50 protein-coding genes, 2 tRNA genes, 1 riboswitch and 1 other annotated feature (2 of these 54 only partly in view) are annotated in these 57671 nt (G+C 37.5%); of the genes, 4 read left to right on the forward strand and 48 right to left on the reverse strand.

Annotated elements, in window-relative coordinates:
• The 19 genes from yihA to ACOI1C_RS03670 all read right to left on the reverse strand — a co-directional run.
• Positions 1–375, reverse strand: partial view of a ribosome biogenesis GTP-binding protein YihA/YsxC gene (yihA, locus tag ACOI1C_RS03580; RefSeq protein ID WP_422508060.1) — the 5' portion only. It extends 225 nt beyond the left edge of the window; the window shows 375 of its 600 coding nt (coding positions 1–375); it begins with the start codon at positions 373–375; its stop codon lies off the left edge, out of view.
• Positions 376–377: 2 nt separating this feature from the next.
• Positions 378–2696: an endopeptidase La gene (lon, locus tag ACOI1C_RS03585; RefSeq protein ID WP_422508062.1), complete on the reverse strand. Its 2319-nt coding sequence runs from the start codon at positions 2694–2696 to the stop codon at positions 378–380.
• A gap of 415 nt (positions 2697–3111) precedes the next feature.
• Entirely contained in the window at positions 3112–4791 is a 1680-nt protein-coding gene (gene lonB, locus ACOI1C_RS03590; RefSeq protein ID WP_422508064.1) for an ATP-dependent protease LonB, read from the reverse strand.
• Between the two features lie 314 nt (positions 4792–5105).
• Positions 5106–6374 (reverse strand): ATP-dependent protease ATP-binding subunit ClpX, encoded by a 1269-nt coding sequence (gene clpX, locus ACOI1C_RS03595; RefSeq protein WP_422508066.1) that lies wholly within the window; start codon positions 6372–6374, stop codon positions 5106–5108.
• Positions 6375–6678: 304 nt separating this feature from the next.
• Positions 6679–7965 carry a trigger factor gene (tig, locus tag ACOI1C_RS03600; protein ID WP_422508067.1) on the reverse strand — a complete coding sequence of 429 codons (1287 nt, stop codon included), beginning with the start codon at positions 7963–7965 and terminating at the stop codon, positions 6679–6681.
• A 183-nt stretch (positions 7966–8148) separates the two neighbouring features.
• Positions 8149–9147 (reverse strand): tetratricopeptide repeat protein, encoded by a 999-nt coding sequence (locus ACOI1C_RS03605; RefSeq protein WP_422508069.1) that lies wholly within the window; start codon positions 9145–9147, stop codon positions 8149–8151.
• Between the two features lie 126 nt (positions 9148–9273).
• Positions 9274–9347: transfer RNA gene (locus ACOI1C_RS03610), tRNA-Arg, on the reverse strand.
• A 209-nt stretch (positions 9348–9556) separates the two neighbouring features.
• Positions 9557–9630 (reverse strand) — tRNA-Gly (locus ACOI1C_RS03615).
• A gap of 102 nt (positions 9631–9732) precedes the next feature.
• Complete coding sequence (locus ACOI1C_RS03620; protein ID WP_422508071.1) at positions 9733–10242, reverse strand: metallophosphoesterase; 510 nt, start codon at positions 10240–10242, stop codon at positions 9733–9735.
• Positions 10239–10844, reverse strand: a complete 606-nt coding sequence (locus ACOI1C_RS03625) for an XTP/dITP diphosphatase (RefSeq protein ID WP_422508179.1) — start codon at positions 10842–10844, stop codon at positions 10239–10241. Before ACOI1C_RS03625 ends, ACOI1C_RS03620 begins: the two co-directional genes overlap by 4 nt.
• Positions 10841–11599, reverse strand: coding sequence for a ribonuclease PH (gene rph, locus ACOI1C_RS03630; protein WP_422508073.1), 759 nt, complete (start codon positions 11597–11599; stop codon positions 10841–10843). Before rph ends, ACOI1C_RS03625 begins: the two co-directional genes overlap by 4 nt.
• Before the next feature lie 144 nt (positions 11600–11743).
• Positions 11744–12799, reverse strand: coding sequence for a GerMN domain-containing protein (locus ACOI1C_RS03635; protein WP_422508181.1), 1056 nt, complete (start codon positions 12797–12799; stop codon positions 11744–11746).
• Between the two features lie 506 nt (positions 12800–13305).
• Positions 13306–14103: a glutamate racemase gene (racE, locus tag ACOI1C_RS03640; RefSeq protein WP_422508075.1), complete on the reverse strand. Its 798-nt coding sequence runs from the start codon at positions 14101–14103 to the stop codon at positions 13306–13308.
• Positions 14104–14112: 9 nt separating this feature from the next.
• Complete coding sequence (locus ACOI1C_RS03645; protein ID WP_422508077.1) at positions 14113–14562, reverse strand: MarR family winged helix-turn-helix transcriptional regulator; 450 nt, start codon at positions 14560–14562, stop codon at positions 14113–14115.
• Positions 14563–14805: 243 nt separating this feature from the next.
• Positions 14806–15030, reverse strand: coding sequence for a spore germination transcription factor GerE (gerE, locus tag ACOI1C_RS03650; RefSeq protein ID WP_422508079.1), 225 nt, complete (start codon positions 15028–15030; stop codon positions 14806–14808).
• 135 nt (positions 15031–15165) lie between these two features.
• Positions 15166–15648 carry an acyl-CoA thioesterase gene (locus tag ACOI1C_RS03655; RefSeq protein ID WP_422508081.1) on the reverse strand — a complete coding sequence of 161 codons (483 nt, stop codon included), beginning with the start codon at positions 15646–15648 and terminating at the stop codon, positions 15166–15168.
• A 152-nt stretch (positions 15649–15800) separates the two neighbouring features.
• A complete protein-coding gene (gene sdhB, locus ACOI1C_RS03660) occupies positions 15801–16562 on the reverse strand; it encodes a succinate dehydrogenase iron-sulfur subunit (protein ID WP_422508083.1) in 762 nt (253 codons plus the stop codon).
• A gap of 1 nt (position 16563) precedes the next feature.
• Positions 16564–18321 (reverse strand): succinate dehydrogenase flavoprotein subunit, encoded by a 1758-nt coding sequence (gene sdhA, locus ACOI1C_RS03665; RefSeq protein WP_422508085.1) that lies wholly within the window; start codon positions 18319–18321, stop codon positions 16564–16566.
• A gap of 114 nt (positions 18322–18435) precedes the next feature.
• On the reverse strand, positions 18436–19065 hold the full coding sequence (locus ACOI1C_RS03670; protein WP_422508087.1) for a succinate dehydrogenase cytochrome b558 subunit: 630 nt from the start codon (positions 19063–19065) through the stop codon (positions 18436–18438).
• Positions 19066–19402: 337 nt separating this feature from the next.
• Here ACOI1C_RS03670 and ACOI1C_RS03675 point away from each other — a divergent pair, with 337 nt between their 5' ends.
• Positions 19403–19855 (forward strand): YslB family protein, encoded by a 453-nt coding sequence (locus ACOI1C_RS03675; RefSeq protein WP_422508088.1) that lies wholly within the window; start codon positions 19403–19405, stop codon positions 19853–19855.
• A 33-nt stretch (positions 19856–19888) separates the two neighbouring features.
• On the opposite strand, the gene ACOI1C_RS03680 is transcribed toward ACOI1C_RS03675, so the two are convergent.
• The 18 genes from ACOI1C_RS03680 to ACOI1C_RS03765 form a co-directional block, all read right to left on the reverse strand.
• Positions 19889–21121, reverse strand: coding sequence for an aspartate kinase (locus tag ACOI1C_RS03680; RefSeq protein ID WP_422508090.1), 1233 nt, complete (start codon positions 21119–21121; stop codon positions 19889–19891).
• A 91-nt stretch (positions 21122–21212) separates the two neighbouring features.
• A riboswitch (Lysine riboswitch) is annotated at positions 21213–21394 on the reverse strand.
• A 77-nt stretch (positions 21395–21471) separates the two neighbouring features.
• On the reverse strand, positions 21472–23247 hold the full coding sequence (gene uvrC / locus ACOI1C_RS03685; protein ID WP_422508092.1) for an excinuclease ABC subunit UvrC: 1776 nt from the start codon (positions 23245–23247) through the stop codon (positions 21472–21474).
• A 21-nt stretch (positions 23248–23268) separates the two neighbouring features.
• Positions 23269–24642, reverse strand: coding sequence for a nucleoporin-interacting protein (locus tag ACOI1C_RS03690; protein WP_422508094.1), 1374 nt, complete (start codon positions 24640–24642; stop codon positions 23269–23271).
• 433 nt (positions 24643–25075) lie between these two features.
• Positions 25076–26029 carry an FTR1 family iron permease gene (locus tag ACOI1C_RS03695; RefSeq protein WP_422508095.1) on the reverse strand — a complete coding sequence of 318 codons (954 nt, stop codon included), beginning with the start codon at positions 26027–26029 and terminating at the stop codon, positions 25076–25078.
• Between the two features lie 24 nt (positions 26030–26053).
• Positions 26054–26806 carry a hypothetical protein gene (locus tag ACOI1C_RS03700; RefSeq protein WP_422508097.1) on the reverse strand — a complete coding sequence of 251 codons (753 nt, stop codon included), beginning with the start codon at positions 26804–26806 and terminating at the stop codon, positions 26054–26056.
• Positions 26807–26911: 105 nt separating this feature from the next.
• Entirely contained in the window at positions 26912–27694 is a 783-nt protein-coding gene (locus ACOI1C_RS03705) for a glycosyltransferase family 2 protein (RefSeq protein ID WP_422508099.1), read from the reverse strand.
• A 3-nt stretch (positions 27695–27697) separates the two neighbouring features.
• The gene (locus ACOI1C_RS03710; RefSeq protein WP_422508101.1) at positions 27698–29152 is read right to left on the reverse strand and encodes an alkaline phosphatase family protein; all 1455 of its coding nucleotides are present in this window, start codon (positions 29150–29152) and stop codon (positions 27698–27700) included.
• Entirely contained in the window at positions 29149–30069 is a 921-nt protein-coding gene (locus ACOI1C_RS03715) for a lysylphosphatidylglycerol synthase transmembrane domain-containing protein (RefSeq protein WP_422508103.1), read from the reverse strand. Before ACOI1C_RS03715 ends, ACOI1C_RS03710 begins: the two co-directional genes overlap by 4 nt.
• A gap of 68 nt (positions 30070–30137) precedes the next feature.
• Positions 30138–31358 (reverse strand): hypothetical protein, encoded by a 1221-nt coding sequence (locus ACOI1C_RS03720; RefSeq protein WP_422508105.1) that lies wholly within the window; start codon positions 31356–31358, stop codon positions 30138–30140.
• A 343-nt stretch (positions 31359–31701) separates the two neighbouring features.
• Positions 31702–32016, reverse strand: a complete 315-nt coding sequence (trxA, locus tag ACOI1C_RS03725; RefSeq protein ID WP_422508107.1) for a thioredoxin — start codon at positions 32014–32016, stop codon at positions 31702–31704.
• Positions 32017–32508: 492 nt separating this feature from the next.
• Positions 32509–33486, reverse strand: a complete 978-nt coding sequence (locus ACOI1C_RS03730; RefSeq protein ID WP_422508109.1) for an electron transfer flavoprotein subunit alpha/FixB family protein — start codon at positions 33484–33486, stop codon at positions 32509–32511.
• Between the two features lie 45 nt (positions 33487–33531).
• Positions 33532–34305, reverse strand: coding sequence for an electron transfer flavoprotein subunit beta/FixA family protein (locus tag ACOI1C_RS03735; RefSeq protein WP_422508110.1), 774 nt, complete (start codon positions 34303–34305; stop codon positions 33532–33534).
• A gap of 78 nt (positions 34306–34383) precedes the next feature.
• The gene (locus tag ACOI1C_RS03740) at positions 34384–35157 is read right to left on the reverse strand and encodes an enoyl-CoA hydratase (protein WP_422508112.1); all 774 of its coding nucleotides are present in this window, start codon (positions 35155–35157) and stop codon (positions 34384–34386) included.
• Between the two features lie 41 nt (positions 35158–35198).
• A complete protein-coding gene (locus tag ACOI1C_RS03745; RefSeq protein ID WP_422508114.1) occupies positions 35199–35795 on the reverse strand; it encodes a TetR/AcrR family transcriptional regulator in 597 nt (198 codons plus the stop codon).
• Between the two features lie 157 nt (positions 35796–35952).
• Complete coding sequence (locus ACOI1C_RS03750) at positions 35953–37635, reverse strand: long-chain-fatty-acid--CoA ligase (protein ID WP_422508116.1); 1683 nt, start codon at positions 37633–37635, stop codon at positions 35953–35955.
• A gap of 789 nt (positions 37636–38424) precedes the next feature.
• The gene (locus tag ACOI1C_RS03755; RefSeq protein WP_422508118.1) at positions 38425–38583 is read right to left on the reverse strand and encodes a hypothetical protein; all 159 of its coding nucleotides are present in this window, start codon (positions 38581–38583) and stop codon (positions 38425–38427) included.
• Positions 38584–39205: 622 nt separating this feature from the next.
• Complete coding sequence (locus ACOI1C_RS03760; RefSeq protein ID WP_422508119.1) at positions 39206–39496, reverse strand: hypothetical protein; 291 nt, start codon at positions 39494–39496, stop codon at positions 39206–39208.
• Between the two features lie 951 nt (positions 39497–40447).
• The gene (locus ACOI1C_RS03765) at positions 40448–41008 is read right to left on the reverse strand and encodes a hypothetical protein (protein ID WP_422508121.1); all 561 of its coding nucleotides are present in this window, start codon (positions 41006–41008) and stop codon (positions 40448–40450) included.
• Between the two features lie 671 nt (positions 41009–41679).
• Between ACOI1C_RS03765 and ACOI1C_RS03770 the strand changes: the two genes are divergently transcribed.
• Positions 41680–42552 (forward strand): transposase, encoded by an 873-nt coding sequence (locus ACOI1C_RS03770; protein WP_422508123.1) that lies wholly within the window; start codon positions 41680–41682, stop codon positions 42550–42552.
• 826 nt (positions 42553–43378) lie between these two features.
• On the opposite strand, the gene ACOI1C_RS03775 is transcribed toward ACOI1C_RS03770, so the two are convergent.
• The 5 genes from ACOI1C_RS03775 to zapA all read right to left on the reverse strand — a co-directional run bounded on the left by ACOI1C_RS03775 (position 43379) and on the right by zapA (position 48826).
• On the reverse strand, positions 43379–43789 hold the full coding sequence (locus tag ACOI1C_RS03775) for a DUF350 domain-containing protein (protein WP_422508125.1): 411 nt from the start codon (positions 43787–43789) through the stop codon (positions 43379–43381).
• A 19-nt stretch (positions 43790–43808) separates the two neighbouring features.
• Positions 43809–46169: an endonuclease MutS2 gene (locus ACOI1C_RS03780; protein ID WP_422508127.1), complete on the reverse strand. Its 2361-nt coding sequence runs from the start codon at positions 46167–46169 to the stop codon at positions 43809–43811.
• Between the two features lie 28 nt (positions 46170–46197).
• Positions 46198–47910 carry a DNA polymerase/3'-5' exonuclease PolX gene (polX, locus tag ACOI1C_RS03785; protein ID WP_422508129.1) on the reverse strand — a complete coding sequence of 571 codons (1713 nt, stop codon included), beginning with the start codon at positions 47908–47910 and terminating at the stop codon, positions 46198–46200.
• 106 nt (positions 47911–48016) lie between these two features.
• Positions 48017–48559: a CvpA family protein gene (locus ACOI1C_RS03790; RefSeq protein WP_422508131.1), complete on the reverse strand. Its 543-nt coding sequence runs from the start codon at positions 48557–48559 to the stop codon at positions 48017–48019.
• A gap of 6 nt (positions 48560–48565) precedes the next feature.
• Positions 48566–48826: a cell division protein ZapA gene (gene zapA, locus ACOI1C_RS03795; protein WP_422508133.1), complete on the reverse strand. Its 261-nt coding sequence runs from the start codon at positions 48824–48826 to the stop codon at positions 48566–48568.
• Between the two features lie 131 nt (positions 48827–48957).
• Here zapA and rnhC point away from each other — a divergent pair, with 131 nt between their 5' ends.
• A complete protein-coding gene (gene rnhC / locus ACOI1C_RS03800) occupies positions 48958–49893 on the forward strand; it encodes a ribonuclease HIII (RefSeq protein ID WP_422508135.1) in 936 nt (311 codons plus the stop codon).
• A 102-nt stretch (positions 49894–49995) separates the two neighbouring features.
• On the opposite strand, the gene ACOI1C_RS03805 is transcribed toward rnhC, so the two are convergent.
• From ACOI1C_RS03805 to ACOI1C_RS03825, 5 genes are all read right to left on the reverse strand, one after another.
• Positions 49996–50427, reverse strand: a complete 432-nt coding sequence (locus ACOI1C_RS03805; protein WP_422508137.1) for a hypothetical protein — start codon at positions 50425–50427, stop codon at positions 49996–49998.
• Between the two features lie 566 nt (positions 50428–50993).
• Complete coding sequence (gene pheT, locus ACOI1C_RS03810; protein ID WP_422508139.1) at positions 50994–53411, reverse strand: phenylalanine--tRNA ligase subunit beta; 2418 nt, start codon at positions 53409–53411, stop codon at positions 50994–50996.
• A gap of 15 nt (positions 53412–53426) precedes the next feature.
• Positions 53427–54461 (reverse strand): phenylalanine--tRNA ligase subunit alpha, encoded by a 1035-nt coding sequence (gene pheS, locus ACOI1C_RS03815; protein ID WP_422508141.1) that lies wholly within the window; start codon positions 54459–54461, stop codon positions 53427–53429.
• A 48-nt stretch (positions 54462–54509) separates the two neighbouring features.
• Positions 54510–54745 (reverse strand) — a binding site (T-box leader).
• Positions 54746–54808: 63 nt separating this feature from the next.
• A complete protein-coding gene (locus ACOI1C_RS03820) occupies positions 54809–55528 on the reverse strand; it encodes a TIGR02206 family membrane protein (protein WP_422508143.1) in 720 nt (239 codons plus the stop codon).
• Between the two features lie 37 nt (positions 55529–55565).
• Positions 55566–56324: a TrmH family RNA methyltransferase gene (locus tag ACOI1C_RS03825; protein ID WP_422508145.1), complete on the reverse strand. Its 759-nt coding sequence runs from the start codon at positions 56322–56324 to the stop codon at positions 55566–55568.
• Between the two features lie 126 nt (positions 56325–56450).
• Between ACOI1C_RS03825 and sspI the strand changes: the two genes are divergently transcribed.
• Complete coding sequence (gene sspI / locus ACOI1C_RS03830; RefSeq protein ID WP_422508147.1) at positions 56451–56660, forward strand: small acid-soluble spore protein SspI; 210 nt, start codon at positions 56451–56453, stop codon at positions 56658–56660.
• Between the two features lie 273 nt (positions 56661–56933).
• Here sspI and ACOI1C_RS03835 read toward each other — a convergent pair whose 3' ends face one another.
• Positions 56934–57671, reverse strand: partial view of a M42 family metallopeptidase gene (locus ACOI1C_RS03835; protein WP_422508183.1) — the 3' portion only. 321 nt of this gene lie beyond the right edge of the window; 738 of the gene's 1059 nt are visible here — the last part of the coding sequence; its start codon lies beyond the right edge, outside the window; it ends in the stop codon at positions 56934–56936.

The following is a 57671-nucleotide window of genomic DNA, read 5'->3' on the forward strand; positions in this document are numbered from 1 at the left end:
CATTACGTCTTCCTTCGAGGGTGCATGACGAAGATCCACAATGAGTATAACGACCTTTAAGTGCTCACTCTTTGTAATATACGTCTCAATCATTTTACCCCATGCAGCTCGTTCTGATTTAGGTACCTTTGCATAACCATAACCTGGGACATCCACAAAATACATGATTTCATTAATAATAAAGAAATTCAAAGTTTGTGTTTTCCCCGGTTTTGAAGAGGTTCTAGCTAAGGCTTTTCGATTAATCATTTTATTAATGAATGAGGATTTCCCCACATTTGACCTTCCTGCAAGTGCGATTTGTGGTAAACCATCATTTGGATATTGTTCTGGTTTTACTGCGCTGATTACAATGTCAGCTGTATTTACTTTCATAATTACTCCCCTACTAACGCATGCTTTAATACTTCATCTAAATGAGCTACAAGCACATAATTTAAGTCATTTCTAACACTTTCCGGAATATCATCTAAATCTCTTTCGTTTTCCTTTGGAATAATAATCGTTGTGAGCCCAGCCCTGTGAGCACTTAATGACTTCTCTTTTAATCCACCAATCGGAAGCACACGCCCTCGTAAGGTAATTTCTCCAGTCATACCCACATTTTTTCTAACCGCTCTGCCTGTTAAGGCTGAAACCAATGCAGTGGCCATTGTTATGCCTGCAGAAGGTCCATCCTTTGGAACAGCCCCCTCTGGAACGTGTATATGAATATCGTTCTTTTCATTAAACTCTGGATCTATTTTTAATTCACTAGCCCTAGATCGAATATAACTAAATGCCGCTTGGGCTGATTCCTTCATGACATCACCGAGCTGACCAGTTAATATCAATTTTCCTTTACCAGGATTGACTGATACTTCGATGGAGAGCGTATCTCCACCAAATGCTGTATAGGCTAAACCTGTTGCCACACCTAGCTGGTCTTCAAGCTCTGCTTGACCGTAACGGAACTTTGGTTTTCCTAAAAATTCTTCTAAACGTTTTTCTGTTAGGATGATTTTATTTTGCTCACCAGACACAATAATTCTAGCCGCTTTTCGGCATAGTGTTGCAAGCTGTCTCTCTAAGCTACGAACACCTGCTTCTCTCGTATACATTCGTATGAGCTTAACTAGTGCCTCATCTCTCAATTGTAGATTCCCTTTTGATAAACCATGCTCTTTTACTTGCTTTTGAAGAAGATGCTCTTTGGCAATATGAACTTTTTCAAGCTCCGTATAGCCAGCAATTGTAATGATTTCCATTCGGTCTAACAAAGGTCCAGGAATAGTTGACAAGTTATTTGCCGTCGCAATAAACATGACTTTAGAAAGGTCATATGGTTCCTCAATGTAATGGTCACTAAAATTATGATTTTGCTCTGGATCAAGTACTTCAAGCATTGCAGCAGATGGATCTCCCCTAAAATCATTAGACATTTTATCGATTTCATCTAATAAAAAGACTGGGTTTATTGTACCCGCTTTCTTCATCCCTTGAATGATTCTTCCGGGCATTGCACCTACATACGTTCTACGGTGACCACGAACTTCAGATTCATCCCTTACTCCACCCAATGAAACACGGACAAAATGACGGTTTAAAGATCTAGCAATCGACTTTGCTAACGAAGTCTTCCCAACACCTGGAGGACCGACTAAGCAAAGGATTGGTCCTTTTAAGGACTGGGTTAGCTTTTGAACAGCTAAATACTCTAAAACACGTTCCTTTACTTTTTCAAGTCCATAATGATCCTCATCTAGAATGGATTCTGACCGTTTAAGGTCGAGAGTATCCTCTGTCGCATTCGTCCAAGGCAAGGATAAGAGCCACTCTATGTAGTTACGAATAACCGCACTCTCTGCTGAACTTGCAGGTATTTTTTCATAGCGCTCCAATTCTTTAAGAGCGGTTTCTTTAACAGATTCCGGCATACCGGCTTGTTCAATCTTATCTTTTAAAGTTGAAACTTCACCAGTTTTCCCTTCCTTGTCTCCCAGTTCTTTTTGAATGGCCTTCATTTGTTCACGCAAATAATATTCTTTTTGGGTGCGCTCCATTGACCGTTTGACACGTTGGCCAATTTTCTTTTCTAAATTTAAAACTTCTTTCTCATTATTAATAATATTGATCAGCTTATTTAATCGTTCTATTACAGAGAAGGTTTCAAGGATGTCTTGTTTATCCTTCATTTTCAACGGTAAGTGAGAAGCAATAAGGTCTGCAAGCCTACCAGGTTCTTCAATGTCTGAAATGGTCGCATAGGTCTCAGCAGAAACCTTTTTTGACAGTTTTATGTATTGCTCAAAATAGTCAAGTAAGGATCTCATTAATGCTTCTTCTTCAATATCCTTTGTCCCTGGATCATCTGTAATTGAAATTTTTACAGAAACGAAATCTTCATGATCTATAAATGTTTGAATTTCACCACGACTTAGCCCTTCGACTAGAACACGAATGGTACCATTTGGAAGCTTTAACATTTGTTTTACTTTTGACAATGTACCTACTTGAAAAACATCTTCTTCTTCAGGATTGTCTATGCCTGCATCCTTTTGCGTTGCTAAGAAGATTAAATGTTCTTCCATCATCGCTTTTTCTAAGGCCTGAACTGATTTTTCCCGTCCTACATCCAAATGTAAGACCATTGTTGGATAAACTAGAAGTCCTCTTAAGGGTAATAAAGGTATGACCATTTCCTTTTTCTTCGCCATTATGTATTGCACCTCCACGTGTAACAATCGTCTATAAGAAAAGCGTAAGCGCCCTGTTTAGCCAAGGCACAAGCATTTGTTCACAAGCAAAAGAAAAGGTTGCAATCCCCTTATATTGTTACAGATAATTTGAAAATAGCGGGGCTAAGTGCTGGAGCTTAACACAAAGCCAACTCAAGAAAACTTATATTTTCTAATTTACTAAGAAAATTTAACTAGTACCAAGCCTCTAATAATTAGCGTTGATTAGTTCCTCTAGAATGATGTTTAAAAAATGGTTTGTAAAGAGTATTGTTTTTCAATTCTATCTTACTTAGCTTGCATTTGTCTATTAAGGTGCAACGGACTATGTGCATAGTATGAATCTTTTCATAAAAATAACTCCGATTCTGATAACAAAATCGGAGTCACCTTGTTAAATAGATTCTGCTTTCGACTCGATTATGTTTGCGGATGCAGGAACAACCTTTGGAATTGGTGTAGAATGAGTCCGTTCAAACACAACCTCAAACACCTCGGATAAATGAGCCACTGGAAAAATTTCAATTCCACTTATCTCATTTAAAATAGACTGCATATTTTCTTTTGGGATAATAACCATGGTTGCCCCGGCAAGTTTTGCAGCCTTAACTTTTGCAAATACTCCTCCAACTGGCTTTACAAACCCATGTATACTGATTTCTCCCGTCATAGCAACGGTGTGCTTAATAGGAATATTATAAATGGCTGAGTAAATTCCTGTTGCCATCGCTACACCTGCTGAAGGTCCATCAACTGGAATACCACCTGGAAAATTAACATGGATATCATAATCAGATGCTGGAACTTTTAACGTTCTTAACACCGTTAGTACGTTTTCGATTGAGCCTTTCGCCATACTTTTTCTTCTAACAGACTTCCCTCGATCTCCTATACTTTCCTCTTCAACTATTCCAGTAATATTTATAGATCCCTTTTCAAGAGCTGGTATAACAGTTACTTCTATCTCTAGCAACGCGCCTGTGCTCGGACCATATACAGCCAGTCCATTAACAAGTCCAACTTTAGGTTCGTCATTGATCTTTTTCTCATGCCTTGGTGATAATTGGCTAGAATGAATGACCCACTCAATATCCTTAGTTAGGATTGAGGATCGATCTTCGGAAATAGCCAATCCAGCTGCAATTTGTACAAGGTTAACAGCTTCTCGTCCATTTCTGGCATAGGTTGAAAGAATTCGAATCCCGTCTTCTGCCATATTCATGTCTATTTTAGCCGCAGCTATTTTCGCAACAGTAGCTAGCTCTTCGGGCTCCAGTTCTCTAAAGAAGACCTCTAAACAACGTGATCGAATAGCTGGTGGTAGCTCATTGGGTGTTCGAGTCGTTGCCCCAATCATCCTGAAATCAGCTGGTAGTCCATTTTGAAAAATATCATGGATATGTGTTGGTATGGATGTGTTCTCTTCATTATAGTAGGCACTCTCTAGAAATACTTTTCTATCTTCTAGTACCTTAAGCATCTTATTCATTTGAATTGGGTGTAATTCACCAATTTCGTCAATAAACAAAACTCCTCCATGAGCATGAGTAACTGCGCCTTGTTTGGGCTGAGGAATACCTGCTTGTCCCATTGCTCCAGCTCCTTGATATATAGGATCATGAACGGAACCAATTAACGGATCTGCTATCCCTCTCTCATCAAATCTTGCCGTAGTCGCATCAAGTTCAATAAAAACAGCCTCTCTCTTAAATGGAGACTTTGAATTTCTCTTTGCTTCCTCTAAAACGAGCCTAGCAGCAGCTGTTTTCCCGATACCTGGAGGACCATAAATAATGACATGCTGAGGATTAGGTCCGCATAATGCTGCTTTTAAAGCCCTGATTCCATCTTCTTGGCCAACTATATCCTCAAAACATGTGGGTCTTACTTTTTCACTAAGGGGCTCTGTTAATGAAATGGATCTCATTTTTCTAAGCTGTTCCATTTCCTTGCGCGATTCTTTATCAATTGAAACCTTTTGAGTACGTTGATTTCGAAGTAAATTCCAAAAATATAACCCTATAATCACACCGAAAAATAATTGAATAAATAAAGCGATGCCAGTCCAACTCATGTTATACCTCCTCTTAAGATCCTATGTCTTCTGTTAAACATTAGTATCTCCCTGTAAGAGTTGGACTAAACCATAAAGTGAAACTTCTACTATGGATAAAATTGTGAAATATATTCAAATTCAAACTGTAGTCTGGCTCAGGAATGTCACTATCAAGGTATAGAGTGGAAAAAGAACATTCTGTAACTGAAGGATTGGGATCAAAAGTGAATTTCCCCCATCCCAAACCTAACCGAAGTAGTTTTCTACTGTAAATTTAAGAAAGGCAAAAAAACCGGGTGGGAGTGTCCCAACCGGTTTATTAGTATTATAGTTTAGGCAGAATCCTTCTTATCCTGTCCGGAAAGAACAGTACCGTCTTTAAGAACAAGCTTAGGTGTATTTTCACCTGTTACTGTTTCTAATGTGATCATACATTTTCCGACATCCTGTTGTGAAGGCAAATCATACATGACATCTAGCATAATTCCCTCAATAATAGAACGCAAACCACGAGCACCTGTTTTTCTTTCAATAGCTCTCTTCGCAATCTCAGTCAGTGCTTTTTCTTCAAAGTCTAGCTCCACATTATCAATTTCCAGCAGTTTTTGATACTGCTTTATAAGTGCATTCTTAGGCTTTGTTAAGATTTCCACTAGTGCTGATTCATCTAAGACTTCTAGGTTTGCAATGACTGGTAAACGTCCAATAAACTCTGGGATTAGACCGAATTTCAGAAGATCTTCTGGTAATACTTTTGACAATAGTGATACGTCACCAGTATCTTCTTGATTCGAACCTGCTCCAAAACCAATTACCTTTTTACCGAGACGGCGTTTAATAATTTGCTCAATTCCATCAAAAGCCCCACCACAAATAAATAAGATATTTGTCGTATCGATTTGAATGAATTCTTGATGTGGATGCTTTCTTCCACCTTGAGGAGGAACGCTTGCAACGGTCCCTTCAAGGATCTTTAATAGAGCTTGCTGAACCCCTTCACCAGAAACATCACGTGTAATGGAAGGATTTTCTGATTTACGAGCCACTTTATCTATTTCATCAATATAAATAATACCTTTTTCAGCCTTTTCCACATCATAATCAGCAGCCTGAATTAGCTTTAACAAGATATTTTCTACATCTTCACCAACATAGCCTGCTTCTGTTAGCGAAGTAGCATCTGCAATAGCAAACGGAACATTTAGAATTCTAGCTAAGGTTTGCGCTAAAAGTGTTTTCCCACTACCTGTCGGACCAATCATGGCAATATTACTCTTTGAGAGCTCTACATCATCAATCTTACTATTAGAGTTAATTCGTTTGTAATGATTGTAAACCGCCACTGCCAAAGACTTCTTAGCAGAGTCTTGACCAATTACATATTCATCAAGTATGTCCCTAATTTCCTTCGGCTTGGGAACATCTTTAAATTCAACTTCCTCTTCTGTTCCTAGTTCTTCTTCTACGATTTCAGTACATAATTCAATACATTCATCACATATATAAACACCTGGCCCAGCTACGAGTTTTCGTACCTGATCTTGTGTTTTACCACAAAACGAACATTTAAGCTGTCCTTTTTCATCGTTAAATTTAAACAACGAACTCACCCCTTACATTACTGCAGTATGCCAAGCAAAAAGTCTTTTTCTCTGTTTTCATCAAGTACTTGGAAATTGTCTAATAATTTGTTATGTATTGCATTTTACCATAATTGCTGTTTTGAGAGGTAATAATAAGCCTCTTTAAGTATGTATTAGTTTTAAGTATGTTTTTAAACGTTTAGAGCTCTTCTATAGCTTTTCACCAACGTGCTTATGTATACTTCTTAAATATTGTCAAACTAGGATAGTTAAAACAAAGGCACGAACAAGTCGCGCCTTTTTTTTACCTGCTACTAAATTATTATGCAGTAGCTTTACTATTATCTACTAAAAAATCAATTGCTTTGCGGATTTTTATATCTTCTTTAAGAAGATCAACATTTCCAATCATATTCTTTATGTTTTCCACTGTTGTTTGGTACATTACTGACATTTTCTCAAGTTCTTCTGCTAATTCCTCATCAGAAACTTGAAGGTTTTCAGCTTGTGCAATTGCTTCTAATGTTAAGTTCATACGAACACGCTTTTCTGCATCCTCAGACATTTGAGTGCGGAGTGCCTCTTCATCAGTCCCTGAGAATTGGAAGTATAGTTCAAGGTTCATACCTTGACCTTGTAAACGTTGCTCGAATTCACGAAGCATGCGATCTTGTTCTGTTTTTACCATAGCCTGTGGAATGTCAATTGTTGCATTCTCTGTTGCTTGGTCAACAAGTGCGTCTCTTAATTTATTTTCTGATTCTTGTTTTCTTGTCTCTTCTAATCGTGCCAATGTCTTAGCTTTAAGCTCTGCTATTGTTTCAACCTCTTCATTTAGATCCTTAGCAAACTCATCATCTAAAGCTGGAAGTTCTTTTGCTTTAATTTCGTGAATTTTCACTTTGAATGTTGCCGGCTTCCCAGCTAAATCTGCAGCATGGTATTCTTCTGGGAAAGTTACATCAACATCTTTCTCTTCACCAGTCGCAACACCTACTAATTGATCTTCAAATCCAGGAATAAAGTTACCAGAACCGATTACTAAAGAAAAATTCTCTGCATCTCCGCCTTCAAAAGTAACTCCGTCAACAAACCCTGTGAAGTCCATGATAACAGTGTCCCCATCTTCAATGGTTCCTTCTTCTTTTACAACAAGCTCAGCGTGACGCTCTTGTAATTGCTTTAACTCTTGATCTACATCTTCGTCTGATACATTTGTATCAAGCATTTCAACTTCTAAGTTTTTGTATTCACCTAGCACTACTTCTGGCTTAACAGTAACTTTCGCAGTGAAAATTAGGTTCTGACCCTTTTCAATTTGTTCAATGTCGATTTCAGGACGATCAATTGGATCAATCCCAGTTTCTTTAATAGCATTTTCGTAAGCAGTTGGTAAAAGAATATCTAGTGCATCTTGGTACAATGACTCTACACCAAATCGTTTTTCAAACATACCACGTGGAACCTTCCCTTTTCGGAAACCTGGCACGTTAACTTTTGATACGACTTTCTTGAATGCTTCGTCAATACCCTTATTAACTGTTACAGCATCTACCTCGATTGTTAAGATTCCTTCATTACCTTCTAACTTTTCCCATTTAACTGACATTTATACTTTCCCTCCGTTATCTATTTCTCTGAGCCACCTGAGGATATGTGAAACTTGTCCTAATGGATTAACTACATTTCTATGTATACCCTGATTATATAATGGCAAGACATTGATTATTTTACAGCCATTCTATTATAACATAGAAATGGATGCTTTCAATAAGATAACCCGTGCAATGTATTATTCAATCCATGAAATTTCTTCTATTTCTCGAATTCTCCCGCAGCAGTATACTAAATCAGTACTTGCTATATTGTACAAATCTGCGATTTCCTCGGGTTCAACGTCTATTCCGTGAAAATCATAGCCAATTTTATGTAGGCCTGCAGCCCAAGTGGAAGCTTCCTCAGGACTAGGAATAAAAGGATACATAACATAAAGATGTCGATGCCACATTTCCTTCACGACTTCAAACAGGCTTGGATTCTCGTTTCCTAATGTGTCATCAAGTTGTTGAAGAACAGCCAAAGTAAAAAAATGTGTCTCAGTAGCATGTAGTTCTTCGGTTTTACAATTCATATGCTGACCAAACTTTTCTATTTCAACTGAACGTTGTATTTCTTTTTCAATAAACATATGTAGGATCGCTGTTTTAATCATAGGATGTTTTGATTCATTTTGTAAAAACTTATCTACAGTGTCATAAGCAAAGGAAATTCCTAGACGTTCATTCCGAAGAGCTTGGACGATGCTCCACTGCTCGGAAATGGAGATATCCTCGAGGAGTCTTTCAACCTCCATTAATGGTTTCTCTGTATGATCACTCGTTGTCATTTTTCGGCTAAAGTCTAAAAGCCTGTAGAAGTTTTCCACCGTATGGGGCGGTATTTTACCTTCCTGGAGAACAGCCTCAATGGTCATTTCAACCTCATCATATTGCTGGAGCTGGATGAGTATTGTTATGAAAATTTGCAATACTTCATAATAGTCCCCAATATCTTGTTGCAGCATGGCTTGACATCGTTCTTTAGCTTCGTCTAAAAAGTCCAACTCTAACATACAAATGACAATCCCAAGTTGGACTTCGTGGAGTTGGTCATCGAGTTTAAGTGTCTGCTGCAGCAATTCAAGTGCTTCTTCAAATTTCTTTTGCTGTAATGCTTCCATCCCTTTATCTAATAACCGTTGCTGTAGATTGGGGAAAGGAACCACTTTACCTTCGTACTTACTTTTTTTCATGTTTTCTCCTAAACTAATCATGAATTTCAGATTCAGTTTACCAACTACATAAACGAAATACAAGCAACAATATTTAAAAAACCTTTTCTTTAAGAGAAAAGGTTTTTGTTGTTGATATGTAATGGATGTCCCAGGAGAGATTCGAACTCCCGACCCACGCCTTAGAAGGGCGTTGCTCTATCCAGCTGAGCTACTGAGACATAATATAAAGTTAATATTTTTTAAATGACTACAAAATCCGTTTTACTGCTAGTAGATCCCATTCCAATTTCAGAAAGATTATTCAAATTGTTGCTCAATCGGTATGCTGAAGTAATTTCAGAGAAGCATATTCGGGCGAGCTGAGCTACTGAGACATAATATAAAGTTTTAATGACTACAGAATCCGTTTACTGCTAGTAAATCATACTGGAGCGGGTGATGAGAATCGAACTCACGACATCAGCTTGGAAGGCTGAGGTTTTACCATTAAACTACACCCGCATTTATTAACTTTGTTTATCAGCGACATTTATTATTATATGCAACTTAGGAATAGAAGTCAACACTTTTTTTATAAACATTATTGTAAAGAGGTTTCCCTCTTCACAACTTATAAGTACGGCATAGTTCAAGCACTTGATCATGCTTATGATTGTAAAAGATCACATTTAATTCGGTAGTATGTAACTCAAGTATACAATAAGTTTTGTCTCTTCTTCCACGTGGTAAATGAATACTACCTGGATTGATAAAAACCGTTTGATCTATTTTCTCGCTACCTGCCAAGTGCGAGTGACCAAAACAAACAATATTGGCTCCCAATTCCTCTGCTCTGTAATGTAAATTCATTAATGTCATTTTAACATTATACAAATGTCCATGTGTAGCAAAAATTTTACTTGTTGTAAAATCTAGTAGCCTGTCATTCGGGAGGTTCTGATCAAGGTCACAATTACCTCGTACAACTGTAAAACCATCAATTGCTTCATGATCAAAAGGTAACTCTGAGTCCCCGCAGTGTATCATATAGTCAACTGACATTCCGTACTTCTGCTTTATTTGAAATAACTCTTCCTCTAATCCGTGAGAGTCACTTATTATTAGTACATTCACCCTAGATTTACCAGTGAAGAGTTTATTTGCTCTCTTAGTTTCTTCAAGGCATGAGCACGGTGACTTATTTTATTTTTCTCTTCTTTCGATAGCTGTGCCATTGTTTGATACAACTCTTTAGGTATGAAGATTGGATCATACCCAAACCCGTTCGTGCCCATGGGTTCTTTTGTTATGTGCCCCTCACATATACCCTCCACTACAATGGTCGATTTGGAAGGGACGGCAAGAGCTAAGGCACAATGGAACCTAGCTGTTCTCTTTGAAGCTTGTATTCCACTAAGCTCATGAAGAACCTTATTTATATTATCTAGATCATTCTTATGTATTCCTGCGTAGCGTGCTGAAAATATTCCTGGCTCACCATCAAGAGCATCAACCGAAAGCCCTGAATCATCTGCTATAACTATTTCATTTAATACATTAGCTATGCCTTCTGCTTTTAACAGGGCATTTTCTTTAAAGGTACTACCCGTCTCCTCAATATCAGGAGCCCCTGAAATATCTAAAAGAGATAAAACTTCATATCCATTTTTTTCAAAAAACGCTTGAAACTCTTTAACTTTTCCGGAATTTTTTGTAGCAATAATTATTTTCTTCACCATTTGCTCTCTCTTAGATCCAAACGATTACTTAATTCTTCACCCAGTACATGCTTTTGGATTTGAATTAATTCTTTTATTCCTTTTTCAGCTAAATCTAATAAGTCATTTAATTGACTTCTAGAAAAATTGGCTTCTTCTCCAGTTCCTTGTAACTCAACAAATTCTCCATGCCCAGTCATGACAACGTTCATATCAACATCCGCCTTGGAATCTTCAATGTAATTTAAATCTAATATCGCTCCATGTTCACGGTCAATCCCAACTGAAGTGGCCGCTAAAAAACCCTTTATAGGAAAAACACTTGATAATTTTCTATCTGATAATCTGGATAATGCAAGAACCATGGCTACATAAGCGCCAGTAATAGAAGCAGTCCTTGTCCCACCATCAGCTTGAATTACGTCGCAATCTATCCAAATGGTACGTTCACCCAGCTTGTCAAGATCTACGACAGATCGCAAAGCACGGCCGATCAATCTTTGTATTTCCATCGTCCGCCCGGAGACCTTTCCTCTACTTGATTCCCTAATGTTTCTCTGTTCTGTCGCTCTTGGTAGCATAGAGTACTCGGCTGTAACCCATCCTTTACCTTGACCGCGCATAAACGGAGGTACCTTTTCCTCAATGCTTGCCGTACAAATTACTTTTGTTTCTCCAACAGTAATGAGAACTGACCCTTCTGCATGTTTAATATAATCTTTCTCTATATGTACTTTTCTTAAATCATGTTGTACTCTACCATCAACTCGCATGTATGATTCCTCCTGCTTGTATTCATCACCCAAATTAGTATGACCAACAAGTTCTTAATAAACAACCTAAAAAGAGGCAGCAATTCTCGGCTACCTCTTTTTTAGTATATGTTATTTTATGTTTATAAGCTATAAAATATTAGATTAAAACTCACCCGTGTTGACAGTCTGTGGTCTAACAACAGGCTCTGAAAGCTCTTTACCACCTACTTGAATAGATACACTTTCCACGCCTGGTTGTTCTGTTAAACTCAGAACTAAGGAATTTAGAACATGTTTTGAGACCATCGTTTTTTCTAGGTTTCCAAAAATAGCCTCATTAAAATTAAGTGTAACTACCCCATCTTTATACTCAGGATCAGAGAGTAATTCAGCCTCTAAATTGAACTCAGATACTAGTCCTGATACTAAACTAGGACCATCAATAAGCTCTTTAACTACAGTTGCCATAATCTTATTTTCGTCACTTATTGCACTAACTCTGCGTGTGATTGGAACATAATATGTGTGATCATCACCTTGCTGTGATAAGAAGTAAAGAGTTAATAGATCGCTGTTCATAACATCAACGACACCTGAATTATCCACATTTATTCCATCAGCACGTGTTAATTCACCTTGAATAGGTGTCTTGTTCACAGGCATTTCATTTTGATCATGACCATTAATTTTGATTTTAACGTTTTTAATCGATTCAAATTGAGTGAGTGTCCAAGTAATAGATTCTAGAATTCTCTTCTCATCTTCTGCTTTGTATTCAGCAAATTCAGGAGAAAAGTTAACAACCAGAGTTCCATCCTCTAAGAGATTGGTTGTCATTTCAGTACCAGCTGGTAAAACAGCTCTAAATCCATTTGGTAACATATTACTTACCGGTCCACCGTCCACTAGATATTCTAACACCTGTTTTGCAGGAGCTTCCGCTTTTGGTAATTGAAAAGATTCCGGAACAACAAATCCTTTGTCATCAATTAAATAAAGCTCATGAGTGACCATTTCAGCTGTTGCATCATCCTGAGTATCTGTTGAAGTCTCATCCTCAGATGTACCTTCTTCTAATTTCGTGCCATCCTCGTTATAGGTTACATCTTGCGGAGGATCAATTTCCTTCATCGCTGGTTCTCCCCCAAATAATCCGCACCCAGAAAGCAGTACTGTTGAAACGATAACCGTAGTAGCAATTTTCGCTTTTGGAAACATACGCATCTAAATCCCTCCAAAGGTAGTTTGTACTACCATATATACGAGCTATAGTTTTGATTTAGACCCGCTTGTCAGAATTTTTTTTGGACAAAGAGAAATTTATATACTGATTATCCCACTAGCTCAGAATAAGTAGTCGTGTTGGTGTTTTTCTTTAAGCTCTTTCTCTAAAAAGTGGTCAAGCAACCCTTAAATAAAGTAGTTGGTCGGAACCAAAGGTGCTAGGGCACCTGCTTAGAGCAGTGGGACAGGTGAGACTCAACACATGGCGTTCTCGGCCGAGGAGGCTCACCGCCCACCCCGGGGAATGGTGCATCCTCTCGTTACAATCAACCCCTATTCTAAAAAGCAACAACGTTTTTCGAAAAACAGATTTTCTATAGAAGATCCCAAATAGACACATATTTGACCTTTTCTTAAAAACAATTGGTGTCGGAGAATGTCGTTCTGAGTTAAAGGGATCATCATTTTAAAAATTAAAAAACATGACATCTAAAAAGACATCATGTTAGCTGAATCACTTGTATCTGCTCAATATTTTGCTGAAAAAGCTTATTGGCAACCTTCTGAAAAGCTTCCTTTGTTCCAGTCGTCAAAAATAAATGATCCTTACATTGACCACTTTTATTCACCAGACGACTGTGATATAAAATGGTACTCACCTCTCTGGCCGTTTCAGATCCAGATGAAATTAGTTGAACATGCTGTCCCATTACCTCTTGGATGATTGGAGCCAATAAAGGATAATGTGTACAGCCAAGAATTAATGTATCAATATTCTCATCAGCAATTGGTAGTAGTTCTTCTGCAACAATCCGGTAAGTCTCTTCTGTTTCATATTCGCCCGACTCAACAATTGGAACAAACCTTGGACAAGCTAGTCCTTTTATTTGTAATTTATTACTAATTGAATGAAGCGCTGTTTCATAAGCTCTGCTTTGAATCGTGCCGTTAGTCCCTATCACACCAATTTGTTTATTCTTAGTTACTTTAACTGCTGATCGTGCACCAGGGTGAATAACACCTATGACTGGAATTTTTAAGGTTTGCTGTATTTCTTCCAAGACGGCGGCTGTTGCAGTATTACATGCGATTACGAGCATTTTTATATCAAACTGGAGTAGAAAATTAGTCATCTCCCAGGTGAATTTCTTTACCTCTTCAAGTGGTCTTGGACCGTAAGGACATCTTAACGTATCACCTAAGTAGACGATTTGCTCCTTAGGTAACTGTCGTATGATTTCCTTTGCAACCGTTAGACCTCCCACACCTGAGTCTATGACACCAATTGGTCTATTCAAGCGATCGCCTCATTCTTTCATTTCTTGATGTAATTTCCCTAAAAGTTTCTCTAAAAGGACTGTCTCTTCTCTCGTAAAAGAAGATAGCACCTCTGATAAGTATACTTGTCTCTTATCGATAACCTCTTCAATAATCCTAGCACCTTCATCTAATAGATGAATTCGAACTACACGACGATCATTCTCGTCCTTCACTCGAACAACTAATAGATTTTTCTCCATACGATCAATTAGGTCTGTCGTAGTACTGCATGCCAAATACATTTTATTTGATAATTCTCCGATTGTCATATCTCCATTTTCATGAAGCCACTGCAAGGCAACGAATTGCGGCGGGGTGATGGTATAATGATTGAGGATTTCTCTTCCCTTTTGTTTAATAATGGCTGCAATATATCTTAGCGATTTCTCGGAATCAGCAACAATATTATCTATGTTTTCTACTTGATTTTGGGACATAACACACTCCTCCTAAGGAATACTACAAATTTACTACATATAAAGCATAACCATAATTAGTCTATCAGTTTCATTCTCTACTTTTTTTCACGAAATTTCAAGAAAAAGCTGTTATTTACTCGGTATTTTCCTCATAAATTGGAGAATTAGGTAATTTAGGAGTTTGGTGTCTAACAAGCCCTTTAACTAGTCCTAGGCGATTATGTAGAAAGCCGGCATCTGGATTAGATAGCCGGCTACTTTCTAAAGCTCTAGTTGCCCCATACGAAGGAGCTCTACAACTGCTTGTGAACGCCCCTTAACTCCAAGCTTTTGCATAGCGTTGGAAATATGATTCCGAACCGTTTTCTCACTAATAAACAACTCTCCTGCTATTTCCTTAGTTGTTTTATCCTGTACTAACAATTCGAAGACTTCTCTTTCTCTTTTGGTGAGCAATGGCTTTGGTTGAAAGTCTTTCTCCTTCAATTGTTGTGACCCTCCTTGCTAAGGTGCGAGCTGACTGCCTGGATTGGGTATATATTTAGTCAACATATAGTATGTGAAAAGGAGTCTTGCTGTTACTAGTTCTGTTCGTTTAAGTGAAAAGTTTTCAAATCTATATTATTGATGGGTTAGCCCAGCTCGGATTGTTTCCATTGTGGAATGAAGTATGAGTCTCCATTCCTCATTCCATTCAGTCGCTTTACCACTATCCTTATTAATTTGAACAATCGTACCTCTCCCCACAAAGGCAAGTTGTCCATCAGCTTTTAGACATTGGTAATGAAGATCCAGTGATGTTCTACCTATTTTATTGATTTTCACAAAAACCTCCAGCACTTCATCAAAAAAAGTCTGTGCTAAAAAATCACATTGTAAATCTGCTGCAACAGGAATAAGGGTACTATCTTGATTCATCCAATTCTGCATTAAACCTAAGGACTTAAAAAATTCAATTCTTGCTTCTTCAAGATACGTAAAGACTGTCGTATTGTTTACGTGTCCAAACATATCTGTTTCACAGAACCTCACTTTGATTGGTAATGAAAATACAAATCCTTGTTGCCATATCTCAACATTCTCTATGTACGTTGCTCTATTCATTTTTTTCTCCTCCTAGTTGTCATAAACCTTTTGAATACACGGGAACTATATTGTTCAACAAAATTCCCACTCAAAAAGAGCAAGTGCATTTCATTAACCTATTAAAAATAGCCTCTTCATGGCTTCATGAAGAGGCTATTACCATTTACTTCTTATATTTCGTCACTACCAAAGAAATTTCTAAACATTTGAACTGTAGTATCACGATTTAATGCTGCAATTGATGTTGTTAAAGGGATACCCTTTGGACAAGATTGAACACAGTTTTGTGAGTTTCCACAGTTAGCAAGACCACCGTCACCCATTAACGCATCTAATCGTTCAGACTTATTCATCGCACCGGTTGGGTGAGCATTGAATAAACGAACTTGAGAAAGTGGAGCCGGACCTATAAAGTTTGAATTACTGTTTACATTTGGACATGCCTCTAAACAAACACCACATGTCATACACTTTGATAATTCATATGCCCATTGACGCTTCTTTTCAGGCATACGAGGACCAGGACCTAAATCGTACGTTCCATCAATAGGAATCCAAGCCTTTACCTTTTTTAATGAATCAAACATACGACTTCTGTCGACTTGTAGGTCACGAACAACAGGGAAGGTTCTCATTGGCTGAAGGCGGATTGGTTGCTCAAGCTGATCTACTAGCGCCGTACAGGATTGTCTCGGCTTACCGTTAATGACCATGGAACAGGCACCACATACTTCTTCAAGGCAATTCATGTCCCAAGTAATTGGAGCTGTTTCATTTCCTTCAATATCAACAGGATTTCTACGAATCTCCATTAAAGCCGAAATGACATTCATATTCGGACGATAATCTAATTCAAAAGTTTGATCATAAGGGGCAGCCTCTGGGCTGTCTTGTCTAGTAACAATAAAACGAACTTTTTTCGTTTCGCTCATTTTAGTTCTCCCCCTCTTTTTTCTTAGAGTAGTCACGCTTACGTGGCTGGATTAAGGAAGTGTCAACTTCTTCATAATGGAAAACTGGCGCATTTTCATTAAACTTAGCCATTGTAGTCTTTAAGAAATCTTCATCATTACGTTCTGGGAATTCGGGCTTATAGTGAGCACCACGGCTCTCATTACGGTTAAGTGCACCAATTGTAATTACACGAGCTAGATGAAGCATGTTTTCTAATTGACGTGTAAACGTTGCTCCTTGATTACTCCATTTTGCTGTATCATTCATATTAATATTTTGAAAACGCTCAAGAAGTTCTTGAATTTTATCGTCTGTCTTCTGTAGCTTTTCGTTTGTACGAACAACTGTCACATTGTCAGTCATCCATTCACCAAGCTCCTTATGAAGAACATATGCATTTTCTTTTCCGTCCATCGACATGATATTTTGGATTCTTTCTTCTTCTTGTTTTACATAACGTTCAAAAACAGAAGAGCTGATATCATCTGATCTCTTTTTAAGACCCTTCATATACTCAACTGCCTTCGGTCCAGCAACCATTCCACCATAAATAGCAGATAGTAATGAGTTTGCCCCTAAGCGGTTTGCACCGTGCATGGAGTAGTCACATTCACCAGCAGCGAATAAACCAGGAATGTTTGTCATTTGGTCATAATCTACCCATAATCCACCCATTGAATAGTGAACAGCAGGGAATATCTTCATCGGAACTTTACGAGGGTCATCACCCATAAACTTTTCATATATCTCAATAATTCCACCGAGCTTTATATCAAGCTCTTTTGGATCTTTATGTGAAAGGTCAAGGTATACCATGTTCTCGCCGTTAATTCCTAACTTTTGCTCTACGCATACGTCAAAAATTTCACGAGTCGCGATATCACGTGGAACTAGATTTCCATAAGCAGGGTACTTTTCTTCAAGGAAGTACCAAGGCTTACCATCTTTATATGTCCAAACACGTCCACCTTCACCACGAGCTGATTCACTCATTAAACGAAGCTTATCATCTCCAGGAATGGCTGTAGGGTGAATCTGAATAAATTCCCCGTTCGCATAATGGACACCTTGTTTATAAGCGATTGATGCTGCAGAACCTGTATTGATAACAGAGTTTGTTGATTTTCCAAAAATAATTCCAGGTCCACCTGTTGCCAAAATGACAGCATCAGCAGCAAAGGATGTAATCTCCATAGATGTTAGATTTTGCGCAACGATCCCACGGCAAATTTCTTCATCATCTAAAACTGAACCTAGAAATTCCCAGCCTTCATACTTTTGTACGAGTCCAGCAACTTCATATCGACGTACTTGCTCATCTAGCGCATAAAGCAGCTGTTGTCCAGTTGTTGCTCCAGCAAATGCTGTGCGACTGTGCTGTGTTCCACCAAAACGTCTGAAGTCCAATAATCCCTCGGGTGTCCGGTTAAACATTACACCCATTCGGTCCATTAAATGAATAATCCCAGGTGCTGCTTCAGTCATCGCTTTTACTGGAGGTTGGTTGGCTAAGAAGTCTCCACCATAAACGCTATCGTCAAAATGCTCCCAAGGTGAGTCACCTTCACCTTTTGTATTAACTGCGCCATTAATTCCACCTTGTGCACAAACTGAGTGAGAACGTTTTACAGGTACAATTGAAAATAGATCTACTGATACGCCTACTTCTGCAGCCTTAATAGTTGCCATAAGACCTGCAAGTCCTCCACCAACAACTATAATCTTCCCTTTACTCATTTTGACTCACTTCCTTCTATAAGGATCTTTTTTAGGACGAGCTGGGTACTCTCAGAACTAAAAGATAATATTGTAAAATCATATTCTAGTATTTTCAAACTAATAGTCTTTTTCTTACATATTAGCTAATGCTGGATCAATGAAAGCAAAGATTGTACGAACTCCAACGTATGAAAGAGCAACGAATAATCCTAACGTTACATATGTTGAAATCAGCTGTGAACGTGGTGTTACTGTAACTCCCCAACTAACGAAGAACGACCACAATCCGTTTGCAAAATGAAAGACAGTTGAAACCACACCCACAATATAGAATACTAGCATTGCAGGATTGCTTAGAATAGATTCCATCATATCAAAGTTTACTTCTGCTCCGAATGCAGCGGCAATTCTCGTTTCCCATACATGCCATGAGACGAAAATCAATGTTACGACACCAGTTATTCGTTGTAAAATGAACATCCAATTACGGAAGTACCCATATTTACTCACATTATTTTTTGCGGTAAACGCAATATAAAGTCCGTATACTGCATGATAAAGTAATGGTAGAAAAATAATAAGGGCTTCTAATACATACCTAAACGGTAAATGCTCCATAAATTGAGCAGCGCTATTAAACGATGATGCACCTTTTGTTGCAAATTGGTTGACGACTAAATGTTGAATTAAAAAGATACCGACAGGAATAACACCTAGTAATGAGTGCAATCTGCGGTTTAAGAATTCACGATTTCCAGCCATGTTTTACCCCCCTTGATAGTTACATGTTCAATAAATAATTGACCAATAATAATAAGAATGAAAACCTTTGCATTTCTTTCGTTAAAATGCGACAAGTTTATTTTACTCTTAGTGACTAAGTGCGTCAAGAATACGTATACAAATATATCTTCCTTTTTATACATAAGTATATATAACCTTATAAAATAATAGTATCATTTGTAGGTGTGTTCTTACAGTTGAAATTATTGAGTAATGCTCCAATTTATGTAATATAATAATGCTTATGGATATTCATAAATTCGAGTAGCAACAATAGATCTTTTCCCACTTAGAATGGGATGAAAGAGGGATGAAAATGAAGCAACTAACTATGAAAGAGCAACTTTCTCATTTTGAGCATTTACATACAACAGGACTAGCCTATGAACTGATCCGCGAAATATTAATCCCAGACTTACTTGGCAAAGAGCTTCCCTCTATTCTTTATTGGTCGGGGAAAAATATAGCAAGAAAATATCCCGTAACCTCAGAAGAAGAAATAAAAGAATTCTTCAGGAATGCTGGGTGGGGCGACTTATCCGTTGTTGAAATCAAATCAAATGGAGTTGAACTTGAGCTTCGAAGTGATTTTATTACAGCAAGAAATCAATCTAGAAAAGGATCAAGCTATCAACTTGAAGCTGGTTTCTTAGCTCAACAATTCGAACAGCTCCAACATCTGGTAACAGAGGCTTATGAAGACCAGAATAAACGAAGTAATATTGTGCATTTTACCGTTAAATGGGATAAAAAGGACCCGATTGAATAATGAAAGGATCTGCTACAGGCAGATCCTTCTTTTTTATACGGTTTGCTCGACTGTTAATTCTAGATTAAACGCTGCATGTAAGGCCTCTACAGCATGGATCATCTTTCCTTCTTCTACAACGGTTGACACCTTAATTTCAGACGTACTCACCATTTTCACTTGAATTTGATTGCTAGCTAGAGCATCAAACATCTCAGCAGCTACACCAGGATTAGATATCATTCCAGACCCTACGATCGAAACCTTCGCCAGCCCACTTTCGTTTTCAATGGATTCAAAACCTAGGCCAGATCTATTTGAATCCAGTACTGATAAGGTTTCTTCTAAATCTGATGTCTGAATGGAGAACGAAAGGTTTGTAAAGTCCTCACTAGTCATACTTTGAATGATAATATCCACGTTAATTCCATTTTTCGCTAGTTTCGAAAAAATTGTAGATAAAGAGTATAGGCCATTTGGAAGACCTCTTATCGTAACACGTGTCACTTCGTCTTCAAATGCAATCCCTCTTACAATTAAGTTATTTTCCATTGATATTTCCTCCTCAATTCTCGTCCCGTTCACGTTTTCTATACTTGAGCGAACTTCTAAAGGTATTGAATAATTTTTCGCGAATTCTACAGCCCTTGGGTGCAAAACTCCTGCCCCTAAATTAGCAAGTTCTAGCATCTCATCGTATGAAACAGAATGAAGTTTTCTAGCTGTTTTCACATAACGAGGGTCGGTTGTAAACACACCTGTAACATCCGTATAAATATCGCATTTTTCAGCTTTAAGTGAAGCGGCAATTGCGACAGCAGTTGTGTCTGATCCACCCCTACCTAATGTTGTAATAGCAGAATCTATTGTAGCACCTTGAAAACCAGCCACGATGACCACTTTTCCCTCATTCAAAAGCTGATGGATACGATTGCTTTCAATATCAACGATACGAGCATTCCCATGAATGGATTCTGTCTTTATTCCCGCTTGCCAGCCCGTTAGTGAGATGGCATCATGACCTTTAGATTGAATGGCAATGGCTAGTAATGCTATTGAAATTTGCTCGCCTGTTGTTAATAGCATGTCCATTTCACGTTTATCTGGATTTTTCGTAATTTGATTGGCTAGCTTTACTAACTCATCGGTTGTTTTCCCCATTGCTGACACTACCACCACTACTTGATTCCCACGGTTTATCTCTTGAATGACTCGAGTTGCTACATTTTGAATTCTATCTACAGAACCCACTGATGTTCCACCAAACTTTTGAACAATAATCCCCACGGTCCCCACTACCTTCTATTAAATTTGAGCAAAATAAAAAAAGCAATGAGAGCATCTCATTGCTTGAACGTTTTTATTAATACGTCCTCGCGAGTGAGATAGCTCTCCAAACAGATCTACTGTCTGACAATCTTGCATTTATTAAATGCAACACCAGCAAAGAGAAACATGAGATTTCCTTTCGCTTCGGCGACACAACCCTTTCCATAAACATCATTAGAGCTCATTCTCTTCTGATTATGTACTATTGAAGTTCGCACCTCTACCATCACTTCATCGAACTGAAGTGTTTTATTAAATTAAATTAAATTTTAACAGAGGTAGACTTAGAAAACAACCATATCTTCAGCTTACTCCTCGTTTAACTTTGCTACAATCAGTTCTGCCGCTGATTTTGGTACTCCAGCTGAAGCAATTTCTTCAACAGTAGCTTCCTTCATCTTCTTTACAGAACCGAAGTGCTTTAAAAGCATTTTCTTCCTTTTTTCCCCTACACCTGGTATGTCATCGAGAATAGATTGGAATACATTTTTTCCTCGTAGCTGTCGATGAAAGGTAATCGCAAATCGGTGTACTTCATCTTGTATTCGCTGAAGCAAGTAAAATTCCTGGCTGTTTCTTTCTAATTGAACATAATGAAAAGGATCGCCTATGATTAACTCTGATGTTTTATGTTTGTCGTCTTTGACTAAGCCAACGATAGGTAAATCCAACCCAAGTTCATTCTCTATTACATCCTTTGCAGCAGTTAGATGACCTTTCCCTCCATCTATAATAATCAAATCAGGTAATGGTAGGTTTTCTTTCAAGATACGTGTATACCTTCTACTAACTACTTCCCTCATAGAAGCGTAATCATCAGGGCCTTGTACACTCTTAATTTTATATTTTCTGTACTCTCTCTTTTCTGGTTTCCCATCAATAAACACAACCATAGCAGAGACTGGATTTGTACCTTGTATGTTCGAGTTATCAAACGCTTCAATACGATAAGGTGTAGCAATACCAATTTTTTTTCCTAAGTTATCAATTGCCTTTACCGTTCTTTCTTCCGTCCGTTCGATCAAAGAGAACTTATCTTCAAGGGCAAGTCGAGCGTTTTTACATGCAAGCTCTACTAATTCCTTTTTCTTCCCCTTTTTCGGCTGATAAACACTCACTTCTAGTAACTGTTCAACTAGATTCGTTTCTATTTGATCAGGAAGTAAAATTTCCTTCGGTTTAAAATGATGGTTCTCGAGATAAAATTGACCAAGAAAAGTAATGAATTCCTCATGCGGATCTGCATATACCGGAAAAAGAGATACATCTCTTTCAATGAGCTTTCCTTGTCGAATAAAAAATACTTGAACACACATCCAGCCTTTATTGTAAGTAAAACCGAAAACATCTCGGTCGACTAAATCGGTCATCATCATCTTTTGCTTTTCCATAGTAGCTTCAATATGAGCAATTTGGTCTCTAAATTCCTTTGCTCGTTCAAAGTCCATACCCTCTGATGCGATATACATCTTTTGGGTCAACTCAGCTTTTATTTCCTGATACCCACCATTAAGAAATCGATTAATACCTTCGACCATCACCTTATTTTCATTATCAGAGACATCGTTCACACATGGTGCTAAACATTGTCCAATGTGATAATATAGGCAAACTTTATTGGGGATAGTGGAGCACTTTCTTAAAGGGTAGATTCGGTCAAGCAATCTTTTGGTTTCATTTGCTGAGTATACGTTAGGATAAGGCCCAAAGTATTTCCCTTTATCCTTTTTAACTTGACGGGTGATGATAAGCCTTGGGTGTTTTTCATTGGTAATCTTGATGAAAGGGTAGGTTTTGTCATCCTTTAAATTGATATTATATTTGGGACTATGTTTTTTAATTAGATTAATTTCTAAGACTAGTGCTTCAATATCTGAAGAGGTAACAATATATTCAAAGTCATCAATCTCTCCAACAAGTCGTTGCGTCTTACCATCATGTGAACCTGTAAAATAGGACCGAACGCGATTTTTTAATACTTTTGCTTTTCCGATATATATAATAGACCCTTGTCTGTCTTTCATTAAATAACAGCCTGGTTGGTCAGGGAGAATCGCTAATTTTTCTTTCAAAAGACTATTCACACATTCTCCTCCTTCCTTCCCTTACCTTTTCCATTCATATAAATCAATCGTATAATAGACGGGATCAAATAATTTATTTGATCGAAAAGTATGAACAAGTTCAATATTTGAACGGACATCTATACCTTGATCTTTAAACCCATTTACAACATGACTCGTAACATAGATTGTATCATGTTTTTCTTGATGTATCTTCTGTAAAAAATAGTCATAAGAATATATCTTTTCGTGTTTATAATCAACCTCTAAATAATCCATTATTCTAGATTCTTCCCATGTGTATACACTCACATCTTCTTTTTGCTGTGATAGAAAGTACGAAAGTTGGTAGGTTGCAGGAATCTCAGTAGCTTGACTCTTTATATACATAGTAGAAATTGACAATTGAGATAGAAGTAGAGTTGTTAATAGTAAATAGATCCACTTCTTTCTAACAGAATTCAATAATAAGGAGGTAAAGAAATAGAACCCTAGTACATTAACAAGAGGTAAAATATGTCTTGGTTTATCGATATTTTGACCTAAAAACGCCCATAAAAAGTAGGCAACACCTAACACGATAAATGTAACATCAACTTTCTTCTGTTTATTACCTTTGAGATATAAAACAAGTAAAAATGTATATAACAAAAGTATGAATAGAGATTCTGAAAACAAGCCCACCCAAAGAATATTTAGAAATACGATCTTTATAAATCGAAAAAAGAATGGTACCTCTGTCTCAGTGACCACAGTGCCTCCCCAATCTTGAAAGTGTCCGATTGTAAATTCATAAGAAAGCTTAATAAAACCTATAAGACTTCCTTCTGACATGGCCACACCCATAATCCAAATGAATTGAAAAAGGATAGCCAAAATGATGAAACCCACAAGTTGCCGCCGGCTATGAATTCGTTTTGATTTCCAGTCATTCCACCATAGCAATAGTATCCCAACACCAAATGGAAAGTAAGATAACCTTACTCCTAGTAATAAACTAAATAGAAATAACGGGAGAATCTTCACATAGACGTTATGTGATTGATTAGCTTTTATTAGACTCCATAAATACCACCACAACAAGCCAATAGCTGCTCCTTCAGACATTGATTGTGTGACACATATATTGAAATATACAATGGATTGAAGAATAACTGTGACTAGGAAGCTATCAACTTTATTTACATATTTTTTACATAGCAAGAACATTGGAATGGAAGCTGATGAAAAGATGATTCCATTAAAGATTGCCAAAGCTTCAGAAGGATCCTCTATAAAACGATGTACGAGCATACCTCCAAGGATAAAATAAGGATATCCTGGGAAGTGAGGCTGCATATTTAATAGATCATAACGATGCATTGCGAGTGCAAAATCAACCTGATCATAGCTACTAGCAAATGGACTCACATACATGAATCGAGCGCATAAAAGTGTTATGAAAGAAATGAAACTTATGGTCACTATTATATATGACAGAATTCGATTATTTTCCTGGAAATATTTTTTATTCATATCTTCACCATTCAATTTTATTGTTTACGTTTTTTTATATAATGGCTACCTATAATAGGAGTTTTTTAGAAGCACCCCCTCGATAAATAAGTTGATTGGAGCGGAAGGTGCGAGACTCCAGCGGGATGAGTGGGATAGGTGAGACTCACGCAAGGTGTTTGCGCGGAGGAGGCTCACCGCCCACCACGCGGAAAGCGAGTATACTGGACCGGAAATCAACATCCTAGTTTAACGGAAACACATCTACTTGAGGTTATTTTAAATAACACCCTTGAGAAAAGAGTCTTCTTATAAAAAAAAGCACAAGACATCTGCCTCGTACTTCATTATACTTCTACTTAAATCTAGATTGTGTTTTTAAATTTATTCCTCGAATTGTCTCTGTCTTAGCAGTCTTAATTTTACCTACTTTTTCTTTTACTGTACTTCGCTCATTTTTACTACTCACAAGTAAGTAGATGACTACAAAATAACCAATGTACCCAACAACTTCTTCAATAGATGGCATGGACGAGTATCCAAACAAGGCTTTCAAGAAGATCCCAATGTCTCCAGACAGCAATGGAGCAACGCCATTGTCACGTACATAATGGGCATAATCAATTGGATGTTCCGGTAATAACCAAGTAATATCATATACATTTGGCATAACAGTACCAATGATTCTTAAATCCTGAAGCATGGAGATTCCTTGAATAAACAAACCTGCTGCAATCAAAATAATGAAAACTCCGGTCACTTTAAAGAAAGTCTTTAATGACACTCTCATGGTTCCTCTAAAGAAAAGGTAACTTACTATAGCCGCAATGATGAATCCAGTTATCGCACCCCAGCCCTGCATGGCTGCACCAATGTTCCCTCCAGTAATGGCGGCAAAAAAGAAAACGGTTTCAATGCCTTCTCGTAATACAACAAGGAAAGAGTGAACGACCATGCCTATAATATTTCCCGTTGTGATAAAGGTACTCATTTTCCCTTCCATACTACTCTTCATGTCTTTACTATGCTCAGCCATCCAAAACACCATTTGCGTAAGGAGTAAAGATGAAACAAAGATAATCCCAATCTTTAAATACATTTCACTACCCATTGCAGCAAAACTAGTCAAGACAACTTGAAAGACCATGGCAACACCGATACTAGCAAGAACCGCTAAACCAGAGCCAAGCCATACATACTTTGTATACATGCCTTGATCCATTCTTTTTAAGTAGGTCGTAATAATACCGACAATGAGTAAGGCTTCAAGTACTTCTCGAAATGTGATTAATAAGGCTTGAATTTCCAATGTTTCCACTCCCATGATGTAAAGTTATTTTCTCTTTTTAACAAACCAAACTGTACCTAAAATAACAGCAATTAATAGGATAATAGGTAACCAATTTTTCACATTCGAAATATCATTCCAAGCTTCCCCTGACTGCGAGAAAGTGTCCTCTTCTACCTCTTCTGAAAAGTGACCAATGTCAAGGCTACTCATTACAAAGACATCTTGTAGATGAGTTAATATATTTTCTTTTGATGTGCTAAACGTTTCCACATTTGACTCTACATTACCAACACCAAAGAGACCGGGGTTTCCGATAGATTCTAATGCTGTATTAAACTCTTCTGTTAACTGAATGTCTATGCTTTCGTCTTTTTCCACAATAACTGGGGATAAAACCTTATATGTAGCATGAGCCTTGGCAAGTAATCTTTTACTCACATTGTAATCACTAAAATTCTTCTCAACATTATCGAGTCGTCGTGCAATATTAAGTACTAGGACCTTTTCCATGTCTTCTTTGATTTTATCAACCTCTTCATCATCAAAGGCATTTAGAATAGCTTGAGATGGCTCTGGCCCCATGTGCATATCAATTTCCTCTTGGACCGTTTCATAGATTGTAAGGGCCTCTTGAAAGTTGGGAGGACTTTCACTTAGTCTCGCAACCATATCTGAATACGCTAACGCTACTAGCTCTTCATTGGGGTTTCCATATGAATAAGCACTTGCTAATTGTGGGATCATCAAAGTATTTAAAACCACTAAAATTATAGATAATAACTTAATAATACGCATTTTATCACTCCTACTCCATTAATGATAATGATTATCATAATTAATGTCAATGAAAAATCTGTTTCATACTAATAAAATTTCTGCAATGAGATCCTTCCTGACCACTTACCCATTTACTAGAGAAACAGATGACTTTTCACCTATCATACTATCGTCCACTTTGTGTGCTTTCCTATCAATACTCACCTTTTTTACCGGCCTTTTCATTTCTTTATATATTGCAGGTAAAACTGACCCTAGGTAGGCTTTAAATTTAATAAAAGACTGACCTTTTGTTCGAACACTATAGGGAATAGGAACCTCTAGAACTCTGAAGCCTTTTCTAACTAAATTTAGAGTTAGTACTTGAGCATAGTTATAATCATGAATTATCTCGGCATGCTTTATAGCCTGTTTACTAAAAGCCCTCATCCCCGATTGTCCATCATGAATCCATTTTCTGAGTAAGATCGATTGTAGGAAGGTAAAGCAGTAGTTACCAATTCGACGATGTAGTTTCATGCCATTGATCGTGCCAAGAAACCTAGAACCCATTGTATAGTCTGCTTCACCGTCAAATATAGGCTTAAGCAAACCTGGTATTTTAGTAGCAGGATATTCATTATCGGCATCAATCATAACAGCGATATCTGCATTATATTGATTACATTGAAGAAGTCCTTGGCGAACAGCCGCACCAAGTCCGCTATTTCTTTCCATGGAATAAATAAAATCTGCCCCTGCCTCTTTAGCTATTTGGATAGTTCTGTCGGTAGAGCCATCGTCAATCACAAGTACCTTCACCTCAACAAAAGGGTGAAAGTCCCGAGGGATGTTAGAAATCACCTTCCCAATCGACTCTTCCTCATTGAATGCAGGTAAAAAGACAATCACTTTCTGCTTTTTCATGTTCTAGATCCTTTCTTTTCTAATTGCCTCTGTTAAAACAGGACCACGACTATGACTTGGGAAGGGTGTACCTAGCAAATAAGCGATTGTAGGAGCTACAGAAACTAGACTATGCTTTTTATTAATTGTTAAGCCCTTGTTGATGGAGGGTCCGTGTATGATAAACGGGACGAATCGTTCCCCTTCGTCTAAATGACCGTGACCACCAATTCCATCTGCCTGTCCATGGTCCGCACAAATCATGAGTGTTGTATTTTCCATTTTGCCTTTATCCTTCAGGAAATCAATAAACTCTTCAACCAATCTATCTGCTTCTTTTATTTTCTCGAGGTATTCTGAGTATAATACCCCTCTACTATGTCCAGTTTGGTCTGTCGCGATTAACTGAACAACGAGCAAGTCTGGGTCTTCCTTTTCAACAAGTAACTTAGCCCTCTCGATAATGTTTCGATCCGCTACATCGTTGTTCATAACCGCAGTAACAGTTTCAACATCTTCTTCTCCTAATGAGTCTACAAGATGGGCAATTCCTAGGAGCTTCCCTTTCTTATTTACCTTTCGAAGGGAATCAAAGATGCTTTCCACCTTTATTCCAAGCTTCCAAACCATATTCGAGGTAATTCCATGTTCGAACGGATAGGTGCCTGTAAACATCGATGTAAAACATACGACAGTCCTAGCAGGATAAACCGTTTCCATTTGGGTGTATTCTGTTCCTTCCACACGGAGTTTATCGAGAAAAGGAGTGTCAGCAATATCAAAGCGGTCTTTTCGCATTCCATCTATAACAATGATGACCACTTTATCACTTAATGCCTTTTCCTGCTCTAAGTCCTTGTCCGTATATGTTGGGATAATGGCTGGCTTCCAATCAAAAAGGTAATGATGTAACACAATAGAAAATAGAAATATGACCACATAAAGAGTTAGGATCATTGAAATATTTAGATCATTAGCTAAGAACCCAACGTACTGATGATGCCAAACTGCTAATAGGAGTAAAAATTTCGGTAGCTGTTCCTGAGCATTACCACTTGTAGAATCACTATTTTTTAAAACAAGCTTCCAAAAGCGTGTAAAATTCAGTAGTGTAGTTCCTATTCTCAAATGATAATAAATAGTCCCCCAAAAAAAGACAGTGAAAAAGAAATATAGTGACAAGGCTAATACCCAGAGTGGAATTGGTGCCACTCCTCCGAGTAACAGAAAGAGTATTAAAGGCATCCATAAATAATTTCGTAAAAACAATGGAAAATCGAAAATAAAGTACATAACAAAAAGAGGTAATGTTATAAGGAAACTGATCAAAAATGCGTCTATTTGAACGGTACCTTTATGAAGAAACAAAAAAAATAGAATCATTGTTCCAACTGAAAAGATAGGAGTAAACGGTTTTCCTTCATTAAGTAAGTTCCAGCATCTTGCAGCAACTTTTTCAAACTTAGAAGCTTTCTTCATGGCTTAACCTCCTTAATCCATTTTTTTAATTGCTGAAAGGGAATCGGAAATAGTATGACTACAAAAAATCCAAATATATAAGCATATATGAATTTTGTCGCGTGTGTCATTAAGGCAATTGTATAAGCAGCGCTTGCATCCGTATTTAAGCTAATTAATGCCCATGACATGACAGCCTCATATGTACCGAGTCCACCCGGAGTTAATTGAAACACCTGTCCACCAACTGTGATACTGTTCACCCAAATTGATTTCAAGTAAGAAACTGGCTCGTAAAGGAGTCCCGCTACTGCAAAGACCACTATACCCTCAAGTATCCAGCTAAGTGCAACTAAAACAAAGATCATACTACCTTTTGGTCCATTTATTAACTGCGTAATCTCTAAAATGCGAGTTTTTATTTTAGGATAATTCGATAAAATACGTGTTCCAAATAATACAAAAACAATACCTAGTAGAATGGCTATACCAAATAATAACGGCTTTTTTAAGATCCCTAAAAACAAAAGCAATCCTAAACTAGAGAATAGACCTAAGAAAAGTAGATCCAAAATCCGCATTACAAATACAGATTCTGCAGCCCTTTTTATCGATAGTTCAGAACGATACGTAACTAGCCCTATCCGAACAAAGTCCCCCACCTTAATAGGTAATAGATGATTCACTAGTAGGCTATACATTAAACCAAAGAAACTTCGATGTATCGATAGTTCATTTCCTAAATATAGCTTCCAGGCTAGAGCACGCAAGAGAAAAGCTAAACTGTAAATGCTAAATATAATAAAAATTGTTAGTGGGGATTGTAGCAATTCACGTACAGCTTGACCTATTAATTCTCGTTCAAAATACCTTACAGATAGGTATAGAAAAATAATGATTAAACAAACACCTAGAAATCTTTTGATTATCTTTTTCATTTTTTGAGCCTTTCAGCATCCTTAGTGATAGAAAAAAAGCCGCATAGCGGCTTCGTTATATCTATGAATTATTTAACTAATTCAGTTAATGCATCAACAACAGCTTTACTATGTGTAGATGCTTTATCCTTATTACCATCGATAATTGCATTATACCATTCTTCAGCTTGCTTTAAAGTCTCTACTGCTTTATCTTCACCTAACTTAGCTTTTAAATCAAGTTCAATTGCTTTAGAAAACATGTTTCCTTCAAGTGCTTGAATACGAGCATCAACTACCTTTTCCTCGGCAAGAGATGTCACAACTTTTTCATGATATCCTGTAATCTTTCCAACAATTGCTTTTACAAAGAGATTTTGAACCTCTTGAGCCTTTATTGTTTCAGCTGGAGTCGTGCTAAGTGAGAAAATCTCATCTAATCTAGCTGCTGCTGCTTCATCTCCACCAGATAGAGACCCTTTAATGGCTTGGTAGAATCCCCAAGCTTCAGCTTGCATAATTTGTAAATCCAAACCTGATTTTCCTTCTTTGACAGCTGCTTCAATTTTTTCCGCATAAGATCTTGCTGCCAAGAAGTAGCTGCGGTATACAGACTTATCTGTGATTTGTAAAAATACCTTATAATCATCTAGATTGCCAGCTTTTAGTGCCTCTTCTTGAGTAGATAAGCCTGTTAAAATATTTTCTTCCATGCTAGAGTCATTTGGAAATTTGTAGTATTCATCACGTTTCATGGCAGTTGGAAGTAAGAGACCGTTTACTAAGAATTTAATTTCTTCAAACGCTGCTTCTGCCTTTGGCTGATCTTTAGCCTCTAAAGCTGCAATAACATCTTTGTGCAAGTTCTTTTGCTTTTGATAGAAGTAAGCTTGAGATAACTTATCTACTAACTGTTTCGCTATTATCGGTTCAATTTCACTATTTATAGCAGCCCCTATCGCTGCAGTAATGCCCTGGTCATATGATTCATCGACTTCCGTTACAGCACTTTGAAGACCTTCTGTGTATGTCATAGATACTAATTCCCAATCTACTACTTGACCTTCTTTTGCCTTACCAGCTTCATCCATCATTGTATGATAAGCAGTTAATTGTTTACCTGTAAGAGATTCTTCAACGGCAACTGTTTCCACAGCTGATGTTGCATCCTCCGTGTCTGTTTCCTCTACAACTTCACTTTCAGTTGTTACTGGTTCAACCGCAGTTTTTTCATCATTACCACAACCAGATAATACTGCACCTGCTAAAAGAGCTGTTGCAAAAAAAGAAAGTACTGTTCGTTTTTTCATTTATTTCTTCCCCCTATATATGTATGATTGAAAATGATTTTCATTAACAATTATCATTATAAGAGAGAACGATTATCATTGTCAATATAAAAATATAACACTTTATTAAAGGATTGAAGTTTTACAGAAACCTAATTTCAGTTTTAGCTTTATAAAATTAGAAGTATAGACGTCACCAATTTGATTACTGGTAATAATTAATAGGAACGGGGATAGTGTAAACAAAAATATATTCTAAACCAACCTACATAAAAAAACGCATTTGATTTTCAATAAGAAAATCAAATGCGTTTTAGCGTACTTTTATAGTTGTTATCCTAGACATAACTAATTACTAGTTCGTTTACACGTGTTTCTCTAATACTTCAGCTAAAGCATCCTTCGGTTGGAAACCGACCACTTTATCAACTACTTCTCCGTTTTTCATAACAAGAAGTGTGGGTATGCTCATTACTCCATACTTACTAGCTGTTTCTTGGTTTTGGTCAATATCTAATTTGACAATCTTTACTTTATCTCCCATTTCACCATCAAGTTCTTCAAGAACTGGAGCAATCATCTTACAAGGCCCACACCAAGGTGCCCAAAAATCAGCTAATACAAGACCTTCACTTGTTTCAGTTGAGAAATTTTGATCATTTACGTTTGAAATTGCCATTTGAATTCCTCCTAATAAATTGCTTCTTTGACTATAACCAAAGTATACCATCTCACTTTTTCACATGCTAACTTTTTGCTCACAATTAATTTACCCATGATATATCCATTCATGCTCTAAATAAAATCAAGGTTCTGTTACTGTTCAATGTGGTCTTACGGTTTAGCGTTTTTCTTAAACATTGTTACTAATTAACCAAAAATAGTTTCCTCTCCAGGATGCTCGCTTTCCGCTCCTCCAATCAACTTATTTATCAAAGGGAAAATTTACAAACTCCCATCTAAAAGCAACATTTTTTTAGAAAAGGGATTTAATCTTTGGGGTTGGGATTATGTTTCGTTTTTTTGTTTGGTTTTTTTGTTTGGGGTTCATGGATTTTGATTTTTGGTTTCAGTCTTCGTATCGATGCCGCCCTTCCCCGCATAGGGAGGGAAACTGATTTCATACTAAAATAAAAAGCCACCGCATCTCTGCAGTAGCTCCTCTTATATATTAAGAATGTACTTTTAATTTCTTAAACTCTTCCGTCAACAATGGCACTATTTCAAATAGATCTCCTACAATACCGTAGTCTGCTACTTTGAAAATATTTGCTTCTGGATCCTTATTAATCGCAACAATAACTTTTGAGTTAGACATCCCAGCTAAGTGTTGGATAGCTCCTGAAATTCCGCAAGCAATGTATAAATCAGGAGTTACAACTTTACCTGTTTGACCAATCTGGAGGGAGTAATCACAGTATTCAGCATCACAAGCCCCACGTGAAGCACCCACAGCTCCACCTAAAACAGCAGCTAGCTCTTTTAAAGGATTAAAGCCGTCTTCACTTTTTACACCACGACCACCAGAAATGACTACTTTTGCTTCAGAAAGGTCTACACCTTCTGTCGCCTTACGAACAATTTCTTTTACGATTGTGCGTAAGTCTTTAATATCAACAGCTAAAGCAGAAACTGAGCCGGAACGTGCAGGATCGGCAACTAAAGAAGCAATGTTATTTGGACGTACAGTCGCAAAAATCAAACCATCTGTAACAATTTTCTTTTCAAATGCTTTTCCAGAATAGATTGGACGAGTGAACACGATATTCCCGCCAGCTACCTCAATGTCAGTAACATCTGAGATGAGACCCGAATTTAACTTACTCGCTATTTTAGGAGAAAGGTCTTTCCCAAGAGCCGTATGACCAAATACGAGTCCTTCAGGCTTTTCTGCGTCAATCGCAGCCATTACTGCCTGTGAGTAGCCATCAGGAGTGTAGTTTTTTAAGTTTGCATGCTCAACAGTTAGAACACGATCTGCCCCATAATGAAAAAGTTGTTCGGTTAATCCACTAACTTGCTCTCCAACTAAAAGGGCTACTACCTCTCCACCTTCAGCAATTTGTTTAGCTGCTCCAATCGCTTCGAATGAAACATTACGTAATCCACCTTCACGTACTTCACCTAATACAAGAACTTTTTTAGCCATCTTTAATTACCTCCTTGATCGATTGTAAGTATGAATAACGGTGAATTACACCACTTTAGCTTCTGTATGAAGTAATGAAACTAGCTCTTTTACCTGGTCTTGTAGGTCACCCACTAAAATCTTGCCTGCTTCCTTTTTAGGAGGTAGATAGATTTCAATTGTCTTAGTTTTTGCTTCAACATCTTCTTCTTCTAAATCTAAATCATCTAGTTCCAGTTCTTCAAGTGGCTTCTTTTTCGCCTTCATGATACCTGGTAGTGAAGGATATCTTGGCTCATTTAAACCTTGTTGTGCAGTTACTAGAACAGGTAGTGATGTTTCAATGACTTCTGAATCACCTTCAACATCACGTTCAATTTTAACAGTAGTACCATCTACTTCAAGCTTCGTAATAGTCGTTACATAAGGAATGTTTAGAAGTTCGGCTAGTCGTGGGCCTACTTGTCCCGTACCACCATCAATGGCAACATTCCCACCAAGAATAATATCAACTTCTTTATCTTCAAAGAACTTAGCTAAAATAGTAGCGGTTGTATACTGATCTCCATTTTCAATATCGTCCTCGATATTAATTAAGACGGCCTTATCAGCGCCCATTGCTAATGCTGTGCGTAACTGTTTCTCAGAATCTTCTCCACCAACAGTAACAACTGTTACTTCGCCCCCATTGCTGTCGCGAAGCTGTATGGCTTCCTCAATTGCATATTCATCGTAAGGATTGATAATAAATTCAGCACCATCTTCGGCAATTTTCCCGTTTGAAATTGCGATTTTTTCTTCCGTATCAAAAGTTCTTTTCATGAGTACAAAAATATTCATTGTATACCCTCCTTGGGATTTTGCAATTGTATATAGATTTCTACCATTTTAAGAATTCCAGAAATTTTTTTAAAAAAACTACTTGCCTTTAAATATAGGCTCACGTTTCTCAATAAAAGCAGCTATACCTTCTTGACCGTCTTCTGATGTAAACACTTCACCAAACAGCGTGGCTTCGCGTTTTACTCCTTCAAAAAATGCACCTGCTTTTGAGTAATTAAGTAACTCAATTGCAGCCTTCATTGAAACAGGGCTCTTCTTTGCAATCTTTTTTGCTAGTTTGAGAGATTCTTCTAAAAGTAACTCTTCAGATACAGCAAAATTAGCTAGACCAAGCGTAACAGCTTCTGTTCCCGAAATAGGATCACTCGTTAGTAGCATTTCAGCGGCCTTTGGTGCACCAACAAAACGAGTAAGTCGTTGAGTACCTGCAAAGCCTGGAATTAAGCCAAGTTGCAATTCAGGGAGTCCGAGTTTGGCATTCTCTGATACTATTCTCATATGACATCCCATTGCTAATTCAAGCCCCCCACCTAATGCTGCACCATGAATGGCGGCAATAATAGGCTTCGGAAAGCTTTCCATTCTCTCAAACAGATCTTGTCCATATGTTGAAAGCTTCTCGAATTCTTCTCCGTTTGGAACCGTAGTAAACTCTTTAATATCGGCACCAGCAGAAAAGAAACGACCTTCTCCATGTAGTAATAATACCCTAACATCGTCTGACTGTTCAAGCTCATTTAATACAAATGAAAGCTCTTTCAAAACATGAGATGATAGAGCATTTGCTGGAGCTCTATTCAATGTAATTATCGCAACTGAATCATTTACTACTACTTTAAAGTACTCCAACTAGTCATCCTCCTAATAATCAGCGTAACATTCTCTTAGAATCAAGTAACAGATTGAGAGTATCCACACCCATTAATTAACAATTGATTCACAGGTTTTACGAGCTGAATTAAATCATACTTTTGATCATTCATCACCCAGCTAGTGACTGTTTCATCAATTGTACCAAAAATCATTTGTCTAGCTAACCTTATATCTAAATCAGGACGAAACTCCCCACTAGTCATTCCTGCTTTCACAATATGGTCAACGACAGCTAAGTAGCCCTTCAATACCTCATTAATTCTCAAGCGAAGCTCTTTATTGGATTGACGAAGCTCTAGCTGTGTGACAACTGCTAAATGGGGGTCTGAACCTAGATGATGAAAATGCATTTCTACTAGATTATATAATTTTTCTGCTGCACTAGGAATACCTGAAATTTCATTCTCTAGGTTTTCTACAAACATTCCCATTTTTTCTTCAAATAAGGAGACTAAAATATCCTCCTTATTCTTAAAATATAAGTATATTGTACCGTCAGCGACTCCTGCCGTCTTAGCAATCTTAGACACTTGTGCATGATGATACCCATTTTCGGCTATGACAATGACTGCTGCATCTATAATTTGCTTGTATTTTGGTTTGTTCCGTTTCAATGTACTTTTTCTCCTTTTATTAGCTCTAATTTTAGTAAAGCTAATAATGAATGATTATTCATTCATATTTTCATTCTAATTGACCGACACTTACCTGTCAAGAGGTTGAAATGCAATATGTAAAGGGGGCAAAAATCGCCCCTTTTTGGATTCTTAGCTATTGAGCCTTTGATTGTTTTTCCTTCTCTTCTTCAACAAGAGCTCGCCTTAAAATTTTTCCAACAGCTGTTTTGGGCAGCTCTTTTCTAAACTCATAGATTCTCGGTACTTTAAAAGCGGCTAAATGCTTTCTCGCAAAAGCATCAAGTTCTTCTTCAGAACTGTTTGCACCTTCTTTAAGGACAATGTAGGCTTTTACTGTTTCTCCGCGATATGGATCTGGAATACCTGCAACCACTACTTCTTGCACCTTGTCGTTCTCATAAAGTACTTCTTCTATTTCACGTGGATAGATGTTAAATCCACCAGCAATAATCATATCCTTTTTTCGGTCAACAATATAGAAATAACCTTCTTCATCCATATACCCAAGATCACCGGTGTAAAACCAACCATCCTTTAATACAGCTTCTGTTTCTTCAGGTTTATTCCAATACCCCTTCATCACTTGTGGCCCTTTGACAATTATTTCACCAATTTCCTTAAAGTCAGCCATTTCTCCTGTCTCCATTGAAATAATTTTTGAATCAGTACTAGGCCAAGGGACACCGACACTTCCACTAATTCTTTTTTGCCAAAGGAAATTTGCGTGGGTGACGGGAGAAGTTTCAGTTAAACCATATCCTTCGACTAGCTTCCCACCCGTTACTTTTTCAAATTTTTCTTGAACCTCTACCGGTAAAGGGGCAGACCCACTAATACATGAGTCTATGGACGATAGATCGTATTTTTGAATATCTGGATGGTTTAGTAAAGCAATATAAATCGTTGGTGCACCTGGAAATAAAGTTGGTTTTTGTTTCTGAATCGTCTTCAGTGTTGTTTCTGCATCAAACTTTGGTAAGAGGATCATTTGAAAGCCCTGCATAATCGATAGATTCATAACCACAGTCATTCCATACACGTGAAAAAACGGAACAATACCAAGGATTTTCTCTTCGCCTTTTTTGCACTTATACATCCAGTAATCACACATTTTCGTGTTGGATACAAGATTCTCATGGGTTAGCATCACACCCTTCGGAAACCCCGTTGTCCCTCCCGTATACTGAAGCAAAGCAACATCCTCTTTAGGATCAATCTCAACTGTTATTTCTTGATCTGGAGTAGTAGCTAAGATGGTCTTAAATAAATGATTATCCCCTTGATGCTCAACTTTCACTACAATACCGTACTGCTTTTTTTGAATGGAAGGGTAAAGTAAATTTTTAGGAAACGGTAAGTAGTCTTTAATACCAGTCACGATGATATTTTCTAAATTTGTTAGTGCCTTTACCTTACTAACCCGAGGGTATAAAAGGTCTAAACAAAGAATAACCTTTGCGCCTGAATCGTTTAATTGGTACTCAAGCTCACGCTCCATGTAAAGAGGATTCGTTTGCACAACAATTCCACCAGCGAACAGGGTACCATAATATCCAATAACAGCTTGTGGACAGTTCGGTAGCATAATCGAAACTCGGTCACCTTTCTGAAGCCCAATCTTAATTAAATAATTGGCAAACTGTAAGGATTCTTTATAAAGCTGCCTAAAGGTCATTTCTTTTCCTAAAAAGTGAAGCGCTTTCTTTTCAGGGTAGTTCTTTGCCGATTCTTGTAAGTAATGGTGGACGGTCTCTCCATCGTAAGTGATTGTATGTGGAATCTCAGAAGGATAATTTTCAAGCCAAGGCATACTCATCTGTATCTTGCCTCCTTCTCTATAATAGAAAATATTTATTATCTTTATTATAGTACACAACTATTTGCGTGACAATTATAATAAATTAGAAAATTTAGAAATATCCACAGTCTGGCCTACTATAGGTTGGTCCAACTATTTACGCAATTTCAATATCTCTAGACCGAAATTATTCACAGGAAAAAAGAAATTGGAAAAGGTCTGAATCCCTTCAAGTCTGACCCTAGAGCCCCCACCCTAGTTCTACTTCAGAACTAGAGCGATTCCCGTTGTAGTTCCAGTTATAGGACGTATTGCAGAACAAATAAAAAAAGCTTTTAAAGAAAGTAAAACAACTTTCAAAAAGACCCCTGTTCTAAAATAGAACACCCCTTTAATAAAAAAGAGCACTTCAAAATTAAGCAGATATAACCGGATTTTAGGTTTTTTATCTAGAACTTCTTCCATAACCTGATAATCACGAACTGGATAATCTAGCTTTATAGATGGGAGAGCTCAAAATTCGAGGATGATAAGTAGATAACATTTGTTTTTAAAAATTTGTCAAATCTCAAGTGAACTAGCTATCTAAAGAAACAATTAGATAATCGAAGAACCTTACTTTAAATTATTAAGCTATTTTATGTATGAGCCAGAGGACAAAATTGAAATCTTAATAAGAGTACTTGAAAAAATGGAAGTAAGTAGGGGGTCTGATGGGGAATTTTTTCGAACCTTCGGTTATATTTCTTCTTTATCTCTAAACGAGACCAACAAAAGGGCAAACTTATTCCGTCATCAATTTTAATCTTACAAAAATTGGTAGTGATAGGCTGATAGCTTTCTCCAACCACGGTATAGTTGTCCTGTTTCTTGAACGGACATAAAAGCTAAGGTGTGTGCAGTTAAGATGCATCTATCTATATGTGCTTCGACCGCCACTTTGCCTCGTTTATGAACTCTTCGCATACTAAGCCCTTCTTTGGCCTGTGCGTTTACCCGTTCAATGGCAGTACTCTCCGCAAATTTGGTTTTAAAAGATTGAAGATGCTGTGGAAATTCTTTATCAATTTGTGGAGCTAATGATTGTTGTATGCGAACTGTTCTTCCAGTTCTTGCTCCCTTACAACATTGAATGTGACAGGCCTCTGTGCAAGTAAGTCCTTCCTGTAAATACTTGGGGTCAAATACTGGACACGTCCAAATATATTGTTCTTTTGTTGCATAGAGTCCTTTTAGAATTAATTGTTGCCGCTTATGCAGTGAGGAACACCATACTTATCAAGCTTTGTCATTCCAGGTAAATTCAGTTCCTGATCTTTTATTTTTCTTGATTTATAGGAGAAAGCAGTTTAGCCTGAATAATTTCTTTTGTTTGTTTTTGATTTTCTTTATTTTGATAGATTCCACCTGCGCTCACATATTGAACATCTTTCAGCCAATCTTTTGGAAGATCTTGTGTTACTTTCTCTAAAGTAGTCTTTAGCGTTGTACCATCATGCTGGCCACCTTTAAAAACACTCCTAGATAAAGGTAATTCTGACTTTACGCCACAAACTAGTGCTACTTTGTGGGCGATATATTAACGGTGTTACTTTTTCTCATGAGTCCAACATTGTCCCGCCAATTGTTCTTCTTTCTCGATAATACCTTGTTCGATGTTAAATTGAACCATCAGTTGTCTTGCCTTTTCCCACAATCCATTTTCAATCATAATTTGATCAAAACGCTCAAAGGTTCTGAGGCATGGAACCTGTGTAAAACCACAGACGGTCCGGAAATCCGAGTTTCCGGCAACTTGAAGATGAACACTAGAGACCATAACTTCAACGTATAGAAGGGGAGGTAGGAAAATAATTCTTCCTGGTTTATGTCTGAACAACCTTGCTTCTTCTTGTTAGAATAGCGCTCAAATCGAGCCTGAGCAAATTCTTGTTCAATGGGAGCGAAAACACCCTCCCATGGAAAGTCTAGCGCCAGTTTTACATAAGGGAGATGGCGCAAAGAGGAAAAGTCTTCTTGCATAATTGAAAATGATGGTTGGAGGTAAGTTGCATTTGAATGAGATTTTGGTATAATAGATGCAGCCATAATGGACTCCTTTTGTATTAGTTGATTAGTCACTTCTATTTTACCAAAGGAAACTCATTATGGCTTTTCTTTTTGCCCGAACGGGCAATGTTTCTACTTACCACAAATACCCTGTAAAAAATTAGTAGGTACATATTAGGAAATTCCTGATTTTGACCATATTTCGTCCAAAATGGCATTTGACAAATTAAATCGGACTCGTTCCAAGGAGTAGCTGCGGGAACTCATTTACAATAAACATTAAATTAGACAACTGGTACCAATGGCTGGGGATTTTTGTCCGTTGGCTCTATATTTCCCAAAACAGAAAACCTGAAATTTGAGCAAATATGCCCGAATTTCAGGTTTTTTGTTTTGGTTAGTTCCGATTACTACCCTTTTGTAAACTAAAGTAAATTTAATTTACTAGATTAGAATTCTTGTAGAAAGATTTAAGGGATTATATTCTATCAAGAAAAAAAGGGATAAAAAACACAAAGGAGATACTTACTACTAAAAATGATACTCCAACCCAAAGATAATTTTTAGTACGAATTGAGTATACTAGCTGAAAAAGAAATGCTGTGATAGGGAACATCATAAATAGAAATAAATGTGCCCAAATAGATTTTGTAGCGAGAAAGAGAACTGCTGATACTACAAGTAAGAGAATATATAGTACTTTACCAAAGCTTTTCACATTATCACCTCTTGATGAAAATTATAATCAAAAGATCCCTCCTAAGAAAGTGGGGTCTTTTATTTACCTTGGTGTTGGAGTCGATGACCAACCGGCAGTCCAATATTGAACTTGTACTGGAGTAGTGAAATTGCTGTATTTGTAATGGACTAAAGTATTTTTTATTTCATATAAATCATTGTAATCATTCCAAGCTTCTGTTTGCCATGTACCTGTATAAGTAGTAGGTACCGATAATAGCCATGAGGTCATCGGAACGCTTGCCCAATGCTCATATTTAGATTGACTAAATTTAGCAGGTGCTTTTTTCCATAAAGCAGCAGCAATAATCCCTGCAACAATTTCAATATCCTTATTACTATTTGTCCTAACAATTCTTTCTGTAAGCATCCTAGAACCAGGCTCGGTTACGGGCACAAAGTTCGGTCCGCCAATAGCTGCACTTGTTGCATAACTAGACTTTACAGAGGATGGAAATACTGCTTGATTGTAAAGACCTTGGATCATTTTCTCAGTCAATTCAGTATCTGAAATCATTTCTAAACCATTATAAACATACTTGTAAATTGTTGTTCCTTCAGTAGGCGCCCCTACTGTATTGGCTGATACGTCACTTGGAGTCAAGATCATGCTGAAAGTGAATATAATCGCGAGTAGTGAAGCTGAAATTTTTTTTATTTACTTTCTCCCTTCTTCCTTTAATTTTTTTAGATAATTTTCAGTAGATTTCAACTAAATTACTTTTAGTGGTAATTCTGTTAAACTATGAAAATAAACCTATTTTAAGTATAGGTGAACAATCGCACTTTATATATTGGGAAAATAGCACCCCAAAATGCCGTTTAATTCACCTAAATCCCATATGTTTTTCCCAATACACAGATCATCGATAAAATGTTATAATAGTAAATTTGTGTTTAGTTTCTGCTTTTGCATGAGTTCCAATTACATCCATTATGAAAGCTTTAAGCACAACAACACAATTCAAATATACCAGAACGAGATAATCACGTTCTGGACAATAAAGTCTAAATAACCTAGGAACTTGAAAATCAACTCCCATAATTAATCACGAGTGTTGATTATCCAAGATTAGGCAGACTTATCCCTTGGGAATTTCTGTGCTTTCTCAGAATTACAGCCAATTCTGAACCCCAGTCAATTGGTAAGTTGTCTTTTAGAGCCTGTTCAAAAAGCCCTTAAAATCTTAAAAAAACAAAAATACACCTTAGCGAAAAATGGTAAAATGGAAGTGACCAAACCACCAAAAATACCAATTTGCGAGGTGCATTTTCATGGATATGCAGTTAGAACTGCTTCCTTACCATTACTATAACACACTCGGTTTTGACGTCGAACTAATTGATTATATTAATTTGGTAGATGATTCGATTGTGTTAGAGAAAATTAAACCACTCTTCAAAGACGGAGGACGACCTCTTGTAGATCCAAGGACTTATTTTCGAATGCATTATCTCTACTTTACTCGTCCTGAAATCACATCTTTTCGTCAACTTTGTAAGCAGCTGATTGATCCCAAAAATCATGCTTGGCGCAACTTTATTGGCACTCCGAACATAAATGATGTGCCTGTTCACAGTAGCTTAAGCCACTTTCGAAAGGCAGTAACAGTAGAGTTGTTTTACGAAATTTTATTTGATCTCATCCGTCAAGCTTTGAAATTAGAGGGCTTCTTACCTGCCACACTTGCCGGCATTGATTCGAGGCCTGTTTATGCAAATGTGAATGGGTATAAAAAGAAACGATGCAACTGTGAAAGTAAAAAAACATGTGATTGCGAAAAGACCTATTCCGATCCTAATGCAAAAGTGGGAGTCCAACGAAATAAGGCCAATCAAAACAAGTTTTTCATTGGATATCGTAAGCATTCAATCGTGTGCCCTACCCCTAACGGGCAAGTAGTCTTACTATTCATTATTCTTCCACCCGATACTTCAGACGTAAATGTACTTCTTCCATTGATTGAAAAACTCAATCAAATAGGAGATTTAAAAGTGGATTTTCTGGCTGCTGATTTAGGATACTTTAGCGCTGAACATCAGATTGCTTCATTGGTAGAACACGATGTAGTAGTTGTGACGAACACTAAGGAAAACACTATTATCCCAGAAAATTGTTCCCCGAAGGGGAAACTAACATCTCTTTAGTTTGTTCTTCGCTTGAAATACTGTTACCTGTAATATCCACATCTTTAAACTGATATGTATCAAACTTTTCACCCTCTACAATTTCACTAGATTTAAAGAGTTTTTTAATTTTCTATAACTCTTTATCAGTTGGTAAATTAGGGGAATTGTTAGTACCTGTTGCACTGACAGTGCCTATACATTAATCACCTAAAATATACAAAAAAATACAATTATTTTAATAAATTATATCCCAGATTATTCATAAAGTAGATTCTCTCCGAGAATTATCCATAAATCAAAAGGTTTCTGAGAACCAAGTTCATTTTTGAGAGTTTTCTTTTTAGTTCATCTATTTTTCTAGACATTTGAGCGATACTGTTCCAATGAAGAATCTTCATAATTCAAAAATGGACAGACCTCTCTCTTTGTACCATATTAATCCTTACTCTTTTGTTGAAAGATAAGCTATTTTCTTGTAAACTTTTCATATGGAATCCCTTCCTCTTTCTTGTTTTTTAGTGGTGATTAAAACATATCAAAGTTAGGGATTCTTTTCATTTATTTTCACTCAAAAAGTGAAAATAAAAAAGCGAGAACTCCTTAGTGTTATAAGGGATTCTCGCTTTTTTGTGTACTCATATGAATAATGTAGGCTAGAATATAAACTATTTTATAGGTATAAGGGTTTTAGGATTTTTGAAATAAAAAAAAGAGACGTAACTAGTCTCTCATGCAATAAATATCATATAAATCATACCTATTAACAAAAACACACCACATAATATAAGTAAAACCTTTGCTAATGTTTCCATACAATCTCTCCTATTTACCGTTCCAAAATTACTTAAGACCCAATCCCAGCTCCTACAACGTAAGACAATCCGATTGAAATCATCATTGAGATCAAGCCAACGGCCCGGTTATCCTTTTCTATTTCTTCATCAATACGAAAAGTTGGAGTGAGGAACTCAAAAATAAAATAACCAATTAGGAGTAGTAAAAACCCAAAGAAGCCCCACCCTATCATTGTGATTAATGTATCATGATCTGCAATGGAGTAGCGAAAGATATTGGCTATCCCAAAGATTTTCCCACCTGTTGCCATAGCGACAGCAAGGTTTCCGTTTTTGATTTGTTCCCAATTTTTGTACTTTGTAACAAGCTCAAAAATGGTTAAGAACAACACTGCACATAAAACAACAACACTGTAATTGGCCGCTGATTGGATGTACTCATTTTCCCAAAAGCTATTCATACCTTCACTCTCTCCTTCCTTACTTTAACTCAATGATGGTAACCCCAGTTCCACCTTCAGAAGCTTCACCATATCGAGCTTTTTTGACAGATCGGTGGTTTTTCACATACTCCTGTACTCCAATACGAAGTGCTCCTGTTCCTTTTCCATGTATGATTGAAACCCTCGGATAACCTGCTAATAGCGCATCATCAATATATTTCTCAACCTTCATTAAAGCATCCTCGAACCGTTCCCCACGCAAATCTAGCTCTAGCTTCACATGAGAATCTAATCCTCTAACAGTCGCTAGAGGCTTTGTTTCAACAGGCTTTGCTCGACTCACATATTCAATGTTCTTTTCATTTACTTTCATTTTCATGATCCCAATTTGGACTTGCCAATCATGACTGCTAACCTTTTCAATTAAGTGTCCCTTTTGGTTTAACGTTAGAATTTGCACTTCGTCACCAGGCTCAAGCTTGTTTGAGTAAGCTGTTGATTGTTTCGTAACTTTCTTTTTTTTCACTAATTGAGGGGCAGCACCTTCTAATCTTTTACGAGCCTCAATTAGTTCATGATCCTTTATCGCGGAATGCTGAAGTTTTTGCAATCCCCTCAAGTGCGCAATAATTTCTTCTGCTTCCTGTTTTGCTTTTTCAATAGATTCAGCTGCTTTTCGTTCTGCCTTTACATACATTTTGTCTCTTTTTTCATTAAATTCATTCACTTGTTTTTGAAGATCTTGACGGGTCTCCTCCGCTTCTTTTCGAAACGCTTTTGCTTCCTCCATTTGTTGCTCGGCCATCCTCCGATTATCTTCAAGTGAAGCAATCATATTCTCGACTTGATTGGTTTCAGAGCTTACATGAAGTCTTGCGTTTTCAATGACATCCTGATGTAATCCTAATCGTTTTGATATCTCAAATGCATTACTACGACCAGGCACCCCGATTAATAATCTGTAGGTTGGACTTAGTGTTTCAACATCAAATTCAACACTTGCATTACTAACCCCTTCACGGTTGTATCCATACGCTTTTAGTTCTGGATAGTGAGTGGTCGCGATCACTCTCGCACCACGCTTATATACCTCGTCCAAAATAGAAATGGCTAGTGCTGCCCCTTCTTGCGGATCTGTTCCTGCACCTAACTCATCAAACAGCACAAGGCTTTTGGAATCCACATTTTTTAGGATTTCAACAATGTTTACCATGTGAGAAGAAAAGGTACTTAAGCTTTGTTCAATGGATTGCTCATCCCCAATATCTGCATAGACAGATTGGAACACGCCCATCTCTGAACCATCTAATGCCGGGAGTTGTAATCCTGATTGAGCCATTAAGGTAAATAGTCCAACTAGCTTCAATGTGACTGTTTTACCACCTGTGTTTGGCCCGGTTATGACAATACTTGTAAAGTCTTTTCCAAGTTCTACATCGTTTGGTACCACTACATCATTAGCTATTAAAGGGTGTCTAGCTTTTACTAATTTAATATAGCCTTTATTATTCATGATTGGCTTTGAGCCTTTGATCTTCTGACTGTAAGCGCCTTTTGCAAACATAAAATCAATCTCTGCGAGGAGGCCAACATTCTGAATTATTGGATCGGCCTCCACTGCTACTTCCTTTGAAAGCTCCATTAAGATTCGCTCAATTTCAATATGTTCCTTTAGCTTGGCTTCATGTAATTGATTATTTAATTCCACAACGGATTGTGGCTCGATGAATAGTGTGGCTCCTGACGCCGATTGATCGTGAACCGTCCCACCAAATGCACTGCGGTATTCCTGCTTTACAGGGATCACATAACGGTCATTTCGAATGGTGATTATGGCATCTGAGAGCATTTTTTGAGTAGTGCTAGACTTGACCATATTCTCTAACTTTTCTCTGGCTCTCGATTCAAATGTTTTCATTTGTTGGCGGAGTGTCTTTAGCTTTTCACTTGCACCGTCTAACACTTCTCCATGATCACCAATACAGAAATTGATCTTTCTTTCCAAATCAAGTAAGACAATTAATTCAACAGCAAAGCCTTCAAGAAATGGAATAGAAAGTTCAGCTTCTAGTAAATCTTCAATAAACTTCTTAACCTGCCTTGTTGCATATATCGTACTTGAAATATTTAATAGTTCATGTGGACTTAGCGTGCTTCCGATTTTGGCACGTTTGGCAAAGGCACTTATATCATAAATTCCACCGAGCGGTATATTTCCCTTTAAACGAAGAACATTTGTGGCTTCGTCTGTCATCTCTTGCCACTTTACTGCATCTTCAAATGAAGTAGTAGGTGTTAATTTTTCTATTTTTTCTTTTCCAAGCGATGAGGCTGCATGCTTAGCAAGCTGAGCTTTCACTTTTCCATATTCTAGTACTTTCAATGTGCGTTCTAGCATGATGACAACACCTTTCCCTATATGCCTCTTACTGATGTCTGTGTAAAAACGCCTTCAACTGTTCTAGACTCCAGGCATTCACTACATTTTCTTTACGGATCCAACCCTTTTTTGCTACGGAGACTCCAAGATCCATGTATCCTAACTGATCGATATGATGAGCATCCGTATTTATGATCACTTTTACGCCTGCATCCTGTGCCTTCTGTATATAAATAGAAGATAGGTCCAAGCGATTTGGGTTTGCATTTAATTCGAGTGCTGTATTTGTCTCTCGAGCTAGCTCAATTAACATGTCCATATCGACGTCATACCCTTCTCGTCTTCCAATTAATCGACCTGTTGGATGAGCAATTATATCTACGTGAGCATTCGTAAGTGCATTCTTTAATCGTTTCATGATGGTTTTTTGGTCCTGTGAGAAACTAGAGTGAATGGAAGCAATAACAATATCCATTTCTTCTAATAGTTCATCATCATAATCTAAACTTCCATCAGGTAAAATATCCATTTCAACACCTGTTAATATCGTAAAGTTTTTATATTTTTGATTCAATCGTTTTATTTCTTCATGTTGCCTTTTCAGCCGCTCCACTGTTAATCCATTAGCTACGCGTAAATATTTAGAATGGTCAGTTATGGCCATATAAGAGTACCCACGTGCTATACAAGCTTCTGCCATTTGCTCGATTGTATGTGCACCATCACTCCAGGTTGAATGCATATGTAAATCGCCCTTGATGTCTTCAATTTTAACTAAAGGAACCTGAGCTCCAAAAATTTCTATCTCTTTGTCTCCAACCCGAAGCTCAGGTGGAATATAAGTCAATCCAAAATACTGATAGAATGCTTCTTCGGTTTCAAAGGTAGTCACTTCTTGGTTCTCGATATTCTCCACACCGTATTCGCTGATCTTTAAACCACGCTCTTTGGCAACCTGCCTCATTTTAACATTATGATCTTTCGATCCTGTAAAATGATGAAGCGTTGTAGCAAATTCCTTTGGTTTTACAAGTCGAAAATCAACGGATACCTCATACTCATAGTCTAAAACCAACGATACTTTCGTTTCGCCACTGGCGATCACATCTTTTACTTTATTAATACGAAGTAATTGCTCTTTTACAGCTATTGCGTTATAGGTCGAAATGATAAAATCTAGGTCCTTAATGGTTTCCCTAACCCTTCTCAAACTACCTGCACGTGAAAAGGAAACAATTTCAGTCATACCACAAAGATTGCTTTCTATTTCTTGAGCGATCGGGAGCATAAACGCAATAGGTAAACGATCTGGTCGATTTCCTACCTCTTGAATGGCTTGAAGAATTTTTTGTTCCGACTTTTCACCAAAGCCTGCTAAGCCTCTAATTTTTTGTTCCTCACACGATTCCTTTAAACCATTTATATCTATTATTCCAAGTTCTTTGTATAGCTTGGCAATTTTCTTTCCACCTAGTCCTGGTAGCTTCAATAAAGGGATTAGTCCTGGTGGAACTTGTGCCTGCAATTCCTCTAATACATTTGAATGTCCTGTTTGCAAGTACTCCTCTATCACAGCTGCCGTTCCTTTACCAACCCCAGGTAAAGCAGTAATATCATCTATCTCTGTTATAGGGCGTTCATCCTGTTCAATGGATATGGCAGCTTTTCGAAAGGCAGCCGTTTTGAACGCATTTTCACCCTTCAATTCCATATAAATCGCAATCATTTCTAATAATTGAGTAACGTCTTTTTTATTCATGGTTAACACCGTCCAGTAAGTTCTTATAAAAAGGATACAAGGAAATGAGGAAAATGTACAATCTATGCAAAAAACTCCCATTACATTGTAATGAGAGCTCGTACGATTAGAGATTTATACTTTCAATCCAAAGATCACGAATGGTTCCAGAAAAAATAGGTGTATGTTTTACAATGGTCATCGCGATAAAGGAATCTTGCATATGAACTTGTATATTTTCAACCGGTACCAATGCCCCTATATAAAGTAAAATAAAGACGATTAAGTAGACTTCAACAAAACCTAATACTCCACCAGCCCATCCATTAATTTGCTTTAGAATTGGCATATGAGCAAGGAAATCTAGCATGGAACCTAGTATTTGCATAATAATTTTTGTTCCGAAGAAAAGAAGGGCAAATGCGATGGCGTTATAGTAAGCCAGCTCTAAATTTTCACTACTAAAGATAAGCGACATCATACTTCCATCACTTAGTTCTGGATAGGGAACCCACAGCTTTAGTTTTGGTGCAAGATCATCATAATACAAATAGGATACTATAAACGCTGCAATAAATCCTGTTAGATGAACGATTTGGAGTATGAAGCCGCGTCTTAATCCAATGATGAAACCTATACCAAGAATAAGTAAAATTGCTAAGTCTAGCATAGTATGTCAACCCTTTTCAGTCTTAATTTTTTCTAATATCGCTTCTAGTTCATCTTTTACTTTTAAGTAATCATGAACGACATTGACCGCAGTTAAAACAGCCAGCTTACTACTATCAAGTGTCGGATTCTTCTCACTAATTTCTCTCATTTTATCGTCTACTATTGAGGCAACTAATCGTATAAAACTAGTACTCTCACTACCGATTATTGAATATTGTTGCCCATATATATCTACTGTTGTCCTTGTCTTTTTCTGTTCAGACATTAGTGTTGCCTCCCGCTCATACAAGAATCCTTGTAAATATGATAACACGAACCTATACTATTGGAAAGAACTAGTATAAGTAGGTTATGATGATACAAGTAAAGTTTACTCGCCCTAGGAGGAAATCTGTTTTGTCTACTAAAGTTATCGTAGTAAATCAAGATACAATGAATAAAATGAAAGAACACTATAAACCCTTTTTACTAGATAAAATTCCACCAGGTGGAGTGTTTGCGGCTAAGCCTCCCACTTGCATGGTTACGGCCTATCGCTCTGGAAAAGTTATGTTTCAAGGTGGTCTTGCGGATCAAGAAAGTAGTAATTGGGAAGGACAACCTTCTGTTTCAAAGCCTAAATCATCTAGTCCAAAAGCTAGGTCAGACCAATACTCGATTCCAGTAGATATTAAGAATTTGGCCATTATTGGTTCTGATGAAGTTGGGACTGGTGACTATTTCGGCCCAATCACCGTCGTTGCAGCATTCGTTGAACCCTCGCAGATGGACCTTCTAAAAGAGCTTGGCGTTAAGGATTCAAAAGACTTAAAGGATCCTCAAATCATTAAAATTGCAAAAGACATTATTAAAATTGTTCCTCATAGCTTACTCATATTACATAACGACAAATACAACACCATTCAAGAGCGTGGAATGACTCAAGGAAAAATAAAATCATTGTTACATAATAAGGCGTTAGCCAATGTCTTGGATAAAATATCGCCCACAAAGCCAGACGGCATTCTCATCGACCAATTCGCCGAACCAGATGTGTATTATCGTCATATTAAAAATGAAAAACAAATCATCAAAGAAAATGTTTATTTTAGTACGAAAGCAGAAGGCGTTCATCTTGCCGTTGCAGCTGCTTCTATCATTGCTAGATACGCTTTTGTAAAAGAATTCGATAAGCTAAGTGAAAAAGTAGGGGTCACTTTACAAAAAGGGGCAGGACCGGGAGTGGACAGGATTGCGGCTCAGCTTATTAAATTAAAGGGAGAAGAGATTCTAAGAAGTTCAGCGAAGCTTCATTTTGCGAATACTGAGAAGGCGAAGAAGCTTATGAGATAATTAAAAAAGTTTGTTTGAGTAATTTAAAAATGATCAAGCAAACTCTTTTAAGTATTCTTTCGTACTATCATTATTCTTGTTTTTAAAGATCCCCCACATAGATCAAAGGTATGAATTTACATTATTTAATTTATCAGGATTCACAATATTATAAATGGCTAGAATTCTACTTTGCTCGATCTCAAAACCTAGAACAGCCCAAATACCTCTTGAATCCTCTAAAACGATCCCAGTTGACCCGTTTATGTTCTTTAAGGATATCTTCAACTCTTCTTGTTTCATGCTGTGAAGTAATTTTGAAAGAGAAGACAGTAATTTTGTAACCCTTGTTTGACCGTAAATAGGATGAATCGCTGCATTGGTCTTTCCGCCGCCATCAGAATAGTAGACAACTTCCTCATGTAAAATGTTTATCAATCCAATCATTTCTCCCTTACTAAAAGCAGAAATGAATTCACCTATTAATTGATCATGATTTTTTTTTTGTGAATCAGTTGATGGTTTCCTATATAATTTAGGAAGCTCCTTCTTCACCCTACTTAAGATTTTTCTGCAATTCGGTTCATTTTTTTGCACTATATCTGCAATAACCGAATACTCATACTGAAAAACTTCACGTAAAATAAATATGGCTCTTGCGTATAAGCATTTAGAGAAGTAAGAATTTTAATTAAAATACTGATTATCTTATCCCACTAGCTCAGAATAAGTAGTCGTGTTGGTGTTTTTCTTTAAGCTCTTTCTCTAAAAAGTGGTCAAGCAACCCTTAAATAAATGAGTTGATTGGAACAGTTGGTGCTAGGGCACCTGCTTAGAGCAGTGGGACAGGTGAGACTCAACGCAAGGCGTTCTCGGCCGAGGAAGCTCACCGCCCACCCCGGGGAATGATGCATCCTCTCGTTACAATCAACCCCTATTCTAAAATGCAACAAAGTTTTTCGAAACCAGATTTTCTATAGAAAATCCCAAATAGACACAGACTTGACCTTTTCTTAAAAACAATTGGTGTCGGAGAATTTCGTTCTGAGTTAAAAGGATAATCATAATAAAAAAATGACCTAGTAGCTCTCGCTAATAGGTCATTAATCTATAGAGATATATTATCCCCTCAACACTGCACCTGTCTTTTTTTCAACAGCTTTTAACACTTTCCCATGTGCATTCACTACATCTTCATCAGTAAGCGTGCGTTCTGGATCAAAATAACGTAATGAGAAGGCAAGTGATTTCTTACCCGCTTCCATTTTTTCTCCTTCATATAAATCGAACACGTGGACATCTTTTAAAAGTTTTCCTCCGGCAGAAACAATTACTTGTTCGATTTCTCCAGCGGATATTTCTTTCCCAACCACTAGTGCAATGTCACGAGTGATGGAAGGATATCTCGGAACTGGAGCATAGTCTACTTTTGCTCCAAATAATGTTGAAAGCTTTTCTAATGACAATTCATACACATACGTTTCTTGAAGGTCTAGCTCTTTTTGAGTGGCAGGATGGATTTGTCCGATAAATCCTACATATTGACCACTTACAAATATGTGAGCCGTTCTACCAGGGTGTAGATCATTTCTTTCTGCTGCTTTGTATTCAACTGATTTGACGCCAATTGTATCAAAAAGTCCATCAAGAATTCCCTTTACCACATAGAAATCAACTAGTTTCTTTTCACCCTGCCATAAATGAGTATGCCATAGACCTGTTACAGCACCTGCGATTTTTTCTTCTTCGTTTGGCAATTCATCCTTAGCCCTTGGAATGAAGACGGAGCCAATCTCATAAAATCCTAACTGATCTACTTGACGATGTAGATTGTACTTAACAACATCTAGAAGGTGAGAAACTAATCCTAAGCGTAAAACACTACGGTCCTCGCTCATTGGCATCAATAATTCTACCGGCTGTAATCTCTCTTCCTCGTTTAAGAAGCGGTGAACCTTCTCCTTACTAGTTAGTGAGTAGGTTGTCGCTTGATAAAGTCCAGACCCTTCAAAAAACTTGCGAATTTGTCTACGAAGCTGTTGTCGTTCTGTTAAACGACCCGGTGTTTGCGCCCCTGCTGGTAGAGTAATTGGTAGACGATCATAGCCATAAAGTCTTGCTACCTCTTCAACAATGTCCTCTTCAATCGTAATATCACCGCGACGTGAAGGGATTGTTAGTTTAAACACATGATTATCTTCTGTGTAATCAAATTGAAGACGGCGTAGGATATCTTCGACAACTTCAGTCGTCATTTCTGTTCCTATAACTTTGTTGATTCTTTCTAAACTGATGTTTACGATAGCAAGTTCCACATTTAATTCATTTACTTCTACAGTACCTTCAAGGACAGTCCCACCTGCATACATCGCCATAAGCTGTGCTGCACGTTCAGCTGCTTCATGCGTACGTTTTGGATCTATTCCTTTTTCAAAACGAGTGCTCGCTTCACTTCTTAGGCCATGATCCTTGGAAGTTTTACGCACGGAAGCACCTGCAAAATACGCTGATTCAATCAAAATAGTTTTTGTATCGGATTGTACTTCTGAAGAAGCACCACCCATTACACCAGCTAGTGCAACAGCTTCTTTACCATTCGTAATAACTAAATGATCCGCTTTTAAAGTTCTTTCAACATTATCAAGGGTCACTAATTTTTCATCTGCATGAGCTCTTCTTACTAGGATCTCTTTTGAACCTAAACGATCATAATCAAAAGCATGAAGTGGTTGACCATATTCTAATAAAATGTAATTTGTGATATCAACGATGTTACTAATAGGACGAATTCCTGCACCCATTAATCGACTTTGCATCCAGTATGGAGAAGGACCAACTACTACATTCTTCACTACTTTTGCCACATATAAAGGATTATCATCTAGTGCATCTACGCGTACCTTAATATAATCACATGCTTTTTCTACACCTGGATTCACTTGAATTGTCGGAAACTTCACCTTGCGATCTAGTATCGCCGCAACCTCAAAAGCAACACCCAACATACTCAAGCAATCAGAACGATTTGGTGTTAAGCTGAGTTCTAAAATTTCATCGTCTAGGTTCAGTTGAACTAAAGCATCTGTTCCAACCGGGGCATCGCTTGGGAATACATAGATTCCTTCTGCAAACTCTTTTGGAACAAGCTTCCCTTCAATACCAAGCTCTTGAAGCGAGCAGATCATTCCGTTTGATTCTTCCCCACGAAGCTTTGCGCGCTTGATTTTGAAATCACCTGGTAACACAGCACCAACAGTTGCCACAGCAACCTTCTGTCCCTGAGCTACATTTGAGGCACCGCATATAATTTGGACAGGTTCTTCCAAACCTATATCTACTAAGCATTTATTCAATTTATCTGCATTCGGATGTTGTTCACGCTCTAAAACATGACCAACGACAACACCACTGACTCCCTTATTTAGGACTTCAACACCTTCTACCTCAATCCCGCTTCTTGTAATCAATTCTGCGAGTTCCTCGGCTGTTACTCCTGACAAATCTACATATTCACTTAACCATTTGTATGAAACAAACATTGTATTCCCTCCCCCTTACGCTCGTTTGAACTGTTCTATGAAACGACGATCGTTTATATAGAAATTTCGAATATCTTCAATTCCGTACTTCAACATCGCAATTCGTTCAGGTCCCATTCCAAAGGCAAACCCTGTGTACTTCTTAGAATCAAATCCTGCCATCTCCAACACATTGGGATGAACCATACCCGCACCTAGAATTTCAATCCAACCGGTTCCCTTACACACATTACAGCCTTCACCGTTACATATCTTACATGAAATATCCATTTCAACAGAAGGCTCGGTGAATGGGAAAAAGCTAGGACGCAGACGAATATTACGGTCAGCACCAAACATCTTTTGTGCAAACACACTTAGCGTCCCTTTCAGGTCACTCATTCGAATGTTTTCATCCACGACTAATCCTTCAATTTGCGTAAATTGGTGTGAATGTGTGGCATCATCATTGTCACGGCGATACACCTTACCAGGACAGATGATTTTAACGGGACCTTTCCCAGCATGCTTCTCCATTGCTCTAACCTGAATCGGTGAAGTTTGTGTACGTAATAAAGTGTCCTCTGAAATATAGAAGGAATCCTGCATATCACGAGCAGGGTGACCTTTAGGTAGATTTAACGCTTCAAAATTATAGTAATCACTTTCTACTTCTGGACCTTCTGCAATTTGATAGCCCATACCAATGAATCGATCCTCTATTTCTTCAACGATAGCTGTTAAGGGGTGGCTATTACCCTTTCGAACTGGTCTTCCTGGAAGTGTCACATCGATTTTTTGTGAGGCTAGCTTTTTCTCAATTTCAGCTTTTTCAAGAGTTGCTTGCATTTCTTCAATGGCATTAGTAATCGCTTCCCGAACTTTATTGGCTACTTCTCCGATAACTGGCCGTTCTTCAGCTGAAAGCTTACCCATTCCTTTTAACACTTCTGTGATAGGTCCTTTTTTCCCTAAAAAGCCAACACGAATATCGTTTAGTGCTTTTAGATCATTTGTCTCTTGAATTTGCTTCAATGCTTCTTGCTGAAGCTCTTGTAAACGCTCTTGCATGTGTTACTCCTCCTCTTTTTTTCCAAAATAAAAAGCCCTCTTCCCTGGTAAAGGGACGAGGACTTGATTTCGCGGTACCACCCTAATTACTAAAACTGTTTTGTTTTAGTCACTTCATTGTCATAACGGTTCTTCACCGGAGCACCTTTACGGAATTTAACCGGTCCAAGTGTCAACTCAAGAGGTGAATTCACTTATGTCTACCATAAAAGTGCTTTCAGTCTACGGCACTTTCTCCCTTAATGGCGATTTAAAAAGCTACTAGGCTCTATCAACGTTTTTTATATTTATTATGTAATTTTATACTATATGATATTACCTTAAAGTGTTGACAAAAACAAGTCGATTTAGACTTTTGTTCTTTTTTGGATCAGCCAAAATGGCAAATATAACAAAGTAAACAAAAACACTGTAACTGCCTCTAAAGTAAGAATGTAGTAAGGATAAGGTCCTAAGAAATCTAGTAAACTAGCATTCGTTGGCTTTCTGGCTAAAAACATGTAGTTACCACCTGTCCATTTATTCACCCAAAAGACGAAAAATGCGATGACATTTAGTGCAAAGATTGCCTTCCAAATTGAATAAAACGTTGGATAGAATTTTTCAATCCAGACCATATATAAGCATGAGAGCATAATAGCGATATGGGCAATAAAAAAATGAAAGTATCGGTAATGCGGAAAGTCAAAAAACAGTTCCGGTGTAAGTAAAGCTTGTGAAGCTCCTGCGAGCCCGAAGAAGTAAGCCACCTCAAACACGCGATAGCTATTCATGATGAGCATGATGATACTAAGAATTAAAGAAATAGAGCAGAGTTGAAGAGGTAAAGTATCATAAGGATCCCACATATCTGCCCCGGCAAACCAAATCTGTAAAGAGATCTCACTTACAATTAGTAGACCTATTAGTGTATTTCGAATCCATTTTTTTCGGTGTTCTACCTTCAGCGAGTTTCGATACGTGAACAATAACACTGCAAAAAAACCAAAGAGGAGGATCATACTTAGATGTGAGATTGAATATGCGACAAACGGATCCACTGCTTTTGAAGCAAAGAAGCTTGACATCACATTCCCACCTTTCAATTTTTTCGGTTGCTGTAAATTATTTAGCTTGTAAATAATACAGCAATATACCAGCTGCAACTGTTACATTTAAGGATTCTGCACTCCCGTAAATGGGGATATAAAGATTTTGATTGGTTACAGATAACCATTCCTTTTGAACACCTCTACCTTCATTTCCAACGATAAGTGAAAATGGCTGAGTAGGTGTAACATTTATGTAAGGTTCAGCATTTTCTAAGGAAGTACCATAAACAGTGTGTCCAAGACTTTGCAGCTTTGGGATCCATTCATTTAGACATCCCTTTACAATTGGGATATGAAAAATAGAGCCTTGAGAAGCACGGATAACCTTACTATTGAAAACATCAACTGTACCCTCTCCTACAATTACTCCACTGATACCTGCAGCATCCGCTGTTCGAATCAAGGTACCTAGGTTCCCCGGATCTTGGACAGCATCAATAAGTAAGTAAGCACCTGTTGCTGCCTCATCTAATTTGTGTTGTGGTTTCTTACAAATGGCTGCTACTCCTTGTGGGGTCTCGGTTTCTCCAAGCTCGTTCATTACCTCCTGCGAAACGATAATCACTTGTAGCTCATCCAGATTCCATTTTGAGGGTACTTGAAAACTCTCAGTTAGTAAAATCTCTTCTATGTATCCTTTTTTCTTTAATGCTTCCTCAACAAGATGTGGGCCTTCAATGATAAATTTCCCTGTGTTATCTCGTTCTTTTTTCATTTGTAGTTTTTTCCACTGCTTTACTTGGGGGTTAAGTCTTGATTCAATGCGTTTCATGTTCTCTCAAGTCCTTTACATTCATTGTATGTTACACCATTATATATTAATCCAAATACATATTTAAAGCATTCTTGTAGAAAGCTAAATCTGTGTTAGTCAATTTTTCCAAAAGAGGTGTATGAGATGAATTTAAACTTACGTAATGCCATTATTACAAATGTACAAGGAAATAATCATCAAGAGCTAGAAGACACCATCCTAGATGCGATTGAAAGTGGGGAAGAAAAAATGCTTCCGGGACTTGGTGTACTCTTCGAGGTAATTTGGCAGCATTCCGAACAAAATGATAAGCAAGAAATGCTAACCACTTTAGAGCAAGCGTTGAAAAAGTAAGGAGCAGATAGCCGCATTGGGCTATCTTTTTTCTTTAGATTTTAATAATCTAATCGAACAAAAGGCGCAAGCGCCACGTTTTGCCTCAGGCATAGCAAATGTTCCTAAAAGAAAAAAAGGGTGGTCTTCTCTTTTATTCTTTTAGGGTTATTTGACCTCGAGGGTCTAGGCGCTGGAGCTAGACATAGATCCTGTTTGAAAAAACTTATACTTTCTTATCTTTTTATAAAAAAAGCAACATAACAAATCGTTATGCTGCGCTGCTTCCTTAACTTACCCAAAAGTTATTTCTTTGACTGTATCTGCATCTAATTTCTTAATAACCTCTGTAATTAATTTAACGGCATTCTCGTAGTCATCACGGTGTAGCATCGCTGCATGAGAATGAATATATCGAGTAGCTACTGTAATGGAAAGGGAAGGCACACCGTTTGCTGTCATATGAATGGCACCAGAATCTGTCCCTCCCATAGGAATCGCATCAAATTGATAGGGGATGCCTAACTCATCGGCTGTATCTGTAACAAATTCACGTAATCCTTTATGTGACACAAGAGATGCATCATAAAGGATAATTTGAGGTCCCTTGCCCATTTTACTTGACGCTTCCTTGTCAGAGATTCCTGGAGTATCTCCGGCAATACCAACATCCACTCCAAAACCAATGTCAGGCTGAATCATTTGAGCTGACGTTTTAGCTCCACGTAATCCTACTTCTTCCTGAACCGTTCCAACGCCATATAAAACGTTTGGATGGTCTACACCTTTTAAATTCTTCAATACGTCAATGGCAATTGCGCAACCAATACGATTATCCCATGCTTTTGCTAACAGCATTTTTTCATTTTTCATAACTGTAAATTCAAAATATGGAACGACTTGATCTCCCGGTCTTACGCCAAATTCCATGGCCTCTTCACGACTAGAAGCCCCGATATCAATAAACATATCTTTAATGTCAACTGGCTTTTTACGGGCTTCAACTGAAAGAATGTGAGGAGGCTTCGAGCC

Source organism: Bacillus sp. DJP31 (assembly GCF_049310945.1).
GTDB lineage: Bacteria > Bacillota > Bacilli > Bacillales > SA4 > Bacillus_BS.

Bases quoted from the DNA above. Each gene is read 5' to 3' on its own strand.
- ACOI1C_RS03605 (WP_422508069.1), bottom strand. From the start codon at position 9,147: ATGAAAAAAAGTAAGTACGAAGGTAAAGTGGTTCCTTTCCCCAATCTA.
- ACOI1C_RS03655 (WP_422508081.1), bottom strand. From the start codon at position 15,648: ATGAATAGAGCAACGTACATAGAGAATGTTGAGATATGGCAACAAGGA.
- ACOI1C_RS03720 (WP_422508105.1), bottom strand. From the start codon at position 31,358: ATGAAAAAACGAACAGTACTTTCTTTTTTTGCAACAGCTCTTTTAGCA.
- ACOI1C_RS03755 (WP_422508118.1), bottom strand. From the start codon at position 38,583: ATGCGAAGAGTTCATAAACGAGGCAAAGTGGCGGTCGAAGCACATATA.
- sdhA (WP_422508085.1), bottom strand. From the start codon at position 18,321: ATGAGTAAAGGGAAGATTATAGTTGTTGGTGGAGGACTTGCAGGTCTT.
- pheT (WP_422508139.1), bottom strand. From the start codon at position 53,411: ATGTTTGTTTCATACAAATGGTTAAGTGAATATGTAGATTTGTCAGGA.
- ACOI1C_RS03730 (WP_422508109.1), bottom strand. From the start codon at position 33,486: ATGGCTAAAAAAGTTCTTGTATTAGGTGAAGTACGTGAAGGTGGATTA.
- ACOI1C_RS03735 (WP_422508110.1), bottom strand. From the start codon at position 34,305: ATGAATATTTTTGTACTCATGAAAAGAACTTTTGATACGGAAGAAAAA.
- ACOI1C_RS03645 (WP_422508077.1), bottom strand. From the start codon at position 14,562: ATGTCCCAAAATCAAGTAGAAAACATAGATAATATTGTTGCTGATTCC.
- lon (WP_422508062.1), bottom strand. From the start codon at position 2,696: ATGGCGAAGAAAAAGGAAATGGTCATACCTTTATTACCCTTAAGAGGA.
- ACOI1C_RS03690 (WP_422508094.1), bottom strand. From the start codon at position 24,642: ATGTATGTGAGTCCATTTGCTAGTAGCTATGATCAGGTTGATTTTGCA.
- sspI (WP_422508147.1), top strand. From the start codon at position 56,451: ATGAATTTAAACTTACGTAATGCCATTATTACAAATGTACAAGGAAAT.
- sdhB (WP_422508083.1), bottom strand. From the start codon at position 16,562: ATGAGCGAAACGAAAAAAGTTCGTTTTATTGTTACTAGACAAGACAGC.
- polX (WP_422508129.1), bottom strand. From the start codon at position 47,910: ATGAATAAAAAAGACGTTACTCAATTATTAGAAATGATTGCGATTTAT.
- ACOI1C_RS03820 (WP_422508143.1), bottom strand. From the start codon at position 55,528: ATGTCAAGCTTCTTTGCTTCAAAAGCAGTGGATCCGTTTGTCGCATAT.
- pheS (WP_422508141.1), bottom strand. From the start codon at position 54,461: ATGCAAGAGCGTTTACAAGAGCTTCAGCAAGAAGCATTGAAGCAAATT.
- ACOI1C_RS03775 (WP_422508125.1), bottom strand. From the start codon at position 43,789: ATGAATAGCTTTTGGGAAAATGAGTACATCCAATCAGCGGCCAATTAC.
- ACOI1C_RS03635 (WP_422508181.1), bottom strand. From the start codon at position 12,799: ATGTTTCCAAAAGCGAAAATTGCTACTACGGTTATCGTTTCAACAGTA.
- tig (WP_422508067.1), bottom strand. From the start codon at position 7,965: ATGTCAGTTAAATGGGAAAAGTTAGAAGGTAATGAAGGAATCTTAACA.
- trxA (WP_422508107.1), bottom strand. From the start codon at position 32,016: ATGGCAATTTCAAACGTAAATGATCAAAATTTCTCAACTGAAACAAGT.
- ACOI1C_RS03770 (WP_422508123.1), top strand. From the start codon at position 41,680: ATGGATATGCAGTTAGAACTGCTTCCTTACCATTACTATAACACACTC.
- ACOI1C_RS03750 (WP_422508116.1), bottom strand. From the start codon at position 37,635: ATGAGTATGCCTTGGCTTGAAAATTATCCTTCTGAGATTCCACATACA.
- ACOI1C_RS03675 (WP_422508088.1), top strand. From the start codon at position 19,403: ATGAAGCAACTAACTATGAAAGAGCAACTTTCTCATTTTGAGCATTTA.
- ACOI1C_RS03710 (WP_422508101.1), bottom strand. From the start codon at position 29,152: ATGAAGAAAGCTTCTAAGTTTGAAAAAGTTGCTGCAAGATGCTGGAAC.
- rph (WP_422508073.1), bottom strand. From the start codon at position 11,599: ATGCGAGTTGATGGTAGAGTACAACATGATTTAAGAAAAGTACATATA.
- ACOI1C_RS03715 (WP_422508103.1), bottom strand. From the start codon at position 30,069: ATGAAAAAGATAATCAAAAGATTTCTAGGTGTTTGTTTAATCATTATT.
- ACOI1C_RS03825 (WP_422508145.1), bottom strand. From the start codon at position 56,324: ATGAAACGCATTGAATCAAGACTTAACCCCCAAGTAAAGCAGTGGAAA.
- ACOI1C_RS03790 (WP_422508131.1), bottom strand. From the start codon at position 48,559: ATGCTAGACTTAGCAATTTTACTTATTCTTGGTATAGGTTTCATCATT.
- ACOI1C_RS03700 (WP_422508097.1), bottom strand. From the start codon at position 26,806: ATGCGTATTATTAAGTTATTATCTATAATTTTAGTGGTTTTAAATACT.
- lonB (WP_422508064.1), bottom strand. From the start codon at position 4,791: ATGAGTTGGACTGGCATCGCTTTATTTATTCAATTATTTTTCGGTGTG.
- ACOI1C_RS03670 (WP_422508087.1), bottom strand. From the start codon at position 19,065: ATGGCTGGAAATCGTGAATTCTTAAACCGCAGATTGCACTCATTACTA.
- zapA (WP_422508133.1), bottom strand. From the start codon at position 48,826: ATGTCTGAACAGAAAAAGACAAGGACAACAGTAGATATATATGGGCAA.
- ACOI1C_RS03780 (WP_422508127.1), bottom strand. From the start codon at position 46,169: ATGCTAGAACGCACATTGAAAGTACTAGAATATGGAAAAGTGAAAGCT.
- ACOI1C_RS03705 (WP_422508099.1), bottom strand. From the start codon at position 27,694: ATGAAAAAGCAGAAAGTGATTGTCTTTTTACCTGCATTCAATGAGGAA.